Raw genomic sequence first — 55,759 nt, forward strand, 5'->3', positions numbered from 1 at the left:
CAATGCTCCATGCTCGCTGCAGGAGACGTATGCGCCCAGATGTTGCTTACCTTGAGCGCACCGCCGACGCCGTACTAACTCACTCTCCCCATTCCCTTGCCAGCGTCGTGAGCGTGCAGCCTTCGCAATAGCGCGCGTCCTTGTAGTCGATCCAGTTGTGCGCATAGACGCGACCAGCCGGGATGTCGTAGCGCGCGCGCAGCACCTTGACGAGGATCTTCCAGGCCGCGACCTGTGCTTCGGTCGGGGCCGCCGTCACGTCGGGATAGTTGCCGGCGAACTCGACGCCGATCGAATTGTCGCGCACGACCTGACGATAGGTCGGCCTGTTGTCGATGTATTTGTTGTCGTTGCGGTTGGCGCCGTCGCCATGGGTCGGCACCAGGTTTTCGGCGACCGCCCAATAGACCGTGCCGTCGGTCTCGACCCAGATCGTGACGCCGCGCCGCGTCGGGTTCTTCGCCTGCGCTTGCGCGCCGCCGCGCGCCGAGCCCGCTGGTCCCTCGGTCTGGTGCACGATGATGTTGCGCCAGGCTCTTGCGTTGCGGACGTCGCCCCATGGCGCCAGCCAGACGATCTTCAAGCCGGGGATGTCGGGCGTGCCGGAGGCGCGCGCGAGTTTTGCGAGCTCGGCGTCGGCTGCAACGGCTGGTGCGGTCAAGAAGAGTGCGGCGAGGAGGAACGCGAGCAGGCGGGACATCATCATGCGGGTCCAATGACGGACCCCAATCGTAGCAGGCTTTACGCGAATGTGCGCTTGCCCTCGGCCAGCCTGATCGGCTCCGGCGCGAGCGGCGGAGCGGGATCATAGACCGCAAAATCGTTCTTGCCGTCCTTCTTGGCGGCATAGAGGGCGTGGTCGGCGTTGGCCATCAGTCGGTCCGGGAATTCTCCGATGCCGCGATCCCACTGCGCGACCCCGATCGAGATCGCGATCGGAATGTCGCTGCCGGTGCAACCGGCGGCATCCCGACGGCAGACCTCGAGCACGCGGCGGGCGATCGCGGCAGCCTCGCGCAACGACGAGGACGGCAGCACGACGCAGAACTCGTCGCCGCCGGTGCGGGCGAGCATGTCGCCGGGCCGGAGGCGCGTCTGCGCCATCAAGGTGAAGTGCTTGAGGCAGGCATCGCCGGCGGCATGGCCATGGGTGTCGTTGATGGTCTTGAAGCCGTCGAGGTCGATCACCAGCAGCGAGAACGGCTCACCGCTGCGCGCTGATCGGGCGCATTCCTCGGACAGGCGCTGCAGCAGATGGCGCCGGTTGGCAACGCCGGTGAGATCGTCGAGCAGCGCAAGGTCGGCGACCTCGCCCCGCAGCCGGTCCATCGCCATCAGCAGGAAACCGAAATTGAGCGTCATCGACAGGAACAGCAGCCCCAGCACCATGACGGCATGGTTCTGACCGCCCGCGACCGCCGAGAAATCATGGCCGAGCAGGTTGCCCAGGACGCGCGTGCAGAACGTCGCGACCATGGCGGTGATGACGATGCCGGACAGCCGGGCTCCCGGGCTAACTCGGCCTTCCGGTGGCGACAGCAACAGACCCAGCGAGCGCAACAGCGGCAAACACTGCCCGAGCGTGTAGCAGAGCATCCGCAGCGGCATGTGATCGAAACCGAACTTGAAGAAAGCGGCGCCGCAGAGGCTCAAGACGCCGGTCGCGAGCATAAATCGCCAGGACACTGGCCGACCATAGAAGCGTTGGATGCCCATTGCGGCGAAGCAGCTCGCCGCGATGATGCCGGCGCCGCCGATCAGAAGCGGCATAGGGGACATGGCCAAGAGGCCAATCAGGGCGACCATCGCGCCGGCCGCACCGACGAAGGCCGATGCCATCCAGAACCGCGCAGCCGCGAATTTCGGATAGGAGCGCGTCACGTAGGCCCAGATCAGGCCGAGCGCGAGGAAGTTGACGATGAAGACCGTCCAGAGTGTCGGTACGTTCAGCATGGCGAGCGCAGCGCGCGCAGCGTCGCGTCCCCCATTCCTGGCAGCCGTTCGTCCATGACCCGCCCCCGTTTTCTTGCGGGGAAGAATGCGCGGGTTGCACTTAACGGAGTCTCACTGGAATCCTTCAAAGCGCGCCTTTGGTTTTGGATTCATGAACGGCGCAGTCGCGTTCTCGGATCGTTAGGCATTTCGCTGCCGTCGCGGCGCGACACGCTTGATGCGGATTCGCGCGGCAAAATCACCCGAAAATGCATCTGAGCTGTGGATAACGCGATGACGGAGATATGACAGCGCGGGGCAGCCGGCTCCGAATCTGCTGAGTTTGTGGTCGAGGATGTTGCGAGGCTGGCCCTCCGCCGAGCATGCCTCGAGTCGCGTTCCACCATTAACCCTTAAGAGGATACTATGGCTAAGAAAGCGAAGAAGGCGGCGAAGAAGAAGGCGAAAAAGGCCAAGAAGGCGAAGAAGAAGTAACGAGGCTTCTGTTCTTTGCCCGGGTGGGGTTCTCGCTCCGCCCGGGCTTCGGGTGGCATCGATCGGGTTTGAAGATGGCGGGCGGCGGGCCCGCTTTTTTATTGCCTCACTCCGCTCTCTCGCTCCCTCTTCCCACGCTTGCGGGAGAGGCGAAGAGACGCCTACCGCTCGGCAAACGCCAGCTTGGCGCCGAGCGCGGCGAAGCCGGCGGCAAAGCTGCGCCGCAGCCAGGCCATGACGCGGGGACGGGAGATGACGCGCTCGCGCACCGCAGCGGCGAGGAAGCCGTAGAGGACGAACACCGCAAAGGTCATCGCCATGAAGGCGCCGCTCAATTCCAGCATGCGCGCCAGCACATGGGCCTCCTCCGCCGCGATGAACTGCGGCAGGAAGGCGAGGAAGAAGATCGACAGCTTTGGATTGAGGATATTGATCAGAAAGCCGGTGACAATGACGCGGCCACTCGATCGCTCCTTGATCTCGCCGCTAACCGCGAGCGTCCCCGCCTCGCGCAGCGCCTGCCAGGACATGTAGAGCAGATAGGCGACCCCGCACCATTTCAGCGCGGCGAAGGCAAGCGCGCTGGTGTGGAGCACGGCCGCAAGGCCGAGCATCGCCGCCACCATGTGCGGCACGATTCCGAGCGTGCAGCCGAAGGCGGCGGCTATGCTGGCCTGCGAGCCGCGGGTCAGCGCCGCGGCCAGCGTGTAAAGCACGCCGGTGCCGGGCGAAGCGATGACGATCAGCGAGGTGAGCAGGAAGGACAAGGTCATTGGCTGACCTTATCACCACTGGCTCGCGGCGAGAAAGCGAGCTCTCTGGCGAGCCGTCAGGACAGCTGAGCGATCTCGGCCTCGCGCAGCACGTCGAGCGGCGCCCAGGGCTTGGCCCAGAACTTGGCGCCGTCGGGCAAGGGCTGCTTCAAGGGGCGGCCGGAAGTGACGACGACATCGAGCTTCGGATTGCGGTGCTTGGCCACGTGCGCGAGCTCGACGCCGTTCATGCGGCCGGCAAGCTGGATGTCGGTCAGCATCAGACAGAGCGAGCCGGCGCTCGTGTCGAGGACGCGCTCCGCCGCCTCGGCGCTCTCGCACTGGATGACTTGGTAGCCGCTCTCTTCCAGGAGGACGCAAAGCATCTCCCGCTGCATGGCGTCGTCCTCAACGATCAGCGCTGTCGCGCGAAATGGCGTCGCTTGTCCCATCGGCAGCTCCCAATGCATGCCTCCATAACACATGTTAAAAACCCGAAGCCGGCAACGGTTCGGTTTCATTTCAAAAAAAGTGATTGATGGTTCCGCCGATTGGACTCGACGGGGAAAGCATGACCGGGACGAGGCGCAGCGGCGCCACCTCACACTCCGCTGTCCTTCCCCGCGAAAGCGGGGAATCCGGTACGCCGCGGTTTATCGATCGAACCACAACCATCTCGGACTGGATCGCCCGGTCAAACGGCCGATGAAACCGATTATGTGAAGCTCTATTGCCCCATCAATCGGTCGGCGAAATACCCGATCGTCTTGCGATAGACCACCGCCCTGTTCCACTCGCGCATCGCCTCGAAATTGGCGGTGCCCTCGCCATAGGGCTGGCCCATCTTGAAGCCGCTCATGTGCAAGAGGTTCGCGGTCGAGGCGAGCACGTCGGGGACGCTGTGGCGGAGGTCGACATGGCCGTCGCCGTCGAAATCGACGCCGTATTTGATGTAGGACGACGGCAGGAACTGGGTCTGGCCGATCTCGCCGGCATAGGCGCCGATGAGGTCGCGCAGCGGCAGGTCGCCGCGCTGCACGATTTTGAGCGCCGCGAGCAGCTCGCCCTGGAACAGATCGGTGCGGCGGCAATCATGCGCGAGTGTCGCCAGCGTGCGGATCACCGGCAGCTTGCCCATGTCGCCCTTGCCGAAATCGCTCTCCAGCCCCCAGATCGCGACCAGGATGTAGCGGGGCACGCCGAACTGCTGCTCGATGCGCGACAGCAGCGCAGCATGGCGCTGCAGCAGAGCCCGTCCGCCATTGATGCGGCCGGGGCCGACGCGGGTCGAGACATACTGCTCGAAGCTCTTATTGAAGGTGTGGCGCTGGCGCCGGTCGAAGGCGAGCACGGCGCCATCAGGCGTCACGCCGCCGAGCGCCGCGCTCGTCACGCTCGCGGAGACGCCGGCCGCCTGCGCCTCCGCGGCCATGCCGGCAATGAAGCTGTTGAAGTCGCCGCCGCAGCGGGCGGCCTGCGCCGGCCCGCCGGCCAGAGTCACGACCAACGCGGCGGCGAAAAGCAGTCTCAGCATGTGGAGCAATCCCCCAAAATCCCAGCGCGAAGCAGTGCGCGATCATGCCCGGGAACACTGCGAGCGTCAAAGCGCAACGGCTTGAAGCGCAAGGCTTGATCCGCATCAAACTGTCTCACGCCCTGCTTTCTAAACTGAGCGAAACAGGAGAGCCGCACATGACCGGAATTACCTTGACCGCCGAGCAGGTCCGCAATGCCCCCGCCGTGGTGCGGCAATGGATCGAGCAGGAGGTGATCGCCGCGCTCGGCCTCGCGCCGCCGACGCCCGCGGCCGCACCGGCGCAGGCTGCCCATCTCATCGCCTGCAGCGTGGAGGACATGGCTGGCGTGCTCGAGCACATCCGCGGCTTGCTTCCCGCGGTGAACGTGCTGTTCGAGCTCGGCCGCCCCGGCATCAGCTTCGGCCGTCCCGCGGTGATGACGTTCCGCCTGATGGACATCCTGCATCACACGCGCCTCTCGGACGTCGGCCAGGTCATGACATGTCTCTGGAACAGGTGCAGGCCAACGCACTTTCCTTACGGAGCGCGTCGCTCTAGCCGCATTGCATGCGCAAAAAGAAGATGAACAGGATGATTTGGTAACCAAAACAATCGTTTCGATGCGGGGCTGCATCACACGTCAAAACCAACACAGATCCGATGCGCTCGCTGCGACATCGACACCACCACGATTTGCCTTGCCATCGCGGGGCGCAATCGATAGAATTCTATTTTAGGTTGTCACCCCACCAGCCCCGGGCGACGCTGAGGACCAGGATAAACGGCGGGCTTCGGCCCGCCGTTTATTGAGCGCCATGCGAGTTGCGACCTCGGAATCGAACTCACTTGGTCTGTTTCGCGATCCAGGATGCGTTCTCCGCCGCCAGAATATTTTCGCAGTCGTTGACGAAGTCCGAGAGCGGTTGCTTCGCGCCGTCCACGCGTCGCTGCAGCTGCAATGCAGTTGCGCGATACGTGACCACGAGAAAGCTATAACGCTCCGCCTCGATATGGGCGATGACGGCGCCGCCGAGGGTCGTGAGCACGGCCGTAAGGGCGGCGAGATCGAAGTGGACGCCCAGAATAACCGGCTTGGCAACGACGCTGGCAATGGCCGTGAGCAGCGTCGCGGCTGCCGCCAGAGCCATCTCGAGGGACCTGAGTCGCCAGGCCGTCGACTGGTACTCCTTGGCCCGATTCTCATAGAATGCGATCTGCTTGTTCGCGCGCTTCGCCACATACTCGTCGATCCCAAGAAAAACGCGCGGCGATGATCCCTGGTCCTTGGCCGGGATTTGCTGTTCGAGCAAGTCTTTGGCCTCTTCATCGATCTTCTGAAGCTCGGCGCGGAGAACGTCGTCCGCCTTGGCCGGATCGTCATAGGGCGCAGTCTTCGTCGCATATCGGTAGGCCTCACGCTTCAAGCGTTCCGAGATTGCGCGGGAGCGAACCCAGGCAATGACGCGCTCGGAGCCCAGCAGGCGGTGCGTGAAGAAAGTCGCGAATGCGAGGCATATTGCTGCCGTGATCGCGACCCAGGTGCGGGGATTGGCATTCCCTTCCTGCAGCTGGCTCGCCACTGCCGCCAGAACCGCGCCCAGTGACGACAGAGCGAAGACAAACCACCGCGCGCGATCGATCGTCGACTTCATCCCGTTTGCGGCGGTCGACCATTTGGCCTGACTATCCGCAACGGACTCCAAGATGGTCATCGTCGTTTCCTCCAAGATGCTTCGATTGAACACGAGGTGTCAGGGCATTTGACGCGGTGGGCGTTGCGCCTCGCCTCTGAACCAGCGGAGGCCCGTTCGGTCACTCCGGCGGCAATTTCTTCTCCAGCTCTTCGAAGCCCGTCTTGAATCCCGGAAGCTCACTCTCTGCGGGTAGCAGCCCGCGCATAGCGTCGATGAAGCTCTTGCGTTGCCAATTGACCGTGTCCAGATCCGCAAATCCATCCTTGGCGATCTTGAGAAAGGCAGCGGCATCCCCTTGATACAGCCTGATCTCCGCCAGATCGAAGTAGCACCAGGGTCGATCGAACGGCGGCTGCTGCTTCAGCTGCGCCTCCCGGACGCGGGCGGCACGCGCCAGCGCGAGCTGGTCCGACTCGGACAGGGCAAGACGTCCGTTGACTTGCGCACGCAGCTTCAACGCGTTGAGCAGCGGATACGGATGTCCGCCCGAAGCCTTCATCGACTCCTCATAGGCCGCAAGTGCAGGCACAAGGCGCCCTGCACGTCTGAGGACGCCGCCAAGGGAGGCGAGAGCGTCGAATCCCTTCGGGTTGAGTCTGATCGCCTCGCGAATGGATGTTTCGCCGGGCGCGGGATCGGAATCGAGTGGCGGCCGTTTGGCGATTTGCGCGACCTTGTTCTCGGCGACTCCCTTCTCGCGCCAGGCTTCGCTATAGGTCGGCGACGCGGCCGCCGCAGCGGTGAATTGTTCGAGCGCTTCGTCCCATATGTCGTTGTCTCGGCATAACAGGCCGAGCTTCATCCGCGGCAACGGATTGTTGGGATCGGCCGCAACCACTTGGCGATAGATCTCCATCGCGCCGGTGACGTTGTAGGCGCGGATCTCGTTTTCGGCCTGTGTCAACAAGTCGTTGACCGGCGGAGACTGCCGCTGCTCGTCGAGGGCCTGCCGTACCGGACTGTCGATCCGGTTTCGCTTGAGCGACTCTGTCAACACCTGCGTGATCAGCGCCCGCGATTTCTGGGCCTCCGTAGCAGGCGCATATTCGTAGGGAAAAGCCTTGATCGACGCGATATCAAAGGGCGGGGCGGAGTTGCCCTGGCGGAAGATCGCCGTGCCGGCCTCACGAGCGCGGTGCCGAACCCCGAGCTCGTAGGCGACGTTGAAGTTGAGCCCGCTGAGGTCGGCCAACGCGAAGCGCGAGTACTCCAAATACTCGAACATGTCCTGCGTGATCAGTGCCGTGAAGAAGTCCTGATCGGTACGCCGCGGCTCGAGCTTGCCGCCCTCGGGCAGGTCGACCGCGGCAATGGCGGGGAGAAAGATGTCACTGTAGATCACATCGAAATCGACATCCTTGTCGCCGACTTTCTTCAAACCGAACGGCATGATGACGAAGCAGATCTTGGAATAATCGATGGCCGTATTGGGCATATCACGCGCTCCCAAAATGCAGCGGAGCAATTGAAAGCTTCATGTTCCTCCAAGGTCAACCTCAGGTCAAGTGTGGGCTTCAAGGAAAACGCGGAGGCTTCGCCCCGCTCGGCAGGAGCCCACCTATGCAAGCCGCAAAGTCATTTGACTGCGGCGTCCTGATCGACGACAAGCCGCCATGGCCAAGAAACCCGGAACCAACCCGAAAGGCGAATTCGCCTTCTTCAACGTCGTCTATGAAGACGGCTCCCAGCGCTCAAACCGCCGCGTGCCCGCCGAGCTGCTCGGCGGCCTCGACGGCGACGAACCCGCCCGCCGCTTCATCATGGAGCAGGACCGCGAGATCGCGGAAAAGAGCGGCCGACCGGCGTTGGAGATCAAGCGGATCGAGCGGGTGGGGGCGAGGAAGAAATAGGCCTTCAGCCTCTCCCGTCATTGCGAGCGCAGCGAAGCAATCCAGAAAACCCTCCGTAGAAAGACTCTGGATTGCTTCGCCGCGCTCGCAATGACGACAAATGAAAAACGGCGGGTCAAGGCCCGCCGTTTGCTTTGAATCGCTGTCTACGATCAATTATCCAAGAAGCTCCGCAGCTTCCTCGACCGCGACGGATGCTTCAGCTTCCGTAGCGCCTTCGCCTCGATCTGCCTGATACGCTCGCGCGTGACCGAGAACTGCTGGCCGACTTCTTCCAGCGTGTGGTCGGTGTTCATGCCGATGCCGAAGCGCATGCGCAGCACGCGTTCTTCGCGCGGCGTCAGGGACGCCAGCACGCGCGTGGTGGTCTCGCGCAAATTGGACTGGATCGCGGCGTCGATGGGGAGGATCGCGTTCTTGTCCTCGATGAAATCGCCGAGATGTGAATCCTCTTCGTCACCGACCGGCGTTTCCAGCGATAGCGGCTCCTTGGCGATCTTGAGGACTTTTCGCACCTTCTCCAGCGGCATACCGAGCTTTTCCGCTAGCTCTTCCGGGGTCGGCTCGCGGCCGATCTCGTTGAGCATCTGGCGGCTCGTGCGCACGATCTTGTTGATCGTCTCGATCATGTGCACGGGGATGCGGATGGTGCGGGCCTGGTCCGCAATCGAGCGGGTGATCGCCTGCCGGATCCACCACGTGGCGTAGGTCGAGAACTTGTAGCCGCGGCGATACTCGAACTTGTCGACCGCCTTCATCAGGCCGATGTTGCCTTCCTGGATCAGGTCGAGGAACTGCAGGCCGCGGTTGGTGTACTTCTTGGCAATCGAGATCACGAGGCGGAGGTTGGCTTCCACCATCTCCTTCTTGGCCTGGCGTGCCTCGCGCTCGCCCTTCTGCACGGAGTGCACGATCTTGCGGAATTCACCGATCTCGAGGCCGGTCAGGGCTGCGAGCTGATGCACCTCGTGGCGGAGGTCCTTGATGCGGTCCTTCTCGTGATGGACGAAGTTCTTCCAGCCCTTGGCCGACAGTTTCGAGACGCGATTGAGCCAGCGCGGATCGAGCTCCGAGCCGGTGTAGTTGCGCAAGAAGTCCTCGCGCGCGACGCCATGGCTGTCGGCAAGGCGCATCAGGCGGCCCTCATGCGAGACGAGGCGCTTGTTGATGTCGTAGAGCTGCTCGACGAGGCTGTCGATGCGCGCCTGGTTGAGGCGCAGCGACTTCACCTCGACGATGATCTCGTCCTTGAGCTTCTTGTACTTGCGCTCCTGGTGCGGCGACAGCGACTCGTTCTGGAGCTGGTTCTGGATGTCCTGCTCCTGAAGCTTGCGCAGCTTCTTGTAGCTGTCGGCGATCTTGTCGAAGATCTCGACCACCTTCGGCTTGAGCTCGGCCTCGATCGCCGCGAGCGACATCTGGTTCTCGAACTCGTCGTCGTCCATGTCGGCTTCGGCCGCGGCCTCGCCCGGATCCTTGTCCTCGCCTTCGCCGCCGGCGGCAGGCGCGGCGCGGAACGGGGTCGGCGCCGGCGGCGCTGCGGGCGGAGCGACATGCGCAGGCGCGGCGGCTGCCGCCGCGGCCTCGCCACCCTCGGCCGGCGCTTCGCCGTTCTCACCGGTGGGACCTGCAATCATCGCAGTGTTCATGCCGCCCTTGGCATCGGGGCCGGCATAGGTCGCTTCGAGATCGATGATGTCGCGGAGGAAAATCTTGCCTTCGTTGAGCTCGTCGCGCCAGATGATGATGGCCTGGAAGGTCAGCGGGCTTTCGCAGAGGCCCGCGATCATCGCCTCGCGGCCGGCTTCGATGCGCTTGGCGATCGCGATTTCGCCCTCGCGCGAGAGCAGCTCGACCGTGCCCATCTCGCGCAGATACATGCGCACCGGATCGTCGGTGCGCTCGCCCGGCTCGCTCTTCTTGACCTCGGTGACGGCCTTCTGGGTGACCTCGACGAGCTCGTTATCGGTGTCGTCGTCGGCCTCGTCCTTCTCTTCCTCGCCTTCGGTGTCGTCGGCTTCGGTGACGTTGATGCCCATGTCCGAGAGCATCGACATGATGTCCTCGATCTGTTCGGGCGAGGTCTGGTCGGAGGGGAGGACTTCGTTGAGCTGATCGAAGGTCACGAAGCCGCGCTTCTTGGCCTGCTTGATCATCTTCTTCACGGCCGCGTCGGACAGGTCGAGCAAGGGCGAGGGCGCGTCCTGGGAGTCCTTCTCCGGCGCATCCGCTGCCTTGTCGTCTTTTTCCTTGTCCTTCGCCTGCAGCGTCTTTGCCTTGGTGGCCATCCATTGCTCCTAAACGCGCTTCATGCGAGACGCCCGCCGCGCCTGCGTGAATTCACTTGATCCTGTTGCTCGACGCTCTCGCTTCGGCAGCTCTCGACACGGAAAGGGCGGCGCACAAACCTCTCGCCACCCCCAACTTTCTCTCGCCGGAATTGCCTAACGCTTCGTCAGCCTCTTTGACGCGGCGGATGCAGGTGTAGTGCCAACAGCGATTGCGCGGATTCATTCCTGACGCGTCTGTTATGCCTGCGGCCGCCTCTGGGCCAAAGTGCTACAAGACCGTTAAGCCTCGATTAACCCTGTTTTTGCCGCCAAACCCAGGATTTGGCGAGTCTTTTAGCGGTTCCGGCCGCGGCCGTCCGCATGATTCTTCATCACATGCTCTTCTGGAGCCGGCCCGACAGCTCACCAAAACCCTCGATCAGGGCCTCGGTACCGTCGACTTCCCCTATCCGAGCCTTGACGTCACGCAGCCATGCCAAATTGGCCTCACTGGGATCCTCCCCCAAGGCCAGCTCGGCGTCTTTCAGCTCTCTAAGTAGTGAATGCCATTGCCGATGCAAGGCAACCAGCTGGTGCCAGGTGGCAAGAACGTCATCCCTTGCTGCGCCCTCGCGGGCGGCCCATACCGCCTGGGTCGTGATGACGTTCTCAACCCTTTGAAGAACCTGGGAAAATCCACCCCGTTCGAGGTCGCTGCGCATCTTTTCGGCCTGCTCGCCAGGGTCAGGCGAGTGGTGATGGTCGTTGGCAAAGGCGGCGATGATGCCGGCCCTGAGCTTGTGGGCCTCGGGATGGGCCAGCTCCAGGGCGGCGACCTCCTCGAGATGCTCATGCAGCAGCCAGGGGTGATTGATCAGGCATTGCAGGATCAGGGCCTCGCGGCGGGAGATGGCGCTGCGCTGGCCCCGCATGATCGGGCTTGCCGCCAGCTGGGGGCTCGCCGCCTGGTAGGGGCCGGACGGTAGCAGGGTGGGACCCGGGGCCCCGCGGCGGCCGCCGCCGAATCCCTGGGCGCCGAATCGATTCGGGCCCCCTGCCCTCGGCTGGAACGGCCGGCCGCCGCCGGGCCGGAAATTGCCCCGGCCGCCAAAGCCGCGCCCACCTTCGGGGGCGAAGGTGCGCTGCAACCGCTCGACGAACTCGTCGCGATAATAGCGCCGCACCACCTCGTCGCGGATGCCGTTCGTGAGCTCCTTGATGCGCGCCTCCAGCGCGGCGCGGCGCTCCGGCGTGGCGAAATTGCCGCCCTCGAGCTCGCGCGACCAGATCATGTCGGCAAGCGGCCGCGCTGCCGCGATCACCTCCTCGATCGCGCCGCGCCCGCCCGAGCGCACGAGATCGTCGGGGTCCTGCCCTTCCGGCAGCAGCGCGAAACGAAGACTCTTGCCGGGGCTGAGGAAAGGCAAGGCAAGATCCGCGGCGCGATAGGCCGCCTTCTGCCCGGCGCGGTCACCGTCGAAACAGAGGATCGGCTCGTCCGCCATCTTCCAGAGCAGCGCGAGCTGGCTCTCGGTGAGCGCTGTGCCGAGCGGCGCCACGGCACCCGCAAAACCCGCGGTAACCATGGCGATCACATCGACATAGCCTTCGACCACGATCAGCGCGCTGCCGTCATGCGTGGCTTTGCGCGCGGTCTGATGATTGTAGAGATTGTCGCCCTTGTGGAAGAGCGGTGTCTCCGGCGAGTTCAGATATTTGGCTGGAACGTCCTTCTCCAGCGCGCGCCCGCCGAAGGCGATGACACGGCCGCGCAAGTCCGTGATCGGAAACATCACGCGATCGCGGAAGCGGTCGTAGGGCACGGGGATGTCATTGCCGGCAACAAGCAGCCCGGTCTCGATCATGTCCTCGACGGAGATGCCCTGCTGGCCGAGGTGCTCCTTCAGCGCGAAGCGATCAGGCGGGGCATAGCCGAGGCGGAATTGCAATTGCGTCGCCGGCGAGATCGCGCGGTCGGCGAGATAACCACGCGCTTTCGCCCCCACGCGCGAGGCCAGCGTCTCCGCGAAGAATCTTGCGGCGAGATCCATGACGTCATGCAGCGACTTGCGCCGCTGCTCATGCCGCGCGGCATCGGGCGTCACCGCCGGCAGCGGCAGGCCCGCCATATTGGCGAGCCGCTCCACGGCCTCCGCGAACGGCACGCCCTCGGTCTCCATCAAGAAATCGATGATGTCGCCGTGCTTGCCGGAGGAGAAGTCGTGGTAAAAACCCTTCTGGTCGTTGACGTAGAAGGACGGCGTCTTCTCCTGCTGGAACGGCGACAGCCCTCTCCACTCCCGCCCGGCCTTCTTCAGCTTGACGCGCTTGCCGACGACTTCGGAGACCGAAAGCCGGGCACGAAGCTCGTCGAGGAATTGGGGCGTGAAGCGCATGGGATGAGTTTAGCCGAGCGTTTGAGTCGGGCGAAGGATCAGGGATATAGGCGCGGCCTCGCCAATAGTCAGGTTTAGGCGGGTTATCCGGGTTATTCGACCTATGCACAGGCCTTGGTCCCGTCACCCCTGAAAGTGCTCGCCTCTTCGGCGAGCCTCGAAGGCCGACGGCCCGGCTGCATCCAGGCCGATTCATCCCTCGAGGATGACGGAATAAGTGGCCGGAATGACTTGACGGAGCCACTTGAACCGCGCCCGGTTCCGCGCTTCCATGCCTGCATGTTCAGGACCTTTCGAGGCGGTCAGAGCGGGGGCTGGCGCGTGACCTCGATTTCGCCAGTGACGGGCGAGCCCCTGCCCTTTGTGCCGGCGCTGTCGGTGACCGACAGCGAGGCCGTCTCGTTGCCGCAGGTGCCCTCGCGCAATGCCTGGCGGCTGGTCGGGGTCGCGAGCAACTTGCGCTACACCGAGCGGGCCGAGAAGCAGCAGCTCGTGGCCGTGCAGGCTGGCCTCGGCCGGCTGGAGGCAACCAGCGCGGCGCTGATCCCGATCCGCAAGTCGCAATCCTGGTGGGAGCTGACGCAGGAAGAGCGACGCAAGATCTTCGAGGACAGATCGCACCACATTGCGAGCAGCCTGCGCTTCCTGCCGGCGATCGCGCGCCAGCTCTATCATTGCCGCGACCTCGGCGGCCCCTTCGACTTTCTCACCTGGTTCGAGTTCGCTCCCGCAGACGCCTCGCTGTTCGAGGAGCTGGTGGCGATGCTCCGGCGGACCGAGGAGTGGACCTATGTCGAGCGCGAGGTCGACGTGCGCATGGTGAAGGAAGTGCTGTCGGCTTAGTGCTCCAGGAACCGCCCGGACTCGATGCACGGCAGACCGGTGACGGGCCAGTTGTAGACATAGGTCCAGGCCCTTTCCGTGGCACCATCAGGCAACGTGACCTCGATCATCTGCCGCAGATATTCCGTCGGCTCCGGAAAGCCCTCGCCACAGGCCTCGTACATGTCGAGCTCGCGCAGGAGCTCGTCCGGCACGCGCAGGTGAAAGAGCTCGCCATGGACGATGTCCGTCGGCGCGTCGGAAAGCAGCAATCCGGGATAGTGCTTCACCAGAACGAGCCGGCCGCGGCAGGTCGCTTCGCACAGAAATTCCGCATGGCCCGCGAGCAGCCGGGCCATCGGATGATCGAAGCCGCGCATCAGGGTGCCGTAGACGAAAAGTCGATCGGAGCTCATGGTGTTCCAAAGTTGCAGCTTCGGTGCGATACCGTTACTCCGTTTACACACGTTGTTATTCCATAGGCAAATCAGGATGGCTTTGGACACAGCCGAGGCAACCGATCAACTGCTCGGCGAGGGCGATATTCCGCCCGTGCATGAGGTGAATGCGGCAGGGACATCGCCGTTCCTGCTCACCGCGGATCACTACGGACGGATGCTGCCGCGCGCGCTCGGCGATCTCGGCCTCGCGGAAAGCGACCTTGTCAGGCACATCGCCTGGGACATCGGCATCGCCGGCGTCGCCGAGCGGCTCGCCAAGATGCTCGACGCGCATCTGATCGCGCAGCGCTATTCGCGGCTCGTGATCGACTGCAACCGTCCGCCCGACGTCGCGAGCTCGATCCCCGTGACCTCCGAGGCGACCGCGATCCCGCGCAACGAGGGCATTTCGGAGCGGGAACGTGAGGCACGGCGGCGCGAGATTTTCGAGCCCTATCACCACCGCATCGATGAGGCGATCTCCCGCCGCCGCCATGACAAGCAGCCGACGGTGCTGGTGTCGCTGCACAGCTTCACGCCTGTCTATGCCGGCATCGCACGTCCCTGGCACATCGGCACGCTCCATCACCGCGACACCGTGCTGCCACAGCTCTTGCTCAAGCACCTGCGCAGCGAGGGCGATCTCGTCGTCGGCGATAACGAGCCCTATGCGGTGAGCGATCTCACCGATTACACCATCCCCGTGCACGGCGAAGCCCGCGGCCTCGTCAACACCGGCATCGAGATCCGCCAGGACCTGATCGAAGACCAGTCCGGCCAGCAGCAATGGGCCGAACGGCTGGCACGGATCCTAGCGGAGATCGCGGTGGAGCTGCGGGCGGAGCCGTTGGTGTAGCCGGCCAATCCGGCGGTGCCCTCACTCTCCCCGCAAACGACCGCAAACGGAGAGAGGTGAACGTCAACCGGCTCGCGTCGCGACGAACAGCGCCAGCGCCGCGAAGATCGCGGCGATGGTCCAGAGCACGTAGGCGAAGCGGCCGAGCGATGACAAAGCCAAAGGCGCAGAAGGCCACGACGAGCCCGGCGAGATCGGGCCGAGCGATATGTCGGGCGAGATATTGATAGCTCTGGTGGAGGCAGAGCGCAGCTTGCGGGCATTGACGGAATATTCGTAAGTAAAGCGCGATGGGATTGGGATGAATCGTCATCGCGCTTTGGCTCGTACTTCGGGCACGATCGTTTCGGACAACCGCTCAGCACCTTGCATCAACGGCGGCCGTCCGGGTCCGGATCATGCCTTCGCTCACTTCGCCCGTGTCAGCGCGAGCCAGATGCCGCCGCCGATCATGAAGCCGCCGGAGATGCGCGACATCATCCGCGTGCGGCGCGCCGAGAAGAATTTTCGGGCGCGCCCGGCGGCGATGGCGTAGAGCGCATCCGTCATCACTGCGGTCACCATGAAGGTGGCGCCCAGCAGCGCGACTTGCGGGAAGTGCGGCCGGTTCAGGTCCATGAACTGCGGGATGAAAGCGCCGAAGAACACCAGCACCTTCGGATTCGACAGCAGCACCAAAAATCCCTGCAGGAAAAAGCCGCCGCGCGGCGGTGGTGGCGGCGCGTCGACCTCGACGCCCTCGACCGGCGTCCAGATCAGCCTGATGCCGAGCCAGACGAGATAAGCGGCGCCGGCAAAGCGCACCCAGTCGAACCAGTAACCCATGGTCGCCATCAGCGAGGTCAGGCCGACCGCGACGATGCCGATGACGATGGCAAGCCCGGCCTGCGCGCCGGCAACGTTGGTGAGCGCCGCACGCGTGCCGTGGCGCAGTCCGTTGGCGATGACGAGGGTGACGATCGGACCCGGCAGCAGCGCCAGCGCAATGCAGGCGGCGACGAAGGCGAGATAGGCTTGCATGGACATCATGGGAGAGACTCGCTGGAGGCGGTGCCACATTAATGCATGGCGCGTGCTGGAACGGAAGACGTTCCCCCTCCCTCTATTTTCGCGCCTTGACATGCAACCGTTTGGTTGCGTATTATCCTGCCATGGATGAAGTCTTCAAAGCGCTCGCCGATGCGTCACGACGGTCGCTGCTCGACAGGCTTCACGCCAGGAACGGCCAGACGCTGAACGAGCTCTGCGAGGGTCTCGCGATGACGCGGCAGGCCGTGACCAAGCACCTTGTCATTCTGGAAGAGGCCAACCTGGTGACGACCATCAGGCAGGGCCGCGAGAAGTTGCATTATCTCAACCCGGTACCGATCCATCAGATCGGTGAACGCTGGATCAAGAAGTTCGAGCGCGGCAAGCTCGCCGCGCTCAGCGAATTGAAACGCCAGTTGGAGAAACGCGATGAGTAAGCCCGAATATGTCTACGTCACCTATATCGAGACGACTGCCGATGCACTGTGGCGGGCCCTGACGGACGGCGATCTCACGGAGCGCTACTGGTTCGGCAATCGCATTGCCTCCGACTGGACGCCGGGCTCGGCCTACCGTTTCACCAATGCAGGTTCCCCGACGGTGGAGGGCGAGGTGATTGTGTTCGATCCGGTGCGCAAGCTCGCCTATAGCTGGATCGATCGCAAGCCGGAAGCCGCGGGCGAGAGCGCTTCCCGCGTCACGTTCGATCTCGAGCCGCGTGGCAAGGTCGTCAAGCTCACGGTAACACATGACGAGCTCGGAGAGGACGGCAGGACACGGCGTTCCATCTCGGGCGGCTGGCCGATGGTCCTCTCCAATCTGAAGAGCCTGCTGGAGACAGGACATGTCATCGAGATCGCGGCTCCCAGCTGTTCTGCGAAGGATGCTGCGTGATGCCGAAGCCCCAATTCGTCTACGTGACCTACATCGAGACCACGCCCGAGAAGCTGTGGGAGGCGCTGACGTCGAGCGAGTTCACCAGGCAATACTGGTTCGGCGCCGAGGTGAAATCGGACTGGAAGGTCGGCTCTCCCTTCGCGCTTCTGCTCGACGGCGAGGTCACCGATTCCGGCGAGATCCTCGAAGCCGATCCGCCGCGGCGTCTGTCCTACAGCTTCAAGCACCACAAGTACGAGGAGCTTCGCGGCGAGCCGACCTCGCGCGTCGTCTTCACCATCGAACCGTTCGGCTCGCTCGTGCGTTTGACCGTGCTGCATGACGGCTTCGTCGAGGGCGGCAAATATCTCGGCGCCGTCTCCAATGGCTGGCCGGCGATCCTGTCCCAGCTCAAGAGCCTGCTCGAGACCGGCAAGTTGCTCGGCATTCCACGCGCAGCCCTGAACAAGGGATTCGATGCAAAATGAAGCTCGATCAATTCAAGCCGCTCACGGTCTACACCATCTACATCGCTTCGACGCCGGAGAAGGTGTGGGAAGCGCTGACCTCGGCCGAGTTCAGCAGGCAGTATTTCTTCGGCAACACCGTCGCGGTCGAGCCGCGCCTTGGCGGCTCGTTCATCGTGCGCACGCCTGACGGCGCGCTGCACATCAGCGGCGAGGTTCTCGCCTACGACCCGCCGCGAAAGCTCTCGGTGACGTTCAACGTCAACTGGCCGGACCTGATCGAGAAGCTCGGCCCCACGCTCGTCACCTACGAGATCGAGCAGGTCGGCGATGCGGTCCGGCTCACCATGAGCGAAGGCCATGATCGCCCGCTCAGCGACGACATCCTTGCCGGCGGACGCCAGGGCTGGCCGGCGATCCTGTCCAGCCTCAAGAGCCTGCTCGAGACCGGCCAGCCACTGGTGGTGAAAATGGGCCCGCCGCAGCGAATGCTCGACGCGCTGAAGGCGATCGGGATCAAGACGCCGTAGGCGCGGCCATCTCCATGTCAAACGTGCGGCGCCTATCAAGCGCGCGACAGCAGCTGAAGCGCCACGCCGAGATTGGCCGCGAACAGAGCCGCGTCGATGACGAAGATCCGGAGCATCGGGCCCTTCAGCACGGGCCAGTAAGCCACTCCGACGCGGCCTCCACGCATCAGCACGGGAACATTGTAGGCGAACTGGCTGAAATGGCAGGCGGCGAAGAACAGGAACAGCGCGAGCTGCGCTTCGGCCGGCTGGAAGAAGGACGGACGGGCGGCCAGGAGATAGAGCGACAGCAGCCCGATCGGCAGATTCATCGCGCCCAGGAACGCAACGCTCGCCGCCAGGGTCGGCGCAATCGGATTGCGACGCTCTTCCCGCGGCAGCAGGATCTTCAACGTGTTGGTTTGCGCGATGCTGAACTGGATGAAGGCGCCGACGAACCAGAGCGTGTTGAGAAGCAGGATGAAATCAGAAAGGTGCATCGTCATTTTCCGTAAAAGGCTTCGCTGCGTACGACGCGGCCCGCGTCGTCGAAGTCCATGAACTCGCTGGCGCGGGTGTCGCCCAGCTGCCACCACACCGTCAGTCGCGCGATCGCCTCGTCCCAGCTCCAGCTCAGGATCTTCAGGTCGGCACTTTCGATGTGGCCATAGGCTTTCCGCCAGTAGGCGCGGATAGCCTCAGCGCCGGTGACGGTCGGAGAACCCGTCAGGGTGAGAGCGAGAGGGCTGCGCATCTGCGCATCGTCGGCGAAATGCGCGACCACCGCGTCGATATCGACCCTGCACCAATTCGCGCACCATGCCGCGACGAAGCGTTCGGCGGCCGCGCGATCCATTGCTTGTCCGCTCATGATGCGGATCCTCCCCTGGCTCGTGGCCGGGAAGGTGGCAAAGCCCGCGCCTCATGTCAACTATGTTGACTTGAGATTTCGTTCAGCTGTTGTCGGCGATCGCCTCCATCACCCCCATCCAGCCAGCCGCACCGGACGCCCCGACGCGATCGAACGCCGCGCGCAAGACCTGGCGCTCGTGGTCGGAGGCGCGCTGCTCGATGCGCCGCCCCGCTTCGGTCAGGCGCAGCAGTTTCGAGCGGTGCTGCTCCGGCGAGCGCTTCGACGTCAGGAGCTTGCGCTCCAAGAGCAGATTGAGCGGCCGGTTCAGAGCCTGCTTGGAAATGCCGAGGACCTCGACCAGCGAGCCGATCGAGATATCGGGCCGGCGCGCCACCACATAGAGGATACGATGATGCGGGCGCGACAGACCCTGCTTGGCAAGATATGCGTCGGCTTCCAGCGTCATCCCGCGCCAGCCGTAATACATCAGCTCGAGTGCCGCATCGAGCTCGTGCAGCTTCGCAAGCGACGCACGGTGAAGCCCCGCGGCTTGAGACGTCTTGGCCATCGTCGGAAGCTAGCCCCTCGCCCGCAGCTCGCGCCGCAACACCTTGCCGGTCGCCGTCATCGGCAACGTCTCGGCGAACTCCACGAAGCGCGGATATTCGTGGGCGGCGAGCTGCACCTTGACGAACTCCTGGATCTCGCGCGCGAGCGCATCGCTGCCGGTAAAGCCGGGACGCAGCACGATCCAGGCCTTGATCGATTCCGTGCGGATCGGATCGGGAATACCGACCACCGCCGCCATCGCCACCGACGGATGCTTCATCAGCGTGTGCTCGATCTCGGACGGGCCGACGCGATAACCGGCGGTGGTGATGACGTCGTCCTCGCGGCTGACATACCAGAAATAGCCGTCCTCATCCTGCACGCCGAGATCGCCGGTGAGCAGGAACTCGCCGGCATATTTCTTCGCCGTCGCCTCCGGATTGCGCCAGTATTCGAGCATGGTGACCGGGCATGGCTGGCGCACGCCGATGATGCCGCGCTGGCCGCGCGGCAGTTCCTCGCCCTTGTCGTTGACGATGCGGACGTCGAAACCCGGCGTCGCCTTGCCCATCGCGCCGGGGCGGATCGGAAACAGATTGGAGTTGCTGCCGATCACGAGGTTGCATTCGGTCTGACCGAACACCTCATGTGCGTCGACACCAAAAGTCTCGCGCACCCAGCCGAGCAGCTCGCCGCCGAGCGACTCGCCGCCGGTGAAGATGCTGCGCAGCTTGACGCCTTGATGTTTCACGCCGGCCTGCCGCATCAGCTTCAACGCAGTCGGCGGCAGGAAGACGTTGCGGACGCCGAGGTCGGCCATCATCTGCATCGCCGCCTGCGGCTCGAATTTTCGCGCGCGATGGCCGACCAGCGGTATGCCGTGATACCAGAACGCCAGCAGGCCGTTGATGAGGCCGCCGATCCAGGCCCAGTCCGCCGGCGTCCACATGAGATCGCCGGGGCGTGGCAGAAAGTTGTGACACATCTCCACATTCGGCAGATGGCCGAGCACGACGCGGTGCGCATGCAGCGCGCCCTTCGGGTTGCCCGTCGTGCCCGAGGTGTAGATGATCAGCGCGGGATCGTCCGCCGAGGTGTCGACGTTTGCAAAATCCTCGGATGCGGTTTCGATCGCTGACCAGAACGGCTTTGCACCGGCGTGGACGGCGCCACTCGTGACATAGATGTCCTGCAAATAGGGCAGCCGGTCGCGGATCTTGGTGAGCTTCTCCCAGCCCGCCTCATCGGTGATGATCGCTCTCGCCTGCGAATTCGACAGGCGGAATTCCAGCGCGTCCTCGCCGAACAGCGCAAACAGCGGGATCGAGATCAGCCCGGAGCGGAACGCCGCCATGTGCGCGATCGGCAATTCCAGGGACTGCGACAGGAACACCGCGACGCGGTCGCCACGGACAAGCCCATCCGTCTTCAGCACATTGGCGAAGCGGCGCGACATCTCCGCGACCTCGTCGAACGAGGTGCGCGTGGTGGCGCCGTTCTCGTCGACATAGATCAGAGCCAGGCGGCCCGTGCCGTCGGCATGGCGGTCGCAGCACGCCTCCGCCATGTTGAACCGCGCCGGGATGTCCCAGCGGAAGTTGCGATAGAGCTCGTCGTAAGTTGCGGCTTCGGTGAGCATTCCGTCCCTCGTGTTTCACTCCATTTTGCGCGGAGAGAGCATCGAAGCCTAGCGAAAAGCGCGGGGGCTAAAGCACCGCCTCGGACAGCGTGGGCCGGGAGCTCCCTTCAGCTGGGCGCAGGCGCGATCTCAGTTCCCTTGCATGTAGCGCGTGGGATTCGTTTTGTCCGCCTTGAAGATGTCGGCAGCCTCCGCAAACAGCGCCGACACGGCCGAAGCATTCAGATCGGTGAACGCCTTGAAGTTCAGCGACGGCAGCCCTGCGCATCAGCGCGTGCAGCTTTTCGAGATCCGCCGTGCGATTGGGATCGAAAGCGAGATAGGCCTCCAGACTGTCCGCAGTGACACGAAACATCCAGGGCCCTTCCTGCTAGCCTGACAGGGCAGCCTTCACCAGGCCGCTGGCCTTGCCGAAATCCATCTGTCCCGCGTACTTCGTGCGCAGCACCGCGATCACCTTGCCCATGTCCTTCATACCGGCCGCACCGGTTTCAGTGATCGCATCCGCGATCGCCTTCTTCACCTCGTCGTCCGACATCTGCTTCGGCAGGTATGCCGAGATCACCGCGATCTCCTCGCGCTCCTGCGCGGCAAGCTCGGCGCGGCCGCCCTTGTCGTAGAGCTCGACCGCCTCCTGGCGCTGCTTGATCATCTTCTGCAGCACGGCGAGGATGTCGGCGTCCGACAACGGCGGCTTGCCGCTGCCGCGGGCGTCGATGTCGGCATTCTTGATGGTCGAATTGACCATGCGCAGCGTGGACAGCTTGCGCTCGTCCTTGGCCTTCATGGCCTCCTTGACCGCATTGTTGATGTCGTCGCGCAGCATGGTCGTGATCCCTTCGAGTATACGACGCCTGATCTAGGCCGTTTGCGGCCTCCGCACAACCTAGCTCGCGAGCCATTCGGTGAGGGCGCGCGCAGTGGCTTCCGGCTGTTCCGGCTGCGGCAGGTGTCCGCAGCGATCGAGGATCACGAGCTTTGCGCCTGCGATGGCCTCGGCCATCTCCTTCGAGAAGGCGTTGGGGATGGTGTTGTCCTGATCGCCCGTCAGCACCAGCGTCGGGCATCTGATCGTCGCCAGCGTCGGGCGTGAATCCACCCGCGCGATGATCGCGGTCTGCTGCCGCAGATAGCCTTCGACGCCGACGTCCTCGTCCTGCGCATGCACGAGCTTCAGGATAGCGGCATCATCGCGCCGCGACGGATGCACGAGCTCCGGAAAGCTCTCCTCGCGGATGGCGCGGAGCTCGCCGCGTTTCGCGCGCTCCATCAGGCCGCGGCGGCGCGCGGTCGCCTCCGGCGTGTCGGGGCCGGCCTGGGTGTTGATCAGCGCGAGTTTTGCCACCCGCTCGGGCGCCTGGCGCATGATCTCGAGCGCGATGTAGCCGCCCATGGAATGACCGCCGAGTGCGAAGCGCGGCGGCGCCTCACTCAACACCCGGGCGGCGATCGCCGCCATGCTGTCGTCGCGGATATGGTTGGCAATCATCACCGGGCCGAGCCGCCACAAGGCGGGGAGGACCGGGGCATAGATCCGGGCCGAGGAGGCCAGCCCCGGAACCAGCAGAAGCGGGGTGGTCTGATCCATTATTGCCTCGCAAGCCCCTCAAACTGCCGGAAATTGTGCGGCCGAGCTTAAGTGCGCGAGAAGAGCTGTCAAATATGCAAAAACGCATGTGAATCGGCCCTCTCCCGCTTTGACGGGCACGTCCGGGGGGCTTATGAAGCGGGCTCATGACACAACATGACAACGATCCCGCCTGGCCGGACCATAAACCGACCGCGCTCCTCGTGCTTGCCGACGGCACGGTGCTCGAGGGCTTTGGTCTCGGCGCCGAAGGCCACGCCGTCGGTGAGGTCTGCTTCAACACCGCGATGACCGGGTACGAGGAGATCCTGACCGATCCTTCCTATGCCGGACAGCTCATCACCTTCACGTTCCCGCATATCGGCAATGTCGGCACCAACGAAGACGATATCGAGACGGTTAACATGGCCGCGACGCCCGGCGCGCGCGGCGTGATCCTGCGCACCGCGATCACCGATCCCTCGAACTATCGCGCCACCAAGCATCTCGACCAATGGCTGAAGGCGCGCGGCATCATCGGCCTCTCCGGCATCGACACCCGCGCGCTGACCGCGCTGATCCGCTCCAAGGGCATGCCCAACGCCGTGATCGCGCATTCCCGGACCGGCGAGTTCGATCTGCATGGTCTTAAGGAAGAGGCGCGCGAATGGCCGGGCCTCGAGGGTATGGACCTCGTGCCGATGGTCACGAGCGGCCAGCGCTTCACCTGGGACGAGACGCCGTGGCTATGGGACAAGGGTTTTGGCCGGCAGGAGAAGCCGGAGTTCAACGTCGTCGCCATCGATTACGGCATCAAGCGCAACATCCTGCGCCTGCTCGCCGGCGTCGGCTGCAAGGTAACAGTGGTGCCGGCGACAACGTCCTCCGAAGACATCCTGGCGATGAAGCCGGACGGCGTGTTCCTGTCCAACGGTCCGGGCGATCCGGCCGCGACCGGCAAGTACGCGGTGCCAGTCATCCAGGACGTGATCAAGTCGGGCACGCCGACCTTCGGCATCTGCCTCGGCCACCAGATGCTGGGCCTCGCCGTCGGCGCTAGAACCAAGAAGATGCATCAGGGCCATCATGGCGCCAATCATCCCGTCAAAGACGAGACCACCGGCAAGGTCGAGATCACCTCGATGAACCACGGCTTCGCCGTGGACGAGACCACGCTGCCAAGGGGCGCGAGGCAGACCCACGTCTCGCTGTTCGACGGCTCCAATTGCGGCATCCAGCTCGACGGCAAGCCGGTGTTCTCGGTGCAGTACCACCCCGAAGCATCGCCCGGCCCGCGCGACTCGCATTATCTCTTCCAGCGCTTCGCCGACCTGATGCGGCAGAAGAAGAGCGCGTAAGACTCGCTACGGCTCTCGTGCCCCGGGCCGGGACACGAGGCCTGCCAAGGAACGCCCTGACAAGGTGAAATGTTGTCTTGGCACCTTGCAGCAGGAGCCTGCCATGTCCGTCCTCCGCGACAAGGCCGAGCCGCTCGCCATCGTTTTCGAGGATGACGGGCTCGTGCCGAACAACATCCTTCCGTTCCTGGTCTACCAGGACGCGGTGAAGCTCGATCCGAAGCGTCCCGAAGAGACCATCGAAAACCTGTTCGAACAGAACGGCTGGGGCGGGACATGGCGCAACGGCGTCTACGACTATCTGCACTATCACTCGACGGTTCATGAGGTGCTCGGCGTCGCGCGCGGCAGCGCCCGCGTCCGTTTCGGCGGCGATCATGGCCAGGAGCTTCAGATCAAGGCCGGTGACGTCGCGATCCTGCCCGCCGGCACCGGACACCAATGCATCAAGGCCAGCAATGATTTCTGCGTGATCGGCGCCTATCCGCCAGGCAGCAAGATGGAGATCACACGGGTTACGCCGGAGAACCATGCGAAAGCGCTGAAGACGATTCCGCAAGTCGCGCTGCCGCCCGCTGATCCCGTGACCGGGAAGGATGGCGCGCTGATGCGGTTGTGGCGATAGCTACACGCGCAGTACCGTGGTGGTCGGCAAAGCGAAGCGTGCCCACCAATCGATTTGAGCCGCGAAGGATAGATGGTGGGCACGGCGCGAAGAGCGCGCCTTTGCCCGCCCTTGTTTTAGCGCACCGGACTAGAATGGCCTCGTTCCGTGAGGAATGGCCCAGCTCGGGTGGCCGCCCGAGCTGGGCTGCCGATCGATCGGATCGATGCCCACCGAAGCCTTGAGGGCTGCCTTTCGTAGCAGGATCGCGATCGGTACTTCATCGGGACCCGGATGGTTGAACGAACTTTAGGTTCGCACACACAAGGGAGGGTCGACGAAGATGGCCAAGCGTATCACGATCTGTGCCGGGATCGATACCGGTAAACGTAAGCTCGATGTGGCACTTGATGGCAGTTTGGAGCGGCTTCAGGCCGATAACACGCCGGATGGCTATAAAGTGCTGGTGGAATGGTTGCAGCGCCACAAGGTCAAACGGGTCGGGATCGAGGCGAGCGGCGGCTATGAGCAGGCTGTCGTCGCCGAGTTGCGGCGCCAGCGGTTTGTGGTCGTCGTATTTCAGCCGGCCCAGGTGCGCGCTTATGCCGTGTTCCAGCTGCAGCGCGCCAAGAACGACAAGATCGATGCCGCGCTGATTGCGGCCTGCACCGCCGCGGTCAAGAAGATCCACGCAGCTCCGGATCCCCGCTTGCTGCCATTTGCCGAGCACCTGACGATGATCGACCAGATCACCGAGGACATTGCTCGGCTGAAGAACCGGATCGAGAGCTGCCGCAATATGCGGCTCCAGAAGCTGTGGAAGGAGGATATCGCTCGCCTGGCCAAGCGCGAGAAGGTCGAACTGAAGGCACTGGCCGCCGCAATCCGTGAGCATCGCGATCTTGCCGAGCGGCTCGACTTGATCAACAGCATCGATGGTATCGGGCTAAAGACCGCCATGGTCATTCTGGTGCGGATGCCCGAGATCGGTCAGATCACGCGCGAGCAAGCGGCCGCGCTGGCTGGCATTGCCCCTTACGATGACGACAGCGGCGATCGCACCGGCGTTCGTCACATCGCCGGCGGGCGTGAACGGCTGCGACGTGCGCTCTTTACTGCGGCGCTGCCGGCGTCATTTCGCTGGAATCCGCAGCTCATCACGCTCTATGGAAGGCTGATGGGAGCAGGCAAGGAACACAAGCGCGCATTGATCGCTTGCGCCAGAAAGCTATTAATCTTCGCCAACACAGTGGTCGCCCGCGGCACGCCTTGGCAGACAAAACCGCCCGAGATCGCGAGGGCTCCGGCTACCTGATGGCGTTTCTTTGTTCGGCCGAAGCACCGTTTCTTCGTCCCGACCTGCCGTCACAAAGACGCCGCGCGCCGCGGCCGTCAAAGGCTGGCCGTCGCCCTGGCCTCAACTCCATCTCCGCTGCCGCCAGGCCACGCCTTGACGGCCGCAAGCACGGCGTCATGCTACCCTCAGCGATCGGGCGAATCTAATGGTTGCTACGACACCGTGCGCTACGCCGCGTTGCTGCCTTCCTGCCGGGTCGCCTCGAACAGGAACCAGGTGCGGCGCTCGGTCTCGTCGATGAAGACCTCGAGGATGCTGGCGCTGGCGACGTCGCCGGCCTCGTCGCAGACTTCGTGCGCCTTGCGCATCGCGGCTGCGACGTGCTTGTTGTCCTGCATCAGCTCGCGCAGCATCTCCCGCGGCGGGACATAGTCCTCGTTGTTGTCCTTGATGGTCTGGAGCTTTGCGACCTGGCCGATCGACTTCAGCGTGGTGCCGCCGACCTTGCGGACGCGCTCGGCAAGCTGGTCGGTGGTGGCGAAGATCTGGTCGGACTGCTCGTCGAGCAGCAAATGATAGTCGCGGAAATGCCGGCCGCTGATGTGCCAGTGGAAATTCTTGGTCTTGAGATAAAGCGCGAACGCGTCGGCCAGAAGCACGTTGAGCGCTTCCGAGACCTTCTTGACTCCTTCGGACGACAGATCGGTAGGGGTGTCGAGATCGGGCGAGACCTTGTTCGTTTTGCTCACGGGAGACCTTCCTGTTAGGACGCGGACATTGACGGCGCGCCGTCGCACCCCTAACGCAAGGCAGGCAGCGTCGGTTCCTGAGCAGGAACCATTTGGCCGGGACGTTCGAATACCATGGACGATTGGATCGATTATTACGACTCGACGCACACGATCTATGTCAGCAAGCTGCATCGCGATTTGCACTTCCAGATCATTGCGCGAGACATCATCGGCTACATCCCCTCGCCCGAGGCGACGGTGCTGGACTATGCCTGCGGCGAGGCGCTGTCGGCGAACCAGGTGGCTGCCGCCTGCGCCAAGCTGATCCTCGCCGAGCCCGCGCCCGGCGTGCGCGGCCGGCTGATCGCGCGGTTCGCCCCGAACACCAAGATCCGCGTCCGCTCGCTCGATGACGTCCGCAAGATGCAGGACAAGTCGATCGACCTCGTCGTGATGAACTCGGTCGCGCAATACATGACGCCGGAGGAGCTCGATGCCGCCCTCCTCAACATCCGCCGTATCCTGAAGCCGTCCGGCAAGCTGGTGCTTGGCGATATCCTCCAGCCCAATGTCGGCATGGTCAGGGACGTGATGGCGCTGCTCGGCTTCGGTCTGCGTCACGGCTTCCTCAAGGACGCGCTGCTCGGGCTGATCAGCACCGCACTGTCTGATTACCGTCATCTGCGCACGCGCATCGGGCTGCAGCGCTACAGCGAGGACGAGATCACCGCCAAGCTGAAGGCGGCGGGCTTCGCGGTCCAGCGCGCCCACAGCAACATCGGCCATAACCGCTGGCGCATGACCTTCATCGCGCGACCGCCTTTGATTCGTTAAGCATAACGATCGGCCGAGGTGGCCTCTCGCATTCCGATCGGTCATTATCGCCGCGGCCCGGTGGCGGAAGCGTCTACGCGGGAGCGGTGCATCGCTCTTCATCCTGGTTCAAATCCAGGCCGGGTCTCCACGCTTGCGGGGTTACGCGTGGCGCAGCCACGCAGGGGCGAAGCGTGTCCGCCGTAGCTGGAGCGGAGCAAAAGCGAAGACGGACTGCCGGCTAAACGCACGCCGGGCAAATCAGCACCCCACGAGCAACCGTCTCATTTTCGGTCACCCTCGACCAATTCGCAGCCGGACACGAGCGGAAGCCGGTCCGCATCCCTGGCCGCCGAACTGAGCACGGCATCGAGCAGGCCTGGGAAGCGCGCCTCCAGATCCTCACGTCGCAGCCGCATGAATCGATTGGTGCCCGCCACGCGCGTCTGCATCAATCCGCATTCGCGCAGCTTGGCGAAGTGGTAGGCGAGGTTCGACTTGCCACCAAGCCCGCTGAAATCGCCGCAACAGAGTTCGCTGCTGACACGTTCTTGCTGGGCAAGCTGGTAGACGATGGCGAGCCGGATCGGATCGCTCAAGCAATCCAGCACCATCGGCAGCTCGATCTGCTCGCGGGTCGGATGAAGTGGCGTGCGGCTCATGCCCGGATCATAATGAAGCGGCGACAATGTTCAATAGTTCTTGAACCAATTGACTCTCGGAACCATAACATCCAATAGTTCAATAAACCTTGAACATGGGGATTTCTCCAATGAGCGTGTTCTGGCTGGCCCTGGCGGCCTTTGCGATCGGCACTGAAGGGTTTGTCATTGCAGGACTTTTGCCGGCAATCGCCACCGACCTTTCGATTTCGGTCTCGGCCGCGGGCCAATTGGTCACCGCCTACGCCCTCACCTATGCGGTGGGCTCGCCCATCCTCGCCGTGGCGCTGAACAATATCGACCGCCGCACCGTCCTGGCCCTCGCACTGACGACCTTCATCGCCGGCAACCTCGCGGCGATGGTGGCATCCAACTACGCCCTGCTGCTGGCCTCGCGGATGCTGATGGCGCTGGGCTCGGGGCTGTGCATGCCCACGGCGCTTGCGGTGTCCGTGGCGGTTGCCGCGCCCGAACGGCGTGGCCGCGCGGTGGCGCTCGTCACCGCGGGGCTCACGGTTGCGACCGTGGTCGGCGTGCCCTTCGGCAATCTCGTCGGCAGCCTGCTCGGCTGGCGCGCGACCTTTGCCATGGTCGCCCTGATCGGCGCGGTCGCGCTCGCCGGCCTGTTGCTCGGCCTGCCTAAAGGCCTGCCGCGCAATACGGCCTCGCTCAGCGAACGGTTGGCGGTGGCGCGCCACGGTCACGTTGTGGTTGCGCTGCTGATCACGACATTGTGGGCGCTGGGCGGCTTCACAGTGTTCACCTATTTCGCGGTCCCGCTGCGCGGCCTCGGCTTCGGCGCCTCGCAAATCAGCTTGGCGCTGCTGGTGTTTGGCGGCGCGGCGGCAATCGGGAACATGCTTGGCGGCGTCCTGGCCGACCGGCTCGGCACGCTCGTGACCGCGGGCCTCGGGCTCGCCGGCATGGCGGGCGCCCTGATCCTGCATTCGCTGGTCCTGAAGCTGATGCCCGCACAGGCGCATTACGCGGTGCTCGGGGCGATCTTCCTCTGGGGGCTCTCGGGCTGGGCGTTCTATCCCGCCCAGCTCGCCAGCATCATCCGGATCGAGCCGCAGGCTTCGACGATCGCGCTCTCGCTCAACGCCTCATCCATGTATCTCGGCTTCGCCATCGGCGGAGCGCTGGGCGGCGCTGTGCTGGCCACCCTGTCGCCGACAGACCTCGGCTGGATCGGCGGATCGAGCGTTGCGGCCTCGCTTCTGGTGCACCTTGCCCGTGGCTGGCAGGCGCGGCCAAAACCGGTCAAAATTGCCGGTTGATGGGCGTTTTTCGGGGTTTCGCCGCCCCGAAAACTGGTCTAAGACCCACCCGCGCGCGAGGGAGACCACCGCGCTCTCGGCCAAAGGGACGCGCAGCAGGCGCGCCCTTTTTTTGTGCCCAAATTCCACTTCGGCGAGAGTTGATGCCCAAACGTACAGACATCACCACCATCCTGATCATCGGCGCCGGTCCCATCGTGATCGGCCAGGCCTGCGAGTTCGACTATTCGGGCACTCAGGCGGTGAAGACGCTGAAGGAAGAGGGCTATCGCATCGTCCTCGTCAATTCCAACCCGGCCACCATCATGACCGACCCGGAGCTGGCCGATGCGACCTATATCGAGCCGATCACGCCCGAGATCGTCGCCAAGATCATCGAGAAGGAACGTCACGTCATTCCCGGCGGCTTCGCGCTGCTGCCGACCATGGGCGGCCAGACCGCGCTGAACTGCGCGCTGTCGCTGCGCCGGCAGGGCACGCTGGAGAAGTTCGACGTCGAGATGATCGGCGCCACCGCCGATGCCATCGACAAGGCCGAAGACCGCCAGCTGTTCCGCAACGCCATGGAGAAGATCGGGCTGCAGACGCCGAAGTCGCGGCTCGCCAACGCCTCCGAGCTGAAGAAGTCGTTCCGCGACAAATATCTCGCCGAACGCGAGAAACTGTCGGGCGCGGCGCTCGAAGAGCTCGACCGGCAATGGACTCTCGGCGAAGGCGACCGCCGCAAGCGCTATCAGGAGTACGCGCTTGGGCAGGCGATGATGGCGCTATCCGAGATCGGCCTGCCCGCGATCATCCGCCCGTCCTTCACCATGGGCGGCACCGGCGGCGGCATCGCCTACAACAAGGAAGAGTTCCTCGACATCATCGAGCGCGGTCTCGATGCGTCTCCGACCAACGAAGTGCTGATCGAGGAATCCGTGCTCGGCTGGAAAGAGTACGAGATGGAGGTGGTGCGCGACAAGAACGACAATTGCATCATCGTCTGCTCGATCGAGAACCTCGATCCGATGGGCGTGCACACCGGCGACTCCATCACGGTGGCGCCGGCGCTGACGCTGACCGACAAGGAATACCAGATCATGCGCGACGCCTCGATCGCGGTGCTGCGCGAGATCGGGGTCGAGACCGGCGGCTCCAACGTGCAGTTCGGCGTCAATCCCGAAGATGGCCGCATGGTCGTCATCGAGATGAATCCGCGCGTGTCGCGCTCGTCCGCGCTGGCCTCGAAGGCCACCGGCTTTCCGATCGCAAAGGTCGCCGCCAAGCTCGCGGTCGGCTACACGCTCGATGAGATCGCCAACGACATCACCGGCGGCGCCACGCCGGCCTCGTTCGAGCCGACGATCGATTACGTCGTCACCAAGGTGCCGCGCTTCGCCTTCGAGAAATTCCCGGGCGCCTCGGCCACGCTGACCACGTCGATGAAGTCGGTCGGCGAAGTCATGGCGATCGGCCGCACTTTCCAGGAAAGCCTGCAGAAGGCGCTGCGCGGGCTCGAGACCGGATTGACCGGCCTCGACGAGATCGAGATCGAGGGCCTCGGCCGCGACGACGACAAGAATGCGATCCGCGCCGCGCTCGGCACGCCGACGCCGAACCGCATTCTTCAGGTCGCCCAGGCCATGCGGCTCGGCTGGTCGAACGAAGACATCTTCAACTCCTGCAAGATCGATCCGTGGTTCCTCGGCGAGATGCGCGGCATCGTCGACATGGAGGAGAAGGTCAGGAAGAACGGCCTGCCCGGCAACGCCTTCGGCATGCGCACGCTGAAGGCCATGGGCTTCTCCGACGCGCGGCTCGCCGTGCTCGCCGAGACGACAGAGGCCGAGGTCAAGGCGAAGCGCCATGCGCTCGGCGTTCGCCCCGTCTACAAGCGCATCGATACCTGCGCGGCCGAGTTCGCCTCGCCGACCGCCTACATGTACTCGACCTACGAGGCGCCGTTTGCGGGAGCACTGGCGGACGAGAGCACGCCATCCGACAAGAAGAAGGTCATCATTCTCGGCGGCGGGCCGAACCGCATCGGCCAGGGCATCGAGTTCGACTATTGCTGCTGTCATGCCTGCTTCGCCCTGCACGATGCCGGCTACGAATCCATCATGGTCAACTGCAACCCGGAGACGGTGTCGACCGACTACGATACGGCTGACCGGCTCTATTTCGAGCCGCTCACCTCCGAGGATGTGCTCGAGATCATCGCGACGGAGCGCAGCAAGGGCACGCTACACGGCGTGATCGTGCAGTTCGGCGGTCAGACCCCGCTGAAGCTGGCGCACGCGCTGGAAGCCGCCGAAGTGCCGATCCTCGGCACCTCGCCGGACGCCATCGACCTTGCCGAGGACCGCGACCGCTTCAAGCGCGTGCTCGACAAGCTCAGGCTCAAGCAGCCGAAGAACGGCATCGCCTATTCGGTCGAGCAGGCTCGCCTCGTCTCCGCCGATCTCGGCCTGCCGCTCGTGGTGCGCCCGTCCTACGTGCTCGGCGGCCGCGCCATGCAGATCATCCGCGAGGAGAACCAGCTCAACGACTATCTGCTCGGCACGCTGCCGGAGCTGGTGCCGGCCGACGTCAAGGCGCGCTATCCGAACGACAAGACCGGGCAGATCAACACCGTGCTCGGCAAGAACCCGCTGCTGTTCGATCGTTATCTGTCTGATGCAACCGAAGTCGACGTCGACTGCCTCTGCGACGGCAGGGACACGTTCATCGTCGGCATCATGGAGCACATCGAGGAAGCCGGCATCCATTCCGGCGATAGCGCCTGCTCGCTTCCGCCGCACTCGCTCGATGCGAAGATGATCGAAGAGCTGGAGCGGCAGACTCGCGAGCTCGCGCTCGGCCTCGACGTCATTGGCCTGATGAACGTGCAATACGCCATCAAGGACGGCGAGATCTACGTGCTCGAGGTCAATCCGCGCGCTTCGCGCACCGTGCCGTTCGTGGCCAAGGTGATCGGCATGCCGGTCGCCAAGATCGCCGCGCGCATCATGGCGGGCGAGAAGCTCGCCGACTTCAAGCTGAAGAAGGCGGCGCTCAAGCACGTCGGCGTCAAGGAATCGGTATTTCCGTTCGCCCGGTTCCCCGGCGTCGATACCGTGCTCGGCCCCGAGATGCGCTCGACCGGCGAGGTCATGGGCATCGACCGCTCGTTCGCGGTCGCCTTCGCCAAGAGCCAACTCGGCGGCGGCACCAGGGTGCCGCGCAAGGGCACGGTGTTCGTCTCGGTGCGCGAAAGCGACAAGACGCGCATCGCCGACTCCGTTCGCGAATTGCACTCGCTCGGCTTCAAGGTGCTGGCGACGTCGGGCACCGCGCGCTTCCTGACCGACCAGGGCATTCCGACCGAGAAGGTGAACAAGGTGCTGGAGGGGCGGCCGCACATCGTCGATGCCATCACCAATGGCGACGTCCAGCTCGTCTTCAACACCACCGAAGGCCCGCAGGCGCTGGCGGACAGCCGTTCGCTGCGGCGCGCGGCCCTCTTGCATAAAGTGCCATATTACACCACTCTTTCCGGGGCCGTGGCGGCCGCGCAGGGCATCCGCGCCTATCTGGGCGGGGACCTTGAGGTTCGTACCCTGCAGAGCTACTTTTCGGAAACCTGATCGCGAGCGGCGGCGAACCCGCCGCTAAGTGATTGGCAATGAAGCTACAATGGCCGGAGGAACCGTCCGGCCATGTGGTTGTTCTGTTCCGGCGCCAGACCACATGAGAGATCCCGGCGGGCGCGTGTTCAGCCCCGGGAATACCGACGAATCAAGGTTGCCGCGCCCCGCATCTTTCCGGGGCGCGCAGCTGAAGGACGAGAGAAGAGATGGAAAAGGTTCCGATGACCCAGGCCGGCTTTGTCGCGCTCGGGGAAGAATTGAAGCACCGCCAGTCCGTGGACCGTCCGCGGATCATCGAGCACATCGCCGAGGCGCGCTCGCACGGAGACCTGTCGGAGAACGCGGAGTATCATGCCGCGAAGGAAGAGCAGTCCCACAATGAGGGCCGCATCGCCGAGCTCGAGGACAAGCTTGCGCGCGCCGACATCATCGACATCTCGAAACTGTCCGGCGACACCATCAAGTTCGGCGCCACCGTGACGCTGGTCGATGAGGACACCGAGAAGAAGACGGTGTGGCAGATCGTCGGCGAGGTCGAGGCCGACGCCAAGAAGGGCCGCATCTCCATCACCTCGCCGCTCGCGCGCGCACTGATCGGCAAGAAGAAGGGCGCTTCCGTCGAGGTCAATACGCCCGGCGGCGCCAAGGCCTACGAGATCACCAAGGTGGAGTGGCGGTAAGCATTTGCCGCCACCGTGTAATGATGTTTCGAAAAGGCCGCGCGTGGCGCGGCCTTTTTGTTTTTGCGTGTTGTTGGCATGGGTGAACGCTGGCTCTCGCCATCCGACATTGTGCGGGCGCAGCGAAGCAAATCCAGACTGCCGCTGCGGAAAGACTCTGGATTGTTTCGCTGCGCTCGCACTGTCGATGTGGAAGCAGCGGACCCAACTCCATCACCGTCACTCTGAGGTGCCCGCCTCTTCGGCGAGCCTCATCAGGATGACGGAATGAGCGATCTACCTCCGCCCCTTCACCTCCAGCGGCACCGCCGCCTCGTATTTCGAATTGTGCAGTACCAGCGAGGTGCGCACGTTGCGCACATGGGGCGCTGCAGTGAGGTGGGTGACGAAATCCTGGAAGGTCGCCATGTCGGGGGCGACGCATTTCAGGATGAAATCGACCTCGCCCGACAGCATCCAGCATTCCCGCACCAGGGGCTCGGCGCGGACGAACTCCTCGAACGCGCGCAAATCGGCCTCGGCCTGGCTGGACAGGTGCACGGCCGCGAACACGGTGACGTCGAAGCCGAGCTTGCGGGCATCCAAAAGGCCCCGATAGCCGTGGATGTAGCCCTCCTCCTCCAGCGCGCGGACGCGGCGCAGGCAGGGGGGCGGCGAGATGCCGACGCGCTTGGCCAGCTCGACATTCGTGATTCGACCGTCGGCCTGAATCTCGGCGAGAATTTTCAGGTCGATCTCGTCTAGGTTCCGCGACACGTGATTGGAACTCCTGCCCCTTACGGGGTATTGGGTGATTTGTCGAAATCCTCATAGCCCAGTCCGCACTGTCGACGCAATTTTATTGCGCGCGCGGCCCGATCGGCTTTTGTTCCCTGTTGGAAAAATCCGCCGTGAGGGAATGCAATTCTTGCATGGCTCATCAGAAAGCTTAGATTGGCTCTGATATTTCAGCGCCTCCGCGAGGCCTCCCGGCACGTTCCGCGCCCGCGCTGCAAATCCCCCGTGAAAGGCGTCCATCGAAATGTCCGCTCCTGTTCATGCAAAGGTCGTCATTATTGGCTCTGGCCCCGCCGGCTACACCGCCGCGATCTACGCCGCGCGCGCGATGCTCGAGCCGATCCTGATCCAGGGCATCCAGCCCGGCGGCCAGCTCACCATCACCACGGACGTCGAGAACTATCCGGGCTTCGCCGACGTGATCCAGGGCCCCTGGCTGATGGAGCAGATGGAGAAGCAGGCGGTCCATGTCGGCACCAAGATCGTCACCGACCTGGTCACCAAGCTGGAGACTGCGCAACGGCCGTTCCGTCTCACCTGCGACAGCGGCGACGTCTATCTCGCCGACACCGTGATCCTCGCCACGGGAGCGCAAGCACGCTGGCTTGGGCTGCCCTCCGAAGCGAAGTTCCAGGGCGGCGGCGTGTCGGCCTGCGCCACCTGCGACGGCTTCTTCTACCGTGGCAAGGAAGTCATCGTGGTCGGCGGCGGCAACACCGCGGTCGAGGAAGCCCTGTACCTCACCAACCATGCTTCGCAGGTCACCATCGTGCATCGTCGCGATCACTTCCGTGCCGAGCGCATCCTGCAGGAACGCCTGTTCAAGCATCCGAAGATCAAGGTGATCTGGGACTCCGCCGTCGACGAGATCTGCGGCACCGAGAACCCCAACAAAGTCACCCATGTCCGGCTCAAGAACGTCAGGACCGGCGCGCTCACGAACGTGAAGGCCGACGGCATCTTCATCGCCATCGGCCACGCACCGGCAACCGAGCTCGTCAAGGGCCAGGTCAAGCTCAAACCGTCGGGCTATGTCGAGGTCGCCCCGAACTCGACCGCCACGTCGGTGCCCGGCTTGTTTGCCGCCGGCGACGTCGCCGACGAGACCTATCGCCAGGCCGTGACGGCCGCCGGCCTCGGCTGCATGGCCGCACTCGAAGCCGAACGTTTCTTGGCCCTTCGCGCCAGCGAGCGCGCGGCAGCGGAATGAAGATCATGCCTCGAACACGCGACGGATTCACGGATATGGACTGGGACAAGCTGAAGGTGTTTCACGCGGCGGCGGAAGCGGGCAGCTTCACGCATGCTGGCGAGCAGCTTGGTCTGTCGCAATCGGCGGTCTCCCGCCAGGTCTCGGCGCTGGAGCAGGAGCTTTCGGTCTCGCTGTTTCACCGCCACGCCCGCGGCCTGATCCTCACCGAACAGGGCGACCTCTTGTTCCGCACCGCGCACGACGTGTTCATGCAGCTGCAGGCGGCGCGCGCCAAGCTGACCGACAGCCGCGAGCGGCCGAGCGGCGACCTCAAGATCACCACCACGCCCGGCGTCGGCATCAACTGGCTGATCCCGCGGCTCGGCGAGTTCACCGCGCTCTATCCGGAGATCCGGATCTCGTTGATCGTCACCGACGAGGAGCTCGATCTATCGATGCGCGAGGCCGACGTCGCGATCCGCACCCGCAAGCCGACGCAGCCCGATCTCATCCAGCGCAAGCTGTTCGCAATGGGCTTTCACGCCTATTGCTCGCCGGAATACATCAAGCGCTTCGGCACGCCACGCACGCTGGAGGAGCTCGACTCCCACCGCATCATCACGCTTGCCGACGGCAACTTCGCGCCGCATCTGCAGAACCGCAACTGGCTGATCGAAGCCGGTCGCAACGGGTCGGGTCCGCGCGAAGCCTATTTCAAGGTCAACAACATCCTCGGACTCGTGCGCGCCTGCCAGCAGGGACTCGGCATCGCCGCCCTGCCCGACTACCTCGTCGAGGAGCAGAGCAAGCTCGTGCAGCTATTCGGCGAGTCGGATTCGATCCAGCTCGACACTTACTTCGTCTATCCCGAGGAGTTGAAGACGGTCGCGCGCGTGCAGGTGTTCCGCGACTTCGTGGTGAGCAAGGCACAGCGCTGGCCGTCCTGATTTCCGCATGACTGACATGCGGCCTCGGCTGTTGCTGCATGGCGCTTGGCAAGCCCATAATGTTTGCACGCTGAGCCTTCGCGTTGCGCATTTGTCCCCCTCCTCCAGTGGCGCGGGAGTTCAGTAATCCCTCTTGGAAGGTGATTGTGTCGGCCTCACGTGGCCAATACCTAAGCCGGGCCCTCGGGTCCGGCTTTTTTTCGTCAAAATGTGGCTTCGCGCTCCGCGTGTATTGACAGTTCCAGGCATACCCCGCATCATTTGCAAATGATCACGAAGTCGTGCGCAGTCATCTCGAAAAAAGGCCCCCATCCCGGGGCCTCGGATTTCTGCGCGCACTAGGCTGACGTCGTCATTGCGAACAAATCCCGAAAACCCCGCCGCCTGGACGGGGTTTTTTCATGTGCCTCCGTCTCAGGCTTTTTCCCGAGAAGGAGATGGAACATGACCGGACTACGAGATCATTTGCATGGGCTATGGCTGCCGCTGGTGACGCCGTTTCAGGGCGGCGCACTGGACGACAGGTCACTGCGGCGACTGACGCGGCATTACGGCGGACAGGCCGTTGACGGCTTCATCCTGGGGGCGACCTCCGGCGAAGGCATGACACTGCGCGGCGCCGAGTTCGAACGTCTCGTCGCCGTGGTGCGCGACGAGATGGCGGCCGGCGGCCGCAGCCTGCCGATCTGCCTCGGGCTCTCGGGCGCGGACACCTCGCGGCTGCAGGAGCGCCTCGACGAGACCGCGGACTGGCCGATCGATGGTTACCTGATCGCCAGCCCCTATTACGTGCGGCCGTCGCAGCGCGGGCTGCTGGCGCATTTCGAGGCGCTCGCCGACCACGCTGCATGGCCGATCGCGCTCTACAACATCCCCTATCGCTGCGCGGTCAACATCACCAACCAGACCATGCTGCGGCTCGCCGAGCACAAGAACATCGTCGGCTTGAAGGATTGCGGCGCCAGCCGCGAGCAGTCGATCGCGCTGCTGCGCGACCGGCCGAAGGACTTTCGTGTGCTCACCGGCGAGGACGCCAACTATCTCGAGGCGCTCATTGACGGCGCCGACGGCGGCATCCTGCTGTCGGCCCATGTCGAGACCGCGATATTTGCAGCCGTGTATGCCGAGCTGAAGCGCGGCAACCACGATGCGGCGCAGGCGCGCTGGCACGAGGTCGCCGAGCTGACGCGGCTGTTGTTCACCGAGCCGAGCCCCGCGCCGGCGAAGTACTGGCTGTGGCGCAGCGGCCTGATCGACAGCCCCGAAGTGCGCCTGCCGATGGTGGAAGTGAGCAGCGAGCTCGCGGCGGCGATCGATCGCGAAATCGAGCGACGGAGGAAAGTCGCGGCGTAGCGGCTTCCATCCCCTTCCCTGGAGGGCCCCTCCAGGGAAGGGTAAGAGGCGACCGTGGTTAACAGCATCCCAACCGCATTCGCAGCCGCCGCATCGCGCATCCACGGCTCGTTTACGCAATCGGGCCTATCGTCTCCGCAAAGGACCTCGGAGAGGGGAATGATCATGGGGCATCGCATCCGGCCGACGGCCGCGCGGCAATTCGCGCCGGCCGATCTCTTGCAGGGCATTCTGATGGTGTCGTCATTCGGGTTCTGGGCGGTGATGCTCGGCCTGATACCGGTGCTGCTGTTTCGCGTCTGGCTGATCGGCTGACGCGAGCGGGCGCGGGATGGTTAACCCGTGGGTCACGGCCGTGCTCAAATGCGCTGGTCGCAGCGACCCGGAATGTTAAAACATCCCGGCTAGCGTGGACGCCATAAGCGAAGAAATCGCGGAGGCGTTTGTGAATAGTCATAATGAACTGGCGTCGCATTGCGACGCTGGACAGCAGGGCTTTACCACCGAGGACATTCTCTGGGCGACCGGCATCTGGTCGGTGATCCTCACCTTGTCGCCGGTGATCGTGTTCTACATGCTGTTGGTGGCGTAAGATTCATTTCGTCATTTCCGGATGGCGCGATAGCGCCAGACCGCAGGTGCACAATTGCGCACCGGGGAATCTCGAGATTCCGGCTTCGCCCTTCGGGTGCTCCGAAATGACAGGTGAAGGCAGAAACGCAAAACGCGCGGCTCGACCCGCGCGTTTTTCGTATCCACGAAATGACCAATGAAAATTAAGCGGCCTGCTTGTGCATTGCGCCGGACGCCGACGCCGTGCCGCGAATAGCCTTCACCGAACGCTCGATCGCCGCCCAAAGCCTTGCGATTTCCTGAGCCGCACGGCTCTCGGCCTGATACTCGCGCGCGCCTTCGCCGTGGCTGAGCGCCATCAGCAAATCCGAACGGTTGGTGATCTGGCCGCCCCACACCGGAGCGCGGAATTTCGCCAGCGCTTCGCGGGCGATGGTGACGATCGGGCTTTCGACCTCGTCACGGCGCGCCGGCGCACCGTTGAGCACGACCGCGTAGGGCTTGCGCGCGGCGCGGCACATCTGGATGGTTTCCTGCACCGCGTTGACGTCGAACACGCCGGGACGCGCCGGAATGATCACCATCGTCGCGTTACGGATCGCGTCGTCGACGACGGCCGACAGGTTCGGCGGCGTGTCGATCAACACCCATTCATAACCGTCGCGCTTGGCAGCGGAGACGATGCCGCTGACGGAGTTCACGGCAGCCTTGATCGGCGGCTCGTTGGTGCCACGCAGCTTGTGCCACAGCGTGAGCGAGCCCTGCGGATCTGCGTCCACCAGCATGACCTGCTTGCTCGCCTTGATCTGCGCGGCGAGATGTGCAGCCAGGGTACTCTTGCCCGAGCCGCCTTTACGCGATGCAAAAACAATTACGTTCATACCTTCGGCCTCCAGATTGACCCCAGGCCGCGAAAATGAATCAGCGCAGTGATTCGCGAAAGAAAAATGTATCGAGGGTTGCGTTGGCGCCACGAAATAACGAGGCGTGTTGGCTTTTGAGTCACACTGCTTGCTGTGACGTCACACACAAACTGCTGCAAAACGCTTCGCGCGCGGGCAAGCGTGCGTTTCTTGAGCAGCGGACGGGACAACACAACCTTGCCGCGCAAACCTCGGGGCGGCTCTTTTCCGTCAGAGGCGCCCGTAATGGCCGCAAGCCTGTGCGGCGACGCGCGAACAAAACGAGTCCGCTGTCGCGAAGCTGATGTCACGGCCGGAGCGAGCCGGATATGCGATGGCGCGGTTCCCAGGCCTGTCGGGTTTCAAAACAGGCACGCGCTTCGCTCGGGATTTTAGCCTTCGCTGGATTTCTTCTTCTTCGAGGCCGGTTTGGTCTTCTTCGCGGTCCTCGGCGCGATGTGGGTCGGCTTGCCGGCGCGCAACTCGCCCGGCTCGGGGCCGGCGCGGAAGAACACCCGGCATTGCGGCGAGAGCTGCGCCTTCTTCTTGATCATGCAGGCGGTGATGGCATCGACGTTCGGAACGAACTCGCTGCACAGCCGCATCGCATCCGGCGTGCAGGCCTGCTGCTGCTCCTGGGTGTAGGCGAAACCTGAGCGCGGCAGCGCCAGGACGGCCAAGGCAAGCGAGAGGCTCGCAATGGCCAATGACTTCTTCAAGCGAAATGCCGGCATCGATCCCCCCACATGACGAGTCAGTGCGAATAGTGGGTGAACGGCGGTTCATTGGCAACCGAGGGGAGACGCGAAAGCCGGCACGTGTGCGGTCTCGGCAACAGGGACGCCGCGGCGTACCGGATCCCCCGCTTTCGCGGGAGATGACACCTGAGGGTGGGGACAGGCCGTTCAAGACAAAACTGCGAAAACAACCCCATGCACAGTAGCCAAGTCATGGCAATCCTTACGCATTTCATGCCTTAGGATTTTGCGAAGTCGAGTTTGACTCGTCGGGCAAAACAGGAGCATGATGGCAGCATCAAAGAATGCGCGTGGGTGGTCGGCTTGTCTCCTGCGCTGATCAAGAGCTTGAGCGGGAGTGGAGGCGATCGCATGGAGGGGAATGAGGCGGAGCTGCCGCTGTCGGGCGTGACGGTGGTCTCGCTGGAGCAGGCGATCGCAGCGCCGCTGGCCAGCCGGCATCTGGCGGATTGGGGCGCACGGGTGATCAAGATGCGGATTCCGACGAAGTCGCCCAGGCGTACCGATATGAAGTCGCCCGTGGATTCCGAGACGATGTCGCCCACCTTTCCGATTTGATCTCGCCCAGCGGCGAGGCGTTCTGGCCGGCTGGTTCTCTGGCATCGGTCAAGCCGCGCGGTCAATCTGGAATCGCGACTTCAACCTTTTTTCTTCTTCTGCGGTTGCTGTGGGCATGTGGGCAACGCGATTGCGTTGTCCAAGCGCAGCGGCATGTCCACAGCGCTCAGGTCTTTCGGGCGGATTGCCGGGTTCGGCGCAGGCTCTCACCGGTGAGGTCGAGCCGATGGGCATTGTGGACGAGACGATCGAGCACGGCGTCGGCATAGGTGGGATCTCCAATGAGCAGATGCCACTGGTCCACGGGGAGCTGGCTGGTGACGATGGTGGAGCGATGACCGTAGCGATCTTCGAGGATTTCCAGGAGGTCGTGACGGGCGCCGGCATCGAGCGGCTCGAGGCCCCAATCATCGAGGATCAGCAGATCGACACGGCCAAGGCCGCGCAACAGGCGTGGGTGACGACCGTCGCCGCGGGCGAGCGCCAGATCGTCGAACAGGCGCGGGACGCGCTGATAGAGCACGGAGCGATTGTCGCGACAGGCTTTGTGGCCGAGCGCCGAGGCGAGCCAACTCTTGCCGACGCCTGCCGGGCCGCAGATCAGGAGATTGACGTGGTCGTCGATCCAACGGCCCTCCACAAGCTTGGCGAACAGCGGGCGGTCGAGACCGCGCGGGGTGCGGTAGTCGATGTCCTCGACGCATGCCTGCTGGCGCAGCTTGGCGTAGCGCAGGCGAGTGGCGAGCCGTTTGTCGTGCCGCAGCGAGGCTTCACGTTCGAGCAGCAGAGCAAGCCATTCGGCGTGACCGAGGCTGCCAGCCTCACCGGCGGCTTCGATGTCGGCGAAGGCCTTAGCCATGCCGTGGAGGCCGAGGGCGTTGAGGCGGTCGAGGGTCGGATGGGTGAGCAAGGGACGGTCTCCTAATTGTAGTAGCGCGGTCCGCGGATGTTGGCATGCAGGATCGGCGCATCGTCCGCGGAGCGCTGGTGAGCGGGACGCCGATCGAGATTGTTGGCGAGGATCGACTTGACCGAGCCATAGGTGCGCGCGCCGATGTCGATCGCCCGCGCAGCCGCCGCGTCCAGCCGTTCGCGCCCATAGGAGGCGGCGAGCCTGAGGATGCCGAGGCAGGCGCGGAAGCCTTGTTCGGGGTGCGAGCGCTCGTCGAGAATGAGGTCGCACAATGCGCTGGTTGCCGGCCCGATCGCGGCGGCGTCCTGACGGATACGCCCGATAGTCCAGCCGGCGTAGCGCCGATGGCTGGAGGCCATGTGCTCCGGCACGGTGGTGTGCTTGTGATTGCCACTCATGCGCTGATGCGCGGCAATCCGCTCGCCCTTGTGGAAGATCTCGACGGTGCGGGCGGTGAACCGCACCTCGACCTCGGCACGCGCGAAGCGATGCGGAACGCTGTAATAATGCTTCTCCACCTCGACGTGGTAGTCGAGGCTGACGCGGCGGATCCGCCACTCGGCGAGCACGTAGGGGCTCGCCGGCAACGGCTTGAGCGCCGGCCGGTCGATCTCCTCGAGCAGCCGGCGGCGCGTCACGCCGAGCCGCCGGATCGGCCGCTCCTCGTTGAGCCTGGTGAGCAACTCGCCGATCGCTGCGTTGACCTCGGCGAGGCTGTAGAAGACGCGGTGGCGCAGGCGGCCGAGCAGCCAGCGCTCGATGATGAGGACGGCCTGCTCGACCTTGGCCTTGTCGCGCGGCTTGCGAGGTCGCGCCGGCAAGACGGCCGTGCCGTAATGCGAGGCCATCTCCGCATAGGTGCGATTGATCTGCGGGTCGTAGAGGCTCGCCTTGATGACTGCGACTTTGGTGTTGTCAGGCACCAAGAGCGCCGGGACGCCGCTGATCGCCGCGAAGGCGCCAACATGGGCGCTGATCCAGTCGGCAAGCCCCTGCGTCCACGTCGCCTGCGCGTAGGTGAAGCTCGAGGCGCCGAGCACGGCGACGAAGATCTGCGCCGTCCTCCGCTCGCCGGTGAGGCGGTCGACCACCACCGGCACGCCGTCGCCCGCGTAGTCGACGAACAGCTTGTCGCCGGCCGCGTGCGCCTGGCGCATCGTCACCGACAGGCGCCCCTCCCAGGCGCGGTAAAGCTCGCAGAAGCGCGAGTACCGGTATCCGCCGGGCTCGGCGCCGATGTACTCCTCCCACAGGATCGACAGCGTCACGTGCTTGCGCTTGAGCTCGCGGTGCACCGCCGCCCAGTCGGGCTCGGCGATGCGGCGATGACCCTGCCGGTTACCGTTGCCGGTCTTGGCGAACAGGCGGGCCTCCAGGGCCGCGTCCGTGAGTTCGTCGGGCAACGGCCAGCTCAGGCCTGCGGCCTCGAACCGCCGGATGGTCAGTCGCACCGTCGAGGGCGCCGCGCCCAACCGCCGAGCAATCTCGCGGCTCGGCAGCCCAGCCGCCTTCATCCTGATCACATCGCGCACACGGCGCATCGCAAGCCTCTCCGTCGGCATCCAGGGTCCCCCTTCGCAAAGCCGAAAGGTTGACCCTATGGGAGCCAGAAGAGGTCTCGTCACCCCGGGTTCGCTCTTGCGATACCCGGGCGACATCATCCCGGAATGGTGGGCGACATCATCTCGGAACGGGTGGGCGACTTCAAATCGGAATGGTGGGCGAGATCATCTCGGATTCCTGGGCGACATCGATCGGAATCCGCAATCAAGATCGAGCGGCCGGGCGGCGGCGATTTCTGCCGGGACTACGATCATGTGATGAACGGCATGTCGAGCCAGTTCGTCTGGACCAATCGTTCCAAGCAAAGCCTCGCCATCGACATCAAGAGCGAGAGCGGCCGCAAGGTGCTCGACGCCCTGCTGCCGCGGGCGGATGTGTTCATCCAGAATCTCGCGCCTGGTGCTGCGGAGCGGCTCGACCTCGATGCCGCATCGCTCGTGCGAAGATTTCCGCGCCTCATCGCCTGCGACGTCTCGGGCTATGGCAGCGGCGGCCCCTACAGCAACAAGAAGGCCTATGATCTGCTGGTCCAGTGCGAGGCCGGCGTGCTCGCCGTCAACGGCACCGAGGCGGAGCCGGCCAAGGTGGGGCTTTCCGTGGTCGATATCGCCACGGGGATGTACATTCTCAACGGCGTGCTGATGGCGCTGTATCGCCGGGAGCGAACCGGCAAGGGCACGGCCTTCCAGGCCTCGCTGTTCGATTCCATCACGGACTGGATGAGCTATCCCGCCTTCTACACGATGAGTACCGGCCGGCCGCTGCCGCGCACCGGCGCGAAGCATGCGACGATCGCGCCCTACGGCCCGTTCCGCGTGGGTGACGGCACCACGATCTTCTTCGGCATCCAGAACGACCGGGAATGGCGGTCGCTGTGCCGGTGCTTGGCGACGCCGGCTTCGCCGACCATCCGAGCTTCCGCACCAATCCGCTGCGCATGCAGAACCGCGACGATCTGCAGGCGCATATCGAGCAGCGTTTTGCCGCGATGACCAGCGAGGAGGTGCTGCGGCTGCTCGATGAAGCCGCGATCGCCAACGCGCATCTGAACTCGGTCGAGGCCTTCCTGCAGCATGAGCAACTCCATGCGCGCTCGCGGGTGCAGAGCGTGGGATCGCCCTGCGGGCCGGTGATGAGCTTCCTGCCCGCCCTCACCATTCCCGACGTAGCGCCGCGGATGGACCCGGTGCCTGATGTCGGTCAGCACAACGAAGCCATCCTCAGCGAGCTCGGTCTCGCAAAGGAAACGTGACGATGGTCTCGCTGCGACCAACGCGGGCGTACCTGGCCGTCCCCGCGCACCGCTCCCGTCTCGTCGCCAAAGGGCCAGGAGCCGACCTCCGTCTGAGCGACCCGGCGAAATGGGCGAAACCGGCGGTTGCCAACGGTACCCTCGAGGCGCACGCTGACCGCGACAGCCACGCTTCTCGAGCCCCCCAAATGATTGGTTTCATGCAATCTCCCTGCGACGCCAACGTTATCCGGGTGACACCAGCTTTTGACGCGGCACCGTCGCAAAGACGCAAGCGGCTGACGCTGGCGGCGACCATATTCGGGTCGAGCATGGCATTGGTCGATGGGTCTGTCGTAAATATCGCCCTGCCGACGATTCAGCACGTCCTGCATGCAAGCGTGGCCGCGACCCAATGGATCGTTAATGCTTACCTGCTGCTGCTAAGCGCTACGGTGCTGGTTGGAGGGGCGGCTGCCGATCTTTACGGCCGTCGACGCATCTTTGTTTTCGGCATTACGATATTCACCTTGGCCTCTATTACGTGCGGCCTGTCCCCCAACATCACGGTGCTAGTCGCAAGCCGCGCAATTCAAGGGGTTGGCGCCGCGTTCCTCATCCCGGCGAGCCTCGCGATGTTGGGAGCGACTTTTGACGAGCACGAGCGCAATCATGCGATCGGAGTATGGGCTGGTGTCGGCGCGCTGACCGCCGCCGTCGGCCCGGTATTGGGCGGCTGGCTCGTCGATCAGGTGTCGTGGCGCGCGATTTTTCTGCTCAATGTGCCGCTGGCGGCCGTCGCGGCGGGACTTGCGAGCTTCGCAGGCGAAAGCCGAAATGACAGCGCAAAATCGTTGGACTGGACCGGAGCGGCCACCATCGCCGCCGCTCTCGCCTCGATCACCTGGGGGCTTAACGCCATTCCGGCCTCGGGATTTTCTGACAGAACCGTAGTCGGCGCGCTCGGATCGGGATTTCTATTGCTCTTGTTATTTCTCGCAATCGAAGCCCGGCTCGGCGCACGAGCAATGATGCCGCTATCGCTGTACGGTTCGCGCAGTTTTGCCGCAGCCAACGCATTGACGCTGTTGCTTTATTTTGCGCTAGGCGGTGCGCTGTATTATCTGCCGTTTGGCTTGATCCGGCTCGGCGGCTACTCCGCGACACAGGCCGGTGCAGCACTGCTTCCATTTGCTCTCATCATGGGTTTCGGCGCGCAATTCGCCGGCATGCTTTCCGACCGTTTCGGGCCGCAGCAGTCGCTCACCTTCGGGCCCGTCATCGCAGGCTGCGGTCTGGCGCTGCTGGCTTTTGCCGATTTCCGACAATCCTACTGGGCCGGAGCGTTTCCGGCGATCTGCGTATTTGGCATCGGTATGACCATCACGGTCCCGCCGCTGACGTCGATGGTAATGTCGTCGGTGGGTGACGCCCACGCAGGACTCGCTTCGGGCGTCAACAACGCGGTCGCCCGGGTGGCAGGTCTCTTTGCAGTCGCGGCGCTTGGCGCCGTTTTGTTTGCCAGCTTTTCGTATCATCTTGCCGGTGCGCCGCGGGCACAAGCCAACGAAGCGCTGAATGCAATACTGGCCGGACAAGCCGGCATCACCGAAGCCGCAACGGCCGCGTTCGAACGCGCGCTACGCATAGTGTTGCAAGTGGCGGCGCTCTGCTCCTTGCTGGGCGGCATTCTTCTTCGGTTTTGGATCCGACCGATTGGATCGCAAGCGGCGCGTTGAAAGCGAACACCAAGGCAGATCCGAGTCGGGCGGCGCCTACCGTCGATGGGACGAGCAGCCCCGCCGGCATAGCATAGTGGCTCGACGTCGCGCTTAAGGTGCTCTGCCTGAACAACGGGAAGGCTGGTGAACTTCACCTCTTCCTGTTGAGAGGGCGGGGCCGAAGGGGGTGACCAATCGGACATTCGAGCGCGGCACGATCCCAGCCTCCGAGATCCGCTGCCGCACGATAGGTGCTTTCCAGAAACGACATGAGCGTCCCCTCTGGATCGCTTGACTTCCTCACAATGTCGTAGGCCAGGAGATATTCTCCGAGCTTCCGATCGAAATATGCGCCCGTCGGCAAAATCTGTTCGTCGGCAAAGCCGTTCGGAGTGGGATAGGCATAGGAGTAGAAAGCCGCAAAGTCTGTGCCGCCTCCGCCCGGCCAGAAGCCGGCGGATGAGACTTCATCACTGTACGCCTCGCGCGTCACTTCATCAGGTAAACCCGGTACGCCCCCCGGGTGAAGCGGAGCAGGACGTCCGGAGAAGCGCGTCACCGCGAGATCGAAGCTGCCCCAAAAGAGATGGACTGGACTGACCTTTCCGGTGAAGCCCGTCCGAAACCGATGAAAAACACCGTCGATTGCAACCAGGGCCCTGAAGAACCGCGTGGCGGCGTCTGCATCATAGGGGCGGATCTGACGGTCGTCCTGAAAAGCGATTGGATCAGGGACTTCATTGGGCCGGCCGTCGAATTCCGGTGTGCCGCCGAGACGTCCCACCAGCTCACAGAACCTGGTGTGGAAGTCGGCAACGGACATCGGCCCGAGCGCCATTTCAACCCTGCGCCCGTCAGAGGCCTCTGCGATCACGATATGGCGGGAGAGATCGAAGGTGATCTCGATACCTGAGGCGTCTGGAACCAGTGAAGTCGTGAGCCCGCGAGCATTCACGTAGAAAGTCGCGTGCCATGAATGGTTGATCCACGGCGTCCTCGCGAGCCGATACTTGCCGGCAACTTGGCAATACAAATGAAGCGCAGAACAGGTTTCGCGCCATGTCTCGAAGGGGATTTCCGGCCAGATCGCGCTCATGGGGTTTCCTCCTTTGTGCTTGGTCGCCCGGACGAGGCGCTCGTATCGTTATTTCACATATGAGCCTTGACGATGGCGCGTCGCCAAGTTCGTTGAGGTCCGGCCATTTTCCCGAGGCTATCGGCGGTCCGGTTCCTTGCACGCCACGTCCGGTCTGCACTTAAGAGCCGACGCTTGGACGAGCGTCGCGTTAGTCAGCCTCGGGCCATGTGTGGACGGCTCCGGGTTGGCAAGAAGAATCTTCACGTCGCAGCATTGGTCGGAGCAGCCATGTGTTCGGCCTGTTTGCGCGGCTCTCATGACCGCTGGCCATAATGCCCTCCGCGGATCAGGTCCCTATCACAAGCACGCATTCGAAGATGCCTTGGCCCATTGTGGGTTGTCCTGATCGCCGGATCGACCGGCACTGCATTACGTGCTGTTCGTCCTCCCAACCGTTACGCCACGCCGGCTGGCCGGTGTGATCTCATTCACGCCGCGAGAGCGGCAGGTTCCCTATAGCGTTCGTTCCTTGCCATCATCGCCCATGCCATCCTGGCGAGCTTGTTGGCGAGCGCGATGGCAGCGACCTTGGTGGGGCGCCGCGCCAACAATCCAGTGAGCCAGGGCCTGTGACCGCTGCCGTGGATCTTGGCATAGCGGATCACGGCGAGTGCGCCTGCCGTGAACAGGCTGCGCAAATAGCGATCGCCTTGCTTGCTGATACTGCCAAGCTTGTCCTTGCCCCCGCTCGAGTTCTGCTTCGGCACGAGCCCGATCCAGGCCGAGAAGTCCCGTCCCGATCGGAAGGCGTTGGCATCGGCAACGCTCGCGACCAACGCTGTTGCCAGCGCCGGCCCGACGCCGGGGATCGCGTCCAGCCGTTTGCTCGTCGCGTTCAATCGATGCCAGCTGATGATACGTCGGTCGAACTCTAGGATTTGGGCCTTCAATGCCCGCAATTGGCTGCCGAGAGCCGCAAGACACGCGCGGGCTACCTCTGGGAGCCGGTGGTCGGCTGTATCGGCGACGACTTCCAGCAGTTGCTCGACACCCCTGCGCCCGACAGGAGCGACAATCCCGAACTCGGCAAGATAGGCGCGGATTGAATTGATGACGGCAGTCTGCTGGCGGATGAAGAGATGGCGCGCTCGATGAAGCATCAGACAGCTCTGTTGCTCGACCGTCTTGGTCGGCACGAATCGCATGTTGGGTCTCGTGACCGCCTCGCAGATCGCCTCCGCGTCGGTGCTGTCGTTCTTTTGCCGCTTGACGTAGGGCTTCACATAGGCTGGAGGCATCAACCGCACCGTATGTCCCAACGCCTGCAGCTCGCGGGACCAATGGTGCGATGACGCGCAAGCCTCGATCCCCACCACGCAAGGCGGCAGCTTCTGGAAAAATGCCAGGACGTGTCGGCGCCGCAACTGACGGCGTATGACCACCTGGCCGGCTGCATCAACACCATGCACTTGAAAGACCGACTTCGCGATATCCAGACCGATTGTCGAAATTGACTGCATAGGCTCCTCCTCCGAATCGTGGGAGCCTCAAAACGGCGCCCACTCCTTGGCACTCTCGTGCCCGTGGAGGAGCCGTCCACAGCATCACAAGCGGACATGGCGGCCTAGTTTGAACTTGAAGGTGGCCTAGTTTGAGTTGAAGAACGATTGGACCTGATCCACAACGCCATGGGCAGAGCAACCGTCAGAGCTAGTGCGGGCACACCAATCGTCACCACAGCAAAAACCGCCGGGTTGGTGGTGCCGAACAGGTACATAACGAGTATTACCAGTCGATCACGACCAAGCCGATCAAACGGCCTTTCATTGCTGTGCTCATTTTGCTCCGCCCAGGCCAGCTTTGAACACCGGGCACGCCCAATGGTAGGTTGCGCAGCATCGGTCGATCAACCGAAAAGATCGGCGTGCTAAACGATGAATGAAACGGGTTGTGATTTCCGCGTTGGGTCAAAAGACTGCCCTCGGCAGCCAGCATGCCCTTGGTCGGGTCACCTCTCGGAAGCGGACATTGCCGCGCAGGTCAGTCACGGGCCAGAAGGAGACTTTCGGTGGTGCTAACGACCTACGAGGCAAAATCAGGCTGCGTGGTGCGCGCCGCCAAAGCGGGGTTCAATCCGTGGGCTGCGGGCCGTCGTAGCCTTCGATCACGATGATGTCGATGTCCACGGCGCCGGCGCGCAGTTCCCTCGCCTTGGTGTATTCAGGTGAGCGGTAGCAGGCGAGCGCGGTTTCGTAGTCCTTGAACTCGATCACGATGTTACGCTCGCGCGACTTGCCCTCCACCGCCTCGAAGGTGCCGCCGCGCACCCGGAATTTCGCACCGTATTTGCGGAGCACCGCCGTGAGGGCGGGGCCGTAGGCTTTGGTGTATTCGGGTTTGATCACATCGATGCGCCCGATCCAATACGCGTTCGGCATGTTGTCCTCCTCATCTTTGCATTCTCAAGTCAAAAGGGGCCACTGGCGGTTGAATTGCCCGCCGTGCCGATGGTTCCGTTGGGTTGACGATACCGTTGGGCTTGAGGGTAGTGGCCCGGCGGGTGGACCGTCGAGGTCCGTTCAGGGGCAAAATGCGAAGTATTCAGGTTGAGCAAATCTGGCCCGCTCTGGAGTTGTGAGCGGACCTCCGGCAGACACAGCGCAACTCCGCAGATGGGCCGTGTGTGGACGGCTCCGGCGCAGCGAAGATGTGCCCATGTAACGATGTGGCTCGACGTCAGAGTCGCCCCTCGAGCCGCCCGATGTCTTCAGATTTCAAAATGTTCACGCACCAACAAGATCGTCGGGCTTGGTGGAGGCAACGGTCACGTGCGACTCGTTAGCAATTTGATGCCGGCAAAGCAGAAGAAGGTGCCCAGCGCTAAGTCGATTGAGCGGCGCGCCCTCCGGTAAATGAGCACGATGCGCTCGGTGGAGAAGGCGAGCGCATAGAGAAGGTGGCCAACGACGGAGAGAAACGTCGTACCCGCAATGATCACCGCAATCACCCACCAGGGTGGATCGGCCTGGAGGCCGAGCGACATGAGTGCGATCCATGCCAAGGCGGCTTTTGGATTCGTCATCTGCGCGATCAGTCCGCGCATGAAGAACGGAAAGGCCGATTGCGGCCCAAGGTGATCCCGGGTCTCGATCGGTCTTGGACAAGCGGCCGATCGAAAAGCCCTGAAACCGAGCCACAAGAGATAGAGACCCCCGATGATCTTGATGAAGACGAGAGTTGAGGCATACGCGGCCACCAGCGCCGTCAGAGCAGCGCCCGTCAGCAAGCCCCAAAACAACGACCCGATCGAGACCCCGAGTGCCACCGCGCCGAACGCATTATCGAGTGAGCCACCAAGTCGGCTCAGGGTCAAAAGCGCCGTTCTGACCAGCGGTCGGGTGCTTCCGGTTTACCCCCGACTCCGGACATCTCGCCGCGACGCGCTAACGGAAGCGATGGGCCATGTGTGGACGGCTCCGGGTTGGCAAGAAGAATCTTCACGTCGCAGCATTGGTCGGAGCAGCCATGTGTTCGGCCTGTTTGCGCGGCTCTCATGACCGCTGGCCATAATGCCCTCCGCGGATCAGGTCCCTATCACAAGCACGCATTCGAAGATGCCTTGGCCCATTGTGGGTTGTCCTGATCGCCGGATCGACCGGCACTGCATTACGTGCTGTTCGTCCTCCCAACCGTTACGCCACGCCGGCTGGCCGGTGTGATCTCATTCACGCCGCGAGAGCGGCAGGTTCCCTATAGCGTTCGTTCCTTGCCATCATCGCCCATGCCATCCTGGCGAGCTTGTTGGCGAGCGCGATGGCAGCGACCTTGGTGGGGCGCCGCGCCAACAATCCAGTGAGCCAGGGCCTGTGACCGCTGCCGTGGATCTTGGCATAGCGGATCACGGCGAGTGCGCCTGCCGTGAACAGGCTGCGCAAATAGCGATCGCCTTGCTTGCTGATACTGCCAAGCTTGTCCTTGCCCCCGCTCGAGTTCTGCTTCGGCACGAGCCCGATCCAGGCCGAGAAGTCCCGTCCCGATCGGAAGGCGTTGGCATCGGCAACGCTCGCGACCAACGCTGTTGCCAGCGCCGGCCCGACGCCGGGGATCGCGTCCAGCCGTTTGCTCGTCGCGTTCAATCGATGCCAGCTGATGATACGTCGGTCGAACTCTAGGATTTGGGCCTTCAATGCCCGCAATTGGCTGCCGAGAGCCGCAAGACACGCGCGGGCTACCTCTGGGAGCCGGTGGTCGGCTGTATCGGCGACGACTTCCAGCAGTTGCTCGACACCCCTGCGCCCGACAGGAGCGACAATCCCGAACTCGGCAAGATAGGCGCGGATTGAATTGATGACGGCAGTCTGCTGGCGGATGAAGAGATGGCGCGCTCGATGAAGCATCAGACAGCTCTGTTGCTCGACCGTCTTGGTCGGCACGAATCGCATGTTGGGTCTCGTGACCGCCTCGCAGATCGCCTCCGCGTCGGTGCTGTCGTTCTTTTGCCGCTTGACGTAGGGCTTCACATAGGCTGGAGGCATCAACCGCACCGTATGTCCCAACGCCTGCAGCTCGCGGGACCAATGGTGCGATGACGCGCAAGCCTCGATCCCCACCACGCAAGGCGGCAGCTTCTGGAAAAATGCCAGGACGTGTCGGCGCCGCAACTGACGGCGTATGACCACCTGGCCGGCTGCATCAACACCATGCACTTGAAAGACCGACTTCGCGATATCCAGACCGATTGTCGAAATTGACTGCATAGGCTCCTCCTCCGAATCGTGGGAGCCTCAAAACGGCGCCCACTCCTTGGCACTCTCGTGCCCGTGGAGGAGCCGTCCACAGCATCACGAGCAGATCTTCGTGCGCACCTGTCACGAAGCCTGGTGCATCGAGTCGAGCTCGGCGATAAGGCGTGTCAGGTTTGCTACAGCCCGTGGACGGGCCTCGCGCAGACGCTCGAGGATACGTACTCCTTCGGGACTTGACCTTACGCCGGTGTCCGGAAAACCAGTGCCGGATAACCTATGCTGGTCGATCCAACGACGCAGCTCCTTATCGGCCCCCATCGCCGTTCATTTCGCAAAGTGTCCAGCATCGTGCTCAAATAATCTGCCGCGAGCTCTACTGACGGAATTGGCGCACATAAGTCATTCTTGATCGCGTCATCGCCATAAGATGCTTCCACATGCGCAATCAAGGCCGCACTCAAACTGAGACGTCCCGGGCGCACCTGCTGGCGCGTGATCTCTTCCGCATCAAAGACCGGAACCGACGGGCGTTTCCTGAATGCTTTCGCGGTACAATCGACATAAAGGTCGTCCGGCGCCGCTTCGACCTTGCCTCTCTCGAGAACTATGGCGTCGCGTCGGTGGACCGAACACTTTGCTGTGGACACTACCGGGATGGCCGGGGCGCTTGCCGATCAACAAGGGCTTCCCGGTCTCTTGGGACCTCACCCGCGCCCACTCTTCAGCCTTGGCTATGGCCTCATCGCGGCCCGCAGCTTGAATGATGCTGCGAGCATAGGTGTTGTCGTTGTCGCAAATATCGACAAGCACAGCGTCACTTTCGTCGTTCATCGTCCCCGCGTGATAGCTAATTGGTAGCTACGCGACCTTTTGAACCAACCCGATTTAGGCTGAGAACATTGGTACAGTTGGGTGGGCTCGAACCACCGACCTCCTGTTCCACAGACAGGCGCTCTAACCAACTGAGCTACAACTGCATCCTGGCGAGCCGCGCCTTGGGACGCCCTGATTGGGCCGGTCACCGAGGGGGCTGGACGGGGCGGAAACTAGGTGCAACGGGGGTTTTTGGCAAGGCCGCAATGGGGTGAAAAACCGGCGGAAATCACCTTCGGTGCGAGGAAATCGGACGCGGTGGCGGGCGTCGAGGGTTGCGCCCCCCTCTCTCGCTTGCGGCAGGGCAGCGCATATGACGCTGGCGCTTAGGGCGCTGAAGCTTCCACATCGTCATGGCCGGGCTTGTCCCGGCATGACGACCTTCCCGGATTCCTACATGTGCAAGCAGGAGAGGTGAAAAAAACCCGGGCCTTTCGGCCCGGGTTTCTTAGCTCAAACCGGCCTCACCGCTCAGGCGGCGGGCTGGTAGAACTTCGAGGCGCTCGCCTTGATCGGCTCGGCGGTCTCGGCGGCGACGCGCTGGGTGAGCTCGACCAGCTCCTTGGCCTGGGACTGGAAGGTCTCGAGCTGCTTGCGGGCGTGGCCGGTCCACAGCTCCAAGGCTTCCGACGGCGACTTGGCGCCGAACAGCTGCTGGGCGAAGTCGAGCTGGGCGTTGGAGTTGGCCTTCATGAACTCGACCAGCTTGGCGGTGTACTCGCTCGCGCCTTTGCTGGCGCAGGTGAACACGGCCTCGACGGTGCCGTTGTGGGTTTCGGCGGCGTCCTTGAACTTGGCGTAGTTCTCGCGGGCCTGCGCCGCGCCCTTCTCGGCGAACGCACGCATCTGCTCAGGAACCTCGAACGGGATGATCGAGGCAGAAAACGGATCAGTCGCACCTGTCATGTTGGTCCCTCACGCAAATTGAAAAAGTGGAGTGAGCCTTCTGGCGCGCCCGCCGGCCCCGATTGTGGACCCTGGCATTGAGCGGGAACGTAAGACTGGAAACGCGAAACAAACGAGATGGCTCGCCCAGCGCCCAGCACTATGGCTGCCTATCATGTCAACATTGTGCATCGCAATCGTCCTGAGGATGCGTTGCGAAATTAATCTCGTAGAGGGTGAAGTTCCAAGGCGGGGGAACCGCGGGTTGAGGTAGTGCGGTGCCTGCTTGGCCGCCTTTTGCCCACCGTTGGGGAGGAGGGTCGGCTCGCTACGGGTCAGCCATGCGAGGCGCGGCGGGCTGATCTGTCCACATGAGGATCGCCTGCGGGGAGAGACTGTCACCCCACCTCGGTTCGCTCTCCGTTTCGCTGCATGCGAACCGATCCTCCCCCTCCAGGCCCTCCAGAGGAGGATGGGCAGCTGCGATGCCGCGTGAAGGCACATCTCTTGGCAAGCCAGCCTGAAGACGCGAATCCCTTCGCGAATCCCTTGGATGAAGCTGGCTGCGGCTTGCGGGTCTGGGCGCATTAAGGTTATCGCCGCTTGGGGGGCTCTTGCGGGCTTGCGGCCGTGGACCTGCCCGCGCCTTCCGGGCGATACTAACCCTTTCTTAAGGCTGCCATTCCCGGCGGCCGCCCTGATGCGTGAGCGACAGCCGGCCTTATGACGCGTTCGGATTTCCAGTTGCGAGGGGTAGGCGATCCGCGGCTGGCCGTGCATGCGACCTCTCCTTTGCCGGCCTGGCTGTGGTCGATCGACGGCGCGCGCGTGCTGTGGGCCAATCCAGTCGGCGCAAGACTGTTCGGCGCGGCGAATAGCGCAGGCCTTGCGGACAAGGTGTTCGGCCCGGCGGATAGCCATCGCCGTCAGGTTATCAGGCTCGCGCACCAGCTGCCGGCGAACGGCGCGGTGCGGCTCGAGCGGCTGCGCGGCTTCGGCGCCCGGCTCGGCACACTGATGACCTGCGCCTGCGCGCGGCTCGACTTCGCCGATGGCGGCCATGCCGTGCTCATCACCGCGATGGACCCGACGCTGCGCCCGATGCCGCTGGTGGAGCGGCTGCATCGCCTCGTTGCGGGCGCCAATGTGCCGATGGCGGCGTTCGCGCCGGATGGATTGTTCGTCGGAGCGAGCGAGGCAGCCCGCTCCCTGCTCGGCTTTCGCGATCTCTTTGAGGCCGGCCTCGATCGGGCCCGCAGCGATGCGCTGACAACCGGCCGCGCCGCGACGCCGATCGGGATCGGCCAGATGGTGCTGCAGCGGGTCGGCACCGGGGCCGATGTCGGGCTGGTCGCGCTGATCGAGCCCGGTGCCGCGCACAAGGCGCCCGCAGCGGTCGCGCCGGAGAACACGACGAATGCCGTCGCCGAAGCGCCGGTTGAATCCGCACTGCGGGAGGCCGCGGTGACGGGCGAGCCGTCATCGCTGGAGGAGCCGGGCGGCATCGCATTGTTCGACGCCTTCGCGGAGCCGGTCGACGCAAACGAAACAGCCGAGCCGATGACGCCCGCGTCCGAACCGGCCGAAGCGGCCGTGGAGGCGCCGGTGCCCGACCAGAGGAGTGAGGCCGCGGCCAAAACTCCGGTTGAAAACCACTGCTCGGCCCTTGTGTCGGCGCAGGCTACGCCGATCACTGTCGGCATGGTCGAGCCGCCGTCGGGCCAAGGGGCCTCGGGCCAGCAAGAGCCGCCCGCACCGCGTCAGCATCCGCTGCGCTTCCTCTGGCAGTCGGATGCAGAGGGCCGCTTTGTGCTTCTCTCCGATGAATTCATCCGCCTGATCGGCGCGCGCACGGCCGCCGGCTTCGGCCGCCCCTGGCGCGAGATCGCCGAGCAATTCTCGCTCGATCCGGACGGGCGCGTGGCAAAGGCGCTCGAGAGCCACGACACCTGGGCCGGCATCACCGTGAGCTGGCCGGCCGATGGCGGCGAGCACATTCCGGTCGAGCTTGCGGGCCTGCCGGTCTACGATCGCGAGCACAACTTTGCGGGCTTCAAAGGATTCGGCGTCTGCCGCGATCTCGACGGCCTCAACCGGCTCGAGGCGCTCAGGCGCTTCGAGCCGCTCGGCGCGCCGCCGGC

54 protein-coding genes, 1 tRNA gene and 1 pseudogene (1 of these 56 running past the window's edge) are annotated in these 55,759 nt (G+C 63.7%); 24 read left to right on the plus strand and 32 right to left on the minus strand.

Annotation, left to right across the window (positions count from 1 at the left end):
• Positions 1–79 precede the first annotated feature (79 nt).
• The 5 genes from P6U28_RS26860 to P6U28_RS26880 all read right to left on the minus strand — a co-directional run bounded on the left by P6U28_RS26860 (position 80) and on the right by P6U28_RS26880 (position 4,713).
• Entirely contained in the window at positions 80–706 is a 627-nt protein-coding gene (locus P6U28_RS26860) for an N-acetylmuramoyl-L-alanine amidase (RefSeq protein ID WP_407120255.1), read from the minus strand.
• 35 nt (positions 707–741) lie between these two features.
• Positions 742–1,953 (minus strand): GGDEF domain-containing protein, encoded by a 1,212-nt coding sequence (locus P6U28_RS26865; protein ID WP_122401089.1) that lies wholly within the window; start codon positions 1,951–1,953, stop codon positions 742–744.
• Positions 1,954–2,588: 635 nt separating this feature from the next.
• On the minus strand, positions 2,589–3,200 hold the full coding sequence (locus P6U28_RS26870) for a LysE family translocator (RefSeq protein ID WP_122401088.1): 612 nt from the start codon (positions 3,198–3,200) through the stop codon (positions 2,589–2,591).
• Between the two features lie 56 nt (positions 3,201–3,256).
• Positions 3,257–3,631, minus strand: a complete 375-nt coding sequence (locus tag P6U28_RS26875; RefSeq protein WP_122406398.1) for a response regulator — start codon at positions 3,629–3,631, stop codon at positions 3,257–3,259.
• A gap of 275 nt (positions 3,632–3,906) precedes the next feature.
• Positions 3,907–4,713: a lytic transglycosylase domain-containing protein gene (locus P6U28_RS26880; protein WP_122401087.1), complete on the minus strand. Its 807-nt coding sequence runs from the start codon at positions 4,711–4,713 to the stop codon at positions 3,907–3,909.
• Positions 4,714–4,871: 158 nt separating this feature from the next.
• On the opposite strand from P6U28_RS26880, the gene P6U28_RS26885 reads away from it, so the two are divergent.
• Positions 4,872–5,282, plus strand: a complete 411-nt coding sequence (locus tag P6U28_RS26885; protein ID WP_407120256.1) for a hypothetical protein — start codon at positions 4,872–4,874, stop codon at positions 5,280–5,282.
• 256 nt (positions 5,283–5,538) lie between these two features.
• On the opposite strand, the gene P6U28_RS26890 is transcribed toward P6U28_RS26885, so the two are convergent.
• Entirely contained in the window at positions 5,539–6,423 is an 885-nt protein-coding gene (locus P6U28_RS26890) for a DUF4231 domain-containing protein (RefSeq protein WP_407120257.1), read from the minus strand.
• Between the two features lie 85 nt (positions 6,424–6,508).
• Positions 6,509–7,825: a tetratricopeptide repeat protein gene (locus P6U28_RS26895; protein ID WP_122401085.1), complete on the minus strand. Its 1,317-nt coding sequence runs from the start codon at positions 7,823–7,825 to the stop codon at positions 6,509–6,511.
• 178 nt (positions 7,826–8,003) lie between these two features.
• Between P6U28_RS26895 and P6U28_RS26900 the strand changes: the two genes are divergently transcribed.
• Positions 8,004–8,240, plus strand: a complete 237-nt coding sequence (locus tag P6U28_RS26900; RefSeq protein WP_122401084.1) for a hypothetical protein — start codon at positions 8,004–8,006, stop codon at positions 8,238–8,240.
• 152 nt (positions 8,241–8,392) lie between these two features.
• Here the strand turns inward: P6U28_RS26900 and rpoD are convergent, their stop codons facing one another.
• Together rpoD and dnaG are read right to left on the minus strand one after the other, a co-directional pair.
• Positions 8,393–10,528 carry an RNA polymerase sigma factor RpoD gene (gene rpoD / locus P6U28_RS26905; RefSeq protein ID WP_122401083.1) on the minus strand — a complete coding sequence of 712 codons (2,136 nt, stop codon included), beginning with the start codon at positions 10,526–10,528 and terminating at the stop codon, positions 8,393–8,395.
• A 374-nt stretch (positions 10,529–10,902) separates the two neighbouring features.
• Complete coding sequence (gene dnaG, locus P6U28_RS26910) at positions 10,903–12,906, minus strand: DNA primase (protein WP_122401082.1); 2,004 nt, start codon at positions 12,904–12,906, stop codon at positions 10,903–10,905.
• Positions 12,907–13,185: 279 nt separating this feature from the next.
• On the opposite strand from dnaG, the gene P6U28_RS26915 reads away from it, so the two are divergent.
• Positions 13,186–13,749 (plus strand): chlorite dismutase family protein, encoded by a 564-nt coding sequence (locus P6U28_RS26915; protein ID WP_122406397.1) that lies wholly within the window; start codon positions 13,186–13,188, stop codon positions 13,747–13,749.
• Here the strand turns inward: P6U28_RS26915 and P6U28_RS26920 are convergent.
• A complete protein-coding gene (locus tag P6U28_RS26920; protein WP_122401081.1) occupies positions 13,746–14,144 on the minus strand; it encodes a gamma-glutamylcyclotransferase in 399 nt (132 codons plus the stop codon). The genes P6U28_RS26915 and P6U28_RS26920 overlap by 4 nt on opposite strands.
• 76 nt (positions 14,145–14,220) lie before the next feature.
• Between P6U28_RS26920 and P6U28_RS26925 the strand changes: the two genes are divergently transcribed.
• Positions 14,221–15,024 carry an N-formylglutamate amidohydrolase gene (locus P6U28_RS26925; RefSeq protein WP_122401080.1) on the plus strand — a complete coding sequence of 268 codons (804 nt, stop codon included), beginning with the start codon at positions 14,221–14,223 and terminating at the stop codon, positions 15,022–15,024.
• A gap of 408 nt (positions 15,025–15,432) precedes the next feature.
• Here P6U28_RS26925 and P6U28_RS26930 read toward each other — a convergent pair whose 3' ends face one another.
• A complete protein-coding gene (locus tag P6U28_RS26930; RefSeq protein WP_162500130.1) occupies positions 15,433–16,053 on the minus strand; it encodes a LysE family translocator in 621 nt (206 codons plus the stop codon).
• Positions 16,054–16,175: 122 nt separating this feature from the next.
• On the opposite strand from P6U28_RS26930, the gene P6U28_RS26935 reads away from it, so the two are divergent.
• From P6U28_RS26935 to P6U28_RS26950, 4 genes are read left to right on the plus strand one after another with little or no spacing between them, the layout of a single operon-like run.
• Positions 16,176–16,490, plus strand: a complete 315-nt coding sequence (locus tag P6U28_RS26935) for a helix-turn-helix transcriptional regulator (RefSeq protein WP_061880471.1) — start codon at positions 16,176–16,178, stop codon at positions 16,488–16,490.
• Complete coding sequence (locus P6U28_RS26940; protein ID WP_122401079.1) at positions 16,483–16,947, plus strand: SRPBCC family protein; 465 nt, start codon at positions 16,483–16,485, stop codon at positions 16,945–16,947. The genes P6U28_RS26935 and P6U28_RS26940 overlap by 8 nt, the downstream gene beginning before the upstream one ends.
• Entirely contained in the window at positions 16,947–17,417 is a 471-nt protein-coding gene (locus tag P6U28_RS26945) for an SRPBCC family protein (protein ID WP_122406395.1), read from the plus strand. Before P6U28_RS26940 ends, P6U28_RS26945 begins: the two co-directional genes overlap by 1 nt.
• Positions 17,414–17,926 carry an SRPBCC family protein gene (locus tag P6U28_RS26950; RefSeq protein ID WP_129142534.1) on the plus strand — a complete coding sequence of 171 codons (513 nt, stop codon included), beginning with the start codon at positions 17,414–17,416 and terminating at the stop codon, positions 17,924–17,926. The genes P6U28_RS26945 and P6U28_RS26950 overlap by 4 nt, the downstream gene beginning before the upstream one ends.
• Positions 17,927–17,961: 35 nt before the next feature.
• Here P6U28_RS26950 and P6U28_RS26955 read toward each other — a convergent pair whose 3' ends face one another.
• From P6U28_RS26955 to P6U28_RS26980, 6 genes are all read right to left on the minus strand, one after another.
• Positions 17,962–18,405, minus strand: a complete 444-nt coding sequence (locus P6U28_RS26955) for a hypothetical protein (protein WP_122401077.1) — start codon at positions 18,403–18,405, stop codon at positions 17,962–17,964.
• Positions 18,406–18,407: 2 nt separating this feature from the next.
• Positions 18,408–18,776, minus strand: a complete 369-nt coding sequence (locus P6U28_RS26960; RefSeq protein WP_122401076.1) for a nuclear transport factor 2 family protein — start codon at positions 18,774–18,776, stop codon at positions 18,408–18,410.
• An 82-nt stretch (positions 18,777–18,858) separates the two neighbouring features.
• On the minus strand, positions 18,859–19,326 hold the full coding sequence (locus tag P6U28_RS26965; protein WP_122401075.1) for a MarR family transcriptional regulator: 468 nt from the start codon (positions 19,324–19,326) through the stop codon (positions 18,859–18,861).
• Positions 19,327–19,335: 9 nt separating this feature from the next.
• Positions 19,336–20,946 carry an acyl-CoA synthetase gene (locus tag P6U28_RS26970; RefSeq protein ID WP_122401074.1) on the minus strand — a complete coding sequence of 537 codons (1,611 nt, stop codon included), beginning with the start codon at positions 20,944–20,946 and terminating at the stop codon, positions 19,336–19,338.
• Positions 20,947–21,316: 370 nt separating this feature from the next.
• Positions 21,317–21,772, minus strand: a complete 456-nt coding sequence (locus P6U28_RS26975; RefSeq protein ID WP_122401072.1) for a GatB/YqeY domain-containing protein — start codon at positions 21,770–21,772, stop codon at positions 21,317–21,319.
• 60 nt (positions 21,773–21,832) lie between these two features.
• Positions 21,833–22,534, minus strand: a complete 702-nt coding sequence (locus tag P6U28_RS26980; RefSeq protein ID WP_122401071.1) for an alpha/beta fold hydrolase — start codon at positions 22,532–22,534, stop codon at positions 21,833–21,835.
• 146 nt (positions 22,535–22,680) lie between these two features.
• On the opposite strand from P6U28_RS26980, the gene carA reads away from it, so the two are divergent.
• The 3 genes from carA (at position 22,681) to P6U28_RS26995 (ending at position 25,790) form a co-directional block, all read left to right on the plus strand.
• The gene (carA, locus tag P6U28_RS26985; RefSeq protein WP_122401070.1) at positions 22,681–23,871 is read left to right on the plus strand and encodes a glutamine-hydrolyzing carbamoyl-phosphate synthase small subunit; all 1,191 of its coding nucleotides are present in this window, start codon (positions 22,681–22,683) and stop codon (positions 23,869–23,871) included.
• A 103-nt stretch (positions 23,872–23,974) separates the two neighbouring features.
• Positions 23,975–24,496 (plus strand): cupin domain-containing protein, encoded by a 522-nt coding sequence (locus tag P6U28_RS26990; RefSeq protein ID WP_122401069.1) that lies wholly within the window; start codon positions 23,975–23,977, stop codon positions 24,494–24,496.
• Positions 24,497–24,818: 322 nt separating this feature from the next.
• The gene (locus tag P6U28_RS26995) at positions 24,819–25,790 is read left to right on the plus strand and encodes an IS110 family transposase (protein ID WP_122400484.1); all 972 of its coding nucleotides are present in this window, start codon (positions 24,819–24,821) and stop codon (positions 25,788–25,790) included.
• Positions 25,791–25,999: 209 nt separating this feature from the next.
• Here P6U28_RS26995 and P6U28_RS27000 read toward each other — a convergent pair whose 3' ends face one another.
• Positions 26,000–26,521: a Dps family protein gene (locus P6U28_RS27000; protein WP_122401067.1), complete on the minus strand. Its 522-nt coding sequence runs from the start codon at positions 26,519–26,521 to the stop codon at positions 26,000–26,002.
• Positions 26,522–26,635: 114 nt separating this feature from the next.
• Here P6U28_RS27000 and P6U28_RS27005 point away from each other — a divergent pair, with 114 nt between their 5' ends.
• Positions 26,636–27,337 (plus strand): class I SAM-dependent methyltransferase, encoded by a 702-nt coding sequence (locus P6U28_RS27005; RefSeq protein WP_122401066.1) that lies wholly within the window; start codon positions 26,636–26,638, stop codon positions 27,335–27,337.
• Between the two features lie 263 nt (positions 27,338–27,600).
• Here the strand turns inward: P6U28_RS27005 and P6U28_RS27010 are convergent, their stop codons facing one another.
• Entirely contained in the window at positions 27,601–27,978 is a 378-nt protein-coding gene (locus P6U28_RS27010; RefSeq protein ID WP_122401065.1) for a helix-turn-helix transcriptional regulator, read from the minus strand.
• A gap of 110 nt (positions 27,979–28,088) precedes the next feature.
• On the opposite strand from P6U28_RS27010, the gene P6U28_RS27015 reads away from it, so the two are divergent.
• From P6U28_RS27015 to greA, 3 genes are all read left to right on the plus strand, one after another.
• Positions 28,089–29,258 (plus strand): MFS transporter, encoded by a 1,170-nt coding sequence (locus P6U28_RS27015; protein WP_122401064.1) that lies wholly within the window; start codon positions 28,089–28,091, stop codon positions 29,256–29,258.
• A gap of 143 nt (positions 29,259–29,401) precedes the next feature.
• On the plus strand, positions 29,402–32,866 hold the full coding sequence (carB, locus tag P6U28_RS27020) for a carbamoyl-phosphate synthase large subunit (protein ID WP_407120258.1): 3,465 nt from the start codon (positions 29,402–29,404) through the stop codon (positions 32,864–32,866).
• A 209-nt stretch (positions 32,867–33,075) separates the two neighbouring features.
• Positions 33,076–33,549 (plus strand): transcription elongation factor GreA, encoded by a 474-nt coding sequence (greA, locus tag P6U28_RS27025; RefSeq protein ID WP_129142536.1) that lies wholly within the window; start codon positions 33,076–33,078, stop codon positions 33,547–33,549.
• A 276-nt stretch (positions 33,550–33,825) separates the two neighbouring features.
• Here the strand turns inward: greA and P6U28_RS27030 are convergent, their stop codons facing one another.
• A complete protein-coding gene (locus P6U28_RS27030; protein WP_122401062.1) occupies positions 33,826–34,305 on the minus strand; it encodes an Lrp/AsnC family transcriptional regulator in 480 nt (159 codons plus the stop codon).
• A 265-nt stretch (positions 34,306–34,570) separates the two neighbouring features.
• Between P6U28_RS27030 and trxB the strand changes: the two genes are divergently transcribed.
• From trxB to P6U28_RS27055, 5 genes are all read left to right on the plus strand, one after another.
• Entirely contained in the window at positions 34,571–35,536 is a 966-nt protein-coding gene (gene trxB, locus P6U28_RS27035; protein WP_122401061.1) for a thioredoxin-disulfide reductase, read from the plus strand.
• Positions 35,537–35,541: 5 nt separating this feature from the next.
• On the plus strand, positions 35,542–36,465 hold the full coding sequence (locus P6U28_RS27040; protein WP_162500129.1) for a LysR family transcriptional regulator: 924 nt from the start codon (positions 35,542–35,544) through the stop codon (positions 36,463–36,465).
• A 444-nt stretch (positions 36,466–36,909) separates the two neighbouring features.
• Positions 36,910–37,818, plus strand: coding sequence for a 4-hydroxy-tetrahydrodipicolinate synthase (locus P6U28_RS27045; protein WP_122401059.1), 909 nt, complete (start codon positions 36,910–36,912; stop codon positions 37,816–37,818).
• Positions 37,819–37,977: 159 nt separating this feature from the next.
• Positions 37,978–38,133, plus strand: coding sequence for a hypothetical protein (locus tag P6U28_RS27050; protein ID WP_160118751.1), 156 nt, complete (start codon positions 37,978–37,980; stop codon positions 38,131–38,133).
• Positions 38,134–38,263: 130 nt separating this feature from the next.
• On the plus strand, positions 38,264–38,410 hold the full coding sequence (locus P6U28_RS27055) for a hypothetical protein (protein WP_164936746.1): 147 nt from the start codon (positions 38,264–38,266) through the stop codon (positions 38,408–38,410).
• Positions 38,411–38,594: 184 nt separating this feature from the next.
• Here the strand turns inward: P6U28_RS27055 and P6U28_RS27060 are convergent, their stop codons facing one another.
• Both P6U28_RS27060 and P6U28_RS27065 read right to left on the minus strand, forming a co-directional pair.
• A complete protein-coding gene (locus P6U28_RS27060) occupies positions 38,595–39,272 on the minus strand; it encodes a ParA family protein (protein WP_122401057.1) in 678 nt (225 codons plus the stop codon).
• Positions 39,273–39,685: 413 nt separating this feature from the next.
• Positions 39,686–40,027, minus strand: coding sequence for a hypothetical protein (locus P6U28_RS27065; protein WP_122401056.1), 342 nt, complete (start codon positions 40,025–40,027; stop codon positions 39,686–39,688).
• A 375-nt stretch (positions 40,028–40,402) separates the two neighbouring features.
• On the opposite strand from P6U28_RS27065, the gene P6U28_RS27070 reads away from it, so the two are divergent.
• A complete protein-coding gene (locus P6U28_RS27070; protein WP_407120259.1) occupies positions 40,403–40,609 on the plus strand; it encodes a CoA transferase in 207 nt (68 codons plus the stop codon).
• A 166-nt stretch (positions 40,610–40,775) separates the two neighbouring features.
• Here P6U28_RS27070 and istB read toward each other — a convergent pair whose 3' ends face one another.
• Together istB and istA are read right to left on the minus strand one after the other, a co-directional pair.
• Positions 40,776–41,519 (minus strand): IS21-like element helper ATPase IstB, encoded by a 744-nt coding sequence (gene istB / locus P6U28_RS27075; protein WP_012041725.1) that lies wholly within the window; start codon positions 41,517–41,519, stop codon positions 40,776–40,778.
• A gap of 11 nt (positions 41,520–41,530) precedes the next feature.
• Positions 41,531–43,063: an IS21 family transposase gene (gene istA, locus P6U28_RS27080; RefSeq protein WP_162500572.1), complete on the minus strand. Its 1,533-nt coding sequence runs from the start codon at positions 43,061–43,063 to the stop codon at positions 41,531–41,533.
• Between the two features lie 279 nt (positions 43,064–43,342).
• Between istA and P6U28_RS27085 the strand changes: the two are divergent.
• Positions 43,343–44,337 (plus strand): annotated as a pseudogene (locus P6U28_RS27085) (CaiB/BaiF CoA transferase family protein).
• A 188-nt stretch (positions 44,338–44,525) separates the two neighbouring features.
• Positions 44,526–46,055, plus strand: a complete 1,530-nt coding sequence (locus tag P6U28_RS27090) for an MFS transporter (RefSeq protein WP_164936747.1) — start codon at positions 44,526–44,528, stop codon at positions 46,053–46,055.
• 133 nt (positions 46,056–46,188) lie between these two features.
• Here the strand turns inward: P6U28_RS27090 and P6U28_RS27095 are convergent, their stop codons facing one another.
• The 8 genes from P6U28_RS27095 to P6U28_RS27130 all read right to left on the minus strand — a co-directional run bounded on the left by P6U28_RS27095 (position 46,189) and on the right by P6U28_RS27130 (position 53,639).
• Entirely contained in the window at positions 46,189–47,133 is a 945-nt protein-coding gene (locus P6U28_RS27095; RefSeq protein WP_122401054.1) for a DUF5996 family protein, read from the minus strand.
• A gap of 470 nt (positions 47,134–47,603) precedes the next feature.
• On the minus strand, positions 47,604–48,635 hold the full coding sequence (locus P6U28_RS27100) for an IS110 family transposase (protein ID WP_407120260.1): 1,032 nt from the start codon (positions 48,633–48,635) through the stop codon (positions 47,604–47,606).
• A 265-nt stretch (positions 48,636–48,900) separates the two neighbouring features.
• Positions 48,901–49,110, minus strand: a complete 210-nt coding sequence (locus P6U28_RS27105; protein ID WP_245163395.1) for a hypothetical protein — start codon at positions 49,108–49,110, stop codon at positions 48,901–48,903.
• A gap of 134 nt (positions 49,111–49,244) precedes the next feature.
• Entirely contained in the window at positions 49,245–49,553 is a 309-nt protein-coding gene (locus P6U28_RS27110; protein ID WP_129142538.1) for a DUF1330 domain-containing protein, read from the minus strand.
• Positions 49,554–49,939: 386 nt separating this feature from the next.
• The gene (locus tag P6U28_RS27115) at positions 49,940–50,488 is read right to left on the minus strand and encodes a LysE family transporter (RefSeq protein ID WP_164937309.1); all 549 of its coding nucleotides are present in this window, start codon (positions 50,486–50,488) and stop codon (positions 49,940–49,942) included.
• 352 nt (positions 50,489–50,840) lie between these two features.
• Positions 50,841–51,872, minus strand: coding sequence for an IS110 family transposase (locus tag P6U28_RS27120; protein ID WP_407120260.1), 1,032 nt, complete (start codon positions 51,870–51,872; stop codon positions 50,841–50,843).
• Positions 51,873–52,760: 888 nt separating this feature from the next.
• Positions 52,761–52,837: transfer RNA gene (locus P6U28_RS27125), tRNA-His, on the minus strand.
• 367 nt (positions 52,838–53,204) lie between these two features.
• Positions 53,205–53,639 carry a phasin gene (locus tag P6U28_RS27130; RefSeq protein ID WP_122401052.1) on the minus strand — a complete coding sequence of 145 codons (435 nt, stop codon included), beginning with the start codon at positions 53,637–53,639 and terminating at the stop codon, positions 53,205–53,207.
• Positions 53,640–54,341: 702 nt separating this feature from the next.
• On the opposite strand from P6U28_RS27130, the gene P6U28_RS27135 reads away from it, so the two are divergent.
• Positions 54,342–55,759, plus strand: partial view of a PAS domain S-box protein gene (locus P6U28_RS27135; protein WP_407120261.1) — the start only. 1,951 nt of this gene lie beyond the right edge of the window; the window shows 1,418 of its 3,369 coding nt (coding positions 1–1,418); the start codon lies at positions 54,342–54,344; the stop codon falls past the right edge of the window.

The organism is Bradyrhizobium sp. STM 3561 (genome assembly GCF_045571455.1).
GTDB classification, from domain to species: domain Bacteria; phylum Pseudomonadota; class Alphaproteobacteria; order Rhizobiales; family Xanthobacteraceae; genus Bradyrhizobium; species Bradyrhizobium vignae.

What these genes read in the sequence shown, in the direction of transcription:
- P6U28_RS27095 (WP_122401054.1), bottom strand. Translation starts at nt 47,133, where the DNA reads ATGAGCGCGATCTGGCCGGAAATCCCCTTCGAGACATGGCGCGAAACC.
- P6U28_RS27010 (WP_122401065.1), bottom strand. Translation starts at nt 27,978, where the DNA reads ATGAGCCGCACGCCACTTCATCCGACCCGCGAGCAGATCGAGCTGCCG.
- rpoD (WP_122401083.1), bottom strand. Translation starts at nt 10,528, where the DNA reads ATGGCCACCAAGGCAAAGACGCTGCAGGCGAAGGACAAGGAAAAAGAC.
- P6U28_RS26925 (WP_122401080.1), top strand. Translation starts at nt 14,221, where the DNA reads ATGGCTTTGGACACAGCCGAGGCAACCGATCAACTGCTCGGCGAGGGC.
- P6U28_RS26885 (WP_407120256.1), top strand. Translation starts at nt 4,872, where the DNA reads ATGACCGGAATTACCTTGACCGCCGAGCAGGTCCGCAATGCCCCCGCC.
- carA (WP_122401070.1), top strand. Translation starts at nt 22,681, where the DNA reads ATGACACAACATGACAACGATCCCGCCTGGCCGGACCATAAACCGACC.
- P6U28_RS26955 (WP_122401077.1), bottom strand. Translation starts at nt 18,405, where the DNA reads ATGCACCTTTCTGATTTCATCCTGCTTCTCAACACGCTCTGGTTCGTC.
- P6U28_RS26895 (WP_122401085.1), bottom strand. Translation starts at nt 7,825, where the DNA reads ATGCCCAATACGGCCATCGATTATTCCAAGATCTGCTTCGTCATCATG.
- P6U28_RS26930 (WP_162500130.1), bottom strand. Translation starts at nt 16,053, where the DNA reads ATGATGTCCATGCAAGCCTATCTCGCCTTCGTCGCCGCCTGCATTGCG.
- P6U28_RS26975 (WP_122401072.1), bottom strand. Translation starts at nt 21,772, where the DNA reads ATGCTGCGCGACGACATCAACAATGCGGTCAAGGAGGCCATGAAGGCC.
- P6U28_RS27090 (WP_164936747.1), top strand. Translation starts at nt 44,526, where the DNA reads ATGATTGGTTTCATGCAATCTCCCTGCGACGCCAACGTTATCCGGGTG.
- P6U28_RS26950 (WP_129142534.1), top strand. Translation starts at nt 17,414, where the DNA reads ATGAAGCTCGATCAATTCAAGCCGCTCACGGTCTACACCATCTACATC.
- trxB (WP_122401061.1), top strand. Translation starts at nt 34,571, where the DNA reads ATGTCCGCTCCTGTTCATGCAAAGGTCGTCATTATTGGCTCTGGCCCC.
- P6U28_RS26860 (WP_407120255.1), bottom strand. Translation starts at nt 706, where the DNA reads ATGATGATGTCCCGCCTGCTCGCGTTCCTCCTCGCCGCACTCTTCTTG.
- P6U28_RS27100 (WP_407120260.1), bottom strand. Translation starts at nt 48,635, where the DNA reads ATGCAGTCAATTTCGACAATCGGTCTGGATATCGCGAAGTCGGTCTTT.
- P6U28_RS26980 (WP_122401071.1), bottom strand. Translation starts at nt 22,534, where the DNA reads ATGGATCAGACCACCCCGCTTCTGCTGGTTCCGGGGCTGGCCTCCTCG.
- P6U28_RS27040 (WP_162500129.1), top strand. Translation starts at nt 35,542, where the DNA reads ATGCCTCGAACACGCGACGGATTCACGGATATGGACTGGGACAAGCTG.
- P6U28_RS27050 (WP_160118751.1), top strand. Translation starts at nt 37,978, where the DNA reads ATGATCATGGGGCATCGCATCCGGCCGACGGCCGCGCGGCAATTCGCG.
- P6U28_RS27070 (WP_407120259.1), top strand. Translation starts at nt 40,403, where the DNA reads ATGGAGGGGAATGAGGCGGAGCTGCCGCTGTCGGGCGTGACGGTGGTC.
- P6U28_RS26965 (WP_122401075.1), bottom strand. Translation starts at nt 19,326, where the DNA reads ATGGCCAAGACGTCTCAAGCCGCGGGGCTTCACCGTGCGTCGCTTGCG.
- P6U28_RS27045 (WP_122401059.1), top strand. Translation starts at nt 36,910, where the DNA reads ATGACCGGACTACGAGATCATTTGCATGGGCTATGGCTGCCGCTGGTG.
- dnaG (WP_122401082.1), bottom strand. Translation starts at nt 12,906, where the DNA reads ATGCGCTTCACGCCCCAATTCCTCGACGAGCTTCGTGCCCGGCTTTCG.
- P6U28_RS27105 (WP_245163395.1), bottom strand. Translation starts at nt 49,110, where the DNA reads ATGCTGGCTGCCGAGGGCAGTCTTTTGACCCAACGCGGAAATCACAAC.
- P6U28_RS26865 (WP_122401089.1), bottom strand. Translation starts at nt 1,953, where the DNA reads ATGCTGAACGTACCGACACTCTGGACGGTCTTCATCGTCAACTTCCTC.
- P6U28_RS26900 (WP_122401084.1), top strand. Translation starts at nt 8,004, where the DNA reads ATGGCCAAGAAACCCGGAACCAACCCGAAAGGCGAATTCGCCTTCTTC.
- P6U28_RS27065 (WP_122401056.1), bottom strand. Translation starts at nt 40,027, where the DNA reads ATGCCGGCATTTCGCTTGAAGAAGTCATTGGCCATTGCGAGCCTCTCG.
- P6U28_RS26970 (WP_122401074.1), bottom strand. Translation starts at nt 20,946, where the DNA reads ATGCTCACCGAAGCCGCAACTTACGACGAGCTCTATCGCAACTTCCGC.
- P6U28_RS27015 (WP_122401064.1), top strand. Translation starts at nt 28,089, where the DNA reads ATGAGCGTGTTCTGGCTGGCCCTGGCGGCCTTTGCGATCGGCACTGAA.
- P6U28_RS26990 (WP_122401069.1), top strand. Translation starts at nt 23,975, where the DNA reads ATGTCCGTCCTCCGCGACAAGGCCGAGCCGCTCGCCATCGTTTTCGAG.
- P6U28_RS26880 (WP_122401087.1), bottom strand. Translation starts at nt 4,713, where the DNA reads ATGCTGAGACTGCTTTTCGCCGCCGCGTTGGTCGTGACTCTGGCCGGC.
- P6U28_RS27060 (WP_122401057.1), bottom strand. Translation starts at nt 39,272, where the DNA reads ATGAACGTAATTGTTTTTGCATCGCGTAAAGGCGGCTCGGGCAAGAGT.
- P6U28_RS26870 (WP_122401088.1), bottom strand. Translation starts at nt 3,200, where the DNA reads ATGACCTTGTCCTTCCTGCTCACCTCGCTGATCGTCATCGCTTCGCCC.
- P6U28_RS26945 (WP_122406395.1), top strand. Translation starts at nt 16,947, where the DNA reads ATGCCGAAGCCCCAATTCGTCTACGTGACCTACATCGAGACCACGCCC.
- P6U28_RS27110 (WP_129142538.1), bottom strand. Translation starts at nt 49,553, where the DNA reads ATGCCGAACGCGTATTGGATCGGGCGCATCGATGTGATCAAACCCGAA.
- P6U28_RS26960 (WP_122401076.1), bottom strand. Translation starts at nt 18,776, where the DNA reads ATGAGCGGACAAGCAATGGATCGCGCGGCCGCCGAACGCTTCGTCGCG.
- P6U28_RS26940 (WP_122401079.1), top strand. Translation starts at nt 16,483, where the DNA reads ATGAGTAAGCCCGAATATGTCTACGTCACCTATATCGAGACGACTGCC.
- P6U28_RS26875 (WP_122406398.1), bottom strand. Translation starts at nt 3,631, where the DNA reads ATGGGACAAGCGACGCCATTTCGCGCGACAGCGCTGATCGTTGAGGAC.
- P6U28_RS27005 (WP_122401066.1), top strand. Translation starts at nt 26,636, where the DNA reads ATGGACGATTGGATCGATTATTACGACTCGACGCACACGATCTATGTC.
- carB (WP_407120258.1), top strand. Translation starts at nt 29,402, where the DNA reads ATGCCCAAACGTACAGACATCACCACCATCCTGATCATCGGCGCCGGT.
- istA (WP_162500572.1), bottom strand. Translation starts at nt 43,063, where the DNA reads ATGCGCCGTGTGCGCGATGTGATCAGGATGAAGGCGGCTGGGCTGCCG.
- P6U28_RS26935 (WP_061880471.1), top strand. Translation starts at nt 16,176, where the DNA reads ATGGATGAAGTCTTCAAAGCGCTCGCCGATGCGTCACGACGGTCGCTG.
- P6U28_RS26920 (WP_122401081.1), bottom strand. Translation starts at nt 14,144, where the DNA reads ATGAGCTCCGATCGACTTTTCGTCTACGGCACCCTGATGCGCGGCTTC.
- P6U28_RS27130 (WP_122401052.1), bottom strand. Translation starts at nt 53,639, where the DNA reads ATGACAGGTGCGACTGATCCGTTTTCTGCCTCGATCATCCCGTTCGAG.
- P6U28_RS27120 (WP_407120260.1), bottom strand. Translation starts at nt 51,872, where the DNA reads ATGCAGTCAATTTCGACAATCGGTCTGGATATCGCGAAGTCGGTCTTT.
- greA (WP_129142536.1), top strand. Translation starts at nt 33,076, where the DNA reads ATGGAAAAGGTTCCGATGACCCAGGCCGGCTTTGTCGCGCTCGGGGAA.
- P6U28_RS26915 (WP_122406397.1), top strand. Translation starts at nt 13,186, where the DNA reads ATGTTCAGGACCTTTCGAGGCGGTCAGAGCGGGGGCTGGCGCGTGACC.
- P6U28_RS26995 (WP_122400484.1), top strand. Translation starts at nt 24,819, where the DNA reads ATGGCCAAGCGTATCACGATCTGTGCCGGGATCGATACCGGTAAACGT.